59 protein-coding genes and 1 tRNA gene (2 of these 60 cut by a window edge) are annotated in these 57671 nt (G+C 40.5%); 48 read left to right on the forward strand and 12 right to left on the reverse strand.

Annotated elements, in window-relative coordinates:
• Positions 1-819 carry the 3' portion of a fatty acid--CoA ligase family protein gene (locus AC1DSK_RS05520; RefSeq protein WP_477547717.1) on the forward strand. 735 nt of this gene lie to the left of the window's left edge, so only the last 819 of its 1554 coding nucleotides appear in the window; its start codon lies off the left edge, out of view; its stop codon occupies positions 817-819.
• A gap of 55 nt (positions 820-874) precedes the next feature.
• On the opposite strand, the gene nadA is transcribed toward AC1DSK_RS05520, so the two are convergent.
• Genes nadA through nadB form a run of 3 tightly spaced genes read right to left on the reverse strand, consistent with a single transcriptional unit; the run spans position 875 to position 4355 of the window.
• Complete coding sequence (gene nadA / locus AC1DSK_RS05525; protein WP_477547718.1) at positions 875-1969, reverse strand: quinolinate synthase NadA; 1095 nt, start codon at positions 1967-1969, stop codon at positions 875-877.
• Positions 1966-2820 carry a carboxylating nicotinate-nucleotide diphosphorylase gene (gene nadC, locus AC1DSK_RS05530; protein ID WP_477547719.1) on the reverse strand — a complete coding sequence of 285 codons (855 nt, stop codon included), beginning with the start codon at positions 2818-2820 and terminating at the stop codon, positions 1966-1968. Before nadC ends, nadA begins: the two co-directional genes overlap by 4 nt.
• The gene (gene nadB, locus AC1DSK_RS05535) at positions 2817-4355 is read right to left on the reverse strand and encodes an L-aspartate oxidase (protein WP_477547720.1); all 1539 of its coding nucleotides are present in this window, start codon (positions 4353-4355) and stop codon (positions 2817-2819) included. Before nadB ends, nadC begins: the two co-directional genes overlap by 4 nt.
• A gap of 113 nt (positions 4356-4468) precedes the next feature.
• Between nadB and AC1DSK_RS05540 the strand changes: the two genes are divergently transcribed.
• Both AC1DSK_RS05540 and AC1DSK_RS05545 read left to right on the forward strand, forming a co-directional pair.
• The gene (locus tag AC1DSK_RS05540) at positions 4469-5605 is read left to right on the forward strand and encodes an IscS subfamily cysteine desulfurase (protein WP_477547721.1); all 1137 of its coding nucleotides are present in this window, start codon (positions 4469-4471) and stop codon (positions 5603-5605) included.
• 132 nt (positions 5606-5737) lie between these two features.
• A complete protein-coding gene (locus AC1DSK_RS05545; protein WP_477547722.1) occupies positions 5738-5899 on the forward strand; it encodes a hypothetical protein in 162 nt (53 codons plus the stop codon).
• 52 nt (positions 5900-5951) lie between these two features.
• Here the strand turns inward: AC1DSK_RS05545 and AC1DSK_RS05550 are convergent, their stop codons facing one another.
• Together AC1DSK_RS05550 and AC1DSK_RS05555 are read right to left on the reverse strand one after the other, a co-directional pair.
• On the reverse strand, positions 5952-6092 hold the full coding sequence (locus tag AC1DSK_RS05550; RefSeq protein ID WP_477547723.1) for a hypothetical protein: 141 nt from the start codon (positions 6090-6092) through the stop codon (positions 5952-5954).
• Positions 6092-7381, reverse strand: coding sequence for a helix-turn-helix domain-containing protein (locus AC1DSK_RS05555; protein WP_477547724.1), 1290 nt, complete (start codon positions 7379-7381; stop codon positions 6092-6094). The genes AC1DSK_RS05550 and AC1DSK_RS05555 overlap by 1 nt, the downstream gene beginning before the upstream one ends.
• 266 nt (positions 7382-7647) lie before the next feature.
• On the opposite strand from AC1DSK_RS05555, the gene AC1DSK_RS05560 reads away from it, so the two are divergent.
• Entirely contained in the window at positions 7648-7944 is a 297-nt protein-coding gene (locus AC1DSK_RS05560) for a DUF3006 family protein (RefSeq protein ID WP_477547725.1), read from the forward strand.
• Positions 7945-8052: 108 nt separating this feature from the next.
• On the opposite strand, the gene AC1DSK_RS05565 is transcribed toward AC1DSK_RS05560, so the two are convergent.
• On the reverse strand, positions 8053-9342 hold the full coding sequence (locus AC1DSK_RS05565; RefSeq protein ID WP_477547726.1) for a helix-turn-helix domain-containing protein: 1290 nt from the start codon (positions 9340-9342) through the stop codon (positions 8053-8055).
• Between the two features lie 243 nt (positions 9343-9585).
• Here AC1DSK_RS05565 and AC1DSK_RS05570 point away from each other — a divergent pair, with 243 nt between their 5' ends.
• Positions 9586-9795 (forward strand): hypothetical protein, encoded by a 210-nt coding sequence (locus AC1DSK_RS05570; protein ID WP_477547727.1) that lies wholly within the window; start codon positions 9586-9588, stop codon positions 9793-9795.
• 324 nt (positions 9796-10119) lie between these two features.
• Here AC1DSK_RS05570 and AC1DSK_RS05575 read toward each other — a convergent pair whose 3' ends face one another.
• Positions 10120-11664, reverse strand: coding sequence for an FAD-dependent oxidoreductase (locus AC1DSK_RS05575; protein ID WP_477547728.1), 1545 nt, complete (start codon positions 11662-11664; stop codon positions 10120-10122).
• 98 nt (positions 11665-11762) lie between these two features.
• A complete protein-coding gene (locus AC1DSK_RS05580; RefSeq protein ID WP_477547729.1) occupies positions 11763-12038 on the reverse strand; it encodes a hypothetical protein in 276 nt (91 codons plus the stop codon).
• Positions 12039-12176: 138 nt separating this feature from the next.
• On the opposite strand from AC1DSK_RS05580, the gene AC1DSK_RS05585 reads away from it, so the two are divergent.
• The 8 genes from AC1DSK_RS05585 to AC1DSK_RS05620 all read left to right on the forward strand — a co-directional run bounded on the left by AC1DSK_RS05585 (position 12177) and on the right by AC1DSK_RS05620 (position 19980).
• Complete coding sequence (locus tag AC1DSK_RS05585) at positions 12177-14153, forward strand: S9 family peptidase (RefSeq protein WP_477547730.1); 1977 nt, start codon at positions 12177-12179, stop codon at positions 14151-14153.
• A gap of 11 nt (positions 14154-14164) precedes the next feature.
• Positions 14165-14707 carry a GNAT family N-acetyltransferase gene (locus tag AC1DSK_RS05590; protein ID WP_477598099.1) on the forward strand — a complete coding sequence of 181 codons (543 nt, stop codon included), beginning with the start codon at positions 14165-14167 and terminating at the stop codon, positions 14705-14707.
• Positions 14708-14855: 148 nt separating this feature from the next.
• A complete protein-coding gene (locus AC1DSK_RS05595) occupies positions 14856-15491 on the forward strand; it encodes a class I SAM-dependent DNA methyltransferase (protein ID WP_477547732.1) in 636 nt (211 codons plus the stop codon).
• Between the two features lie 237 nt (positions 15492-15728).
• Complete coding sequence (locus tag AC1DSK_RS05600; RefSeq protein WP_016429118.1) at positions 15729-16199, forward strand: S-ribosylhomocysteine lyase; 471 nt, start codon at positions 15729-15731, stop codon at positions 16197-16199.
• Positions 16199-17137 (forward strand): PLP-dependent cysteine synthase family protein, encoded by a 939-nt coding sequence (locus AC1DSK_RS05605; protein ID WP_477547733.1) that lies wholly within the window; start codon positions 16199-16201, stop codon positions 17135-17137. Before AC1DSK_RS05600 ends, AC1DSK_RS05605 begins: the two co-directional genes overlap by 1 nt.
• The gene (locus AC1DSK_RS05610; RefSeq protein ID WP_477547734.1) at positions 17134-18267 is read left to right on the forward strand and encodes a bifunctional cystathionine gamma-lyase/homocysteine desulfhydrase; all 1134 of its coding nucleotides are present in this window, start codon (positions 17134-17136) and stop codon (positions 18265-18267) included. The genes AC1DSK_RS05605 and AC1DSK_RS05610 overlap by 4 nt, the downstream gene beginning before the upstream one ends.
• A gap of 192 nt (positions 18268-18459) precedes the next feature.
• A complete protein-coding gene (locus tag AC1DSK_RS05615) occupies positions 18460-18843 on the forward strand; it encodes a hypothetical protein (RefSeq protein ID WP_477547735.1) in 384 nt (127 codons plus the stop codon).
• 99 nt (positions 18844-18942) lie between these two features.
• Entirely contained in the window at positions 18943-19980 is a 1038-nt protein-coding gene (locus tag AC1DSK_RS05620) for a flavin-containing monooxygenase (RefSeq protein WP_477547736.1), read from the forward strand.
• An 81-nt stretch (positions 19981-20061) separates the two neighbouring features.
• Here AC1DSK_RS05620 and AC1DSK_RS05625 read toward each other — a convergent pair whose 3' ends face one another.
• Entirely contained in the window at positions 20062-20838 is a 777-nt protein-coding gene (locus tag AC1DSK_RS05625; RefSeq protein ID WP_477547737.1) for an enoyl-CoA hydratase-related protein, read from the reverse strand.
• A gap of 116 nt (positions 20839-20954) precedes the next feature.
• Between AC1DSK_RS05625 and AC1DSK_RS05630 the strand changes: the two genes are divergently transcribed.
• Positions 20955-22577 (forward strand): ABC1 kinase family protein, encoded by a 1623-nt coding sequence (locus AC1DSK_RS05630; RefSeq protein ID WP_477547738.1) that lies wholly within the window; start codon positions 20955-20957, stop codon positions 22575-22577.
• 197 nt (positions 22578-22774) lie between these two features.
• Positions 22775-23140 carry a YhjD family protein gene (locus tag AC1DSK_RS05635; protein ID WP_342543105.1) on the forward strand — a complete coding sequence of 122 codons (366 nt, stop codon included), beginning with the start codon at positions 22775-22777 and terminating at the stop codon, positions 23138-23140.
• A gap of 73 nt (positions 23141-23213) precedes the next feature.
• Here AC1DSK_RS05635 and AC1DSK_RS05640 read toward each other — a convergent pair whose 3' ends face one another.
• Positions 23214-23759, reverse strand: a complete 546-nt coding sequence (locus tag AC1DSK_RS05640) for a competence protein ComK (protein WP_477547739.1) — start codon at positions 23757-23759, stop codon at positions 23214-23216.
• A gap of 184 nt (positions 23760-23943) precedes the next feature.
• Between AC1DSK_RS05640 and AC1DSK_RS05645 the strand changes: the two genes are divergently transcribed.
• The 4 genes from AC1DSK_RS05645 to AC1DSK_RS05660 all read left to right on the forward strand — a co-directional run bounded on the left by AC1DSK_RS05645 (position 23944) and on the right by AC1DSK_RS05660 (position 30512).
• Positions 23944-24183 (forward strand): IDEAL domain-containing protein, encoded by a 240-nt coding sequence (locus tag AC1DSK_RS05645; RefSeq protein WP_477547740.1) that lies wholly within the window; start codon positions 23944-23946, stop codon positions 24181-24183.
• Between the two features lie 200 nt (positions 24184-24383).
• Positions 24384-26366: an excinuclease ABC subunit UvrB gene (uvrB, locus tag AC1DSK_RS05650; protein WP_016429108.1), complete on the forward strand. Its 1983-nt coding sequence runs from the start codon at positions 24384-24386 to the stop codon at positions 26364-26366.
• Between the two features lie 6 nt (positions 26367-26372).
• A complete protein-coding gene (gene uvrA / locus AC1DSK_RS05655) occupies positions 26373-29273 on the forward strand; it encodes an excinuclease ABC subunit UvrA (RefSeq protein ID WP_477547741.1) in 2901 nt (966 codons plus the stop codon).
• A gap of 78 nt (positions 29274-29351) precedes the next feature.
• The gene (locus tag AC1DSK_RS05660; RefSeq protein WP_477547742.1) at positions 29352-30512 is read left to right on the forward strand and encodes a DUF4097 family beta strand repeat-containing protein; all 1161 of its coding nucleotides are present in this window, start codon (positions 29352-29354) and stop codon (positions 30510-30512) included.
• A gap of 52 nt (positions 30513-30564) precedes the next feature.
• Here AC1DSK_RS05660 and AC1DSK_RS05665 read toward each other — a convergent pair whose 3' ends face one another.
• The gene (locus AC1DSK_RS05665) at positions 30565-31110 is read right to left on the reverse strand and encodes an N-acetylmuramoyl-L-alanine amidase (protein ID WP_477547743.1); all 546 of its coding nucleotides are present in this window, start codon (positions 31108-31110) and stop codon (positions 30565-30567) included.
• 247 nt (positions 31111-31357) lie between these two features.
• Here AC1DSK_RS05665 and hprK point away from each other — a divergent pair, with 247 nt between their 5' ends.
• The 21 genes from hprK to AC1DSK_RS05770 all read left to right on the forward strand — a co-directional run bounded on the left by hprK (position 31358) and on the right by AC1DSK_RS05770 (position 49634).
• Positions 31358-32293, forward strand: coding sequence for an HPr(Ser) kinase/phosphatase (hprK, locus tag AC1DSK_RS05670; protein ID WP_477547744.1), 936 nt, complete (start codon positions 31358-31360; stop codon positions 32291-32293).
• Between the two features lie 27 nt (positions 32294-32320).
• Entirely contained in the window at positions 32321-33133 is an 813-nt protein-coding gene (gene lgt / locus AC1DSK_RS05675) for a prolipoprotein diacylglyceryl transferase (RefSeq protein WP_477531402.1), read from the forward strand.
• 17 nt (positions 33134-33150) lie between these two features.
• Positions 33151-34089 carry a nucleoside recognition domain-containing protein gene (locus AC1DSK_RS05680; protein WP_477547745.1) on the forward strand — a complete coding sequence of 313 codons (939 nt, stop codon included), beginning with the start codon at positions 33151-33153 and terminating at the stop codon, positions 34087-34089.
• Positions 34086-34742, forward strand: coding sequence for a pyrophosphatase PpaX (gene ppaX / locus AC1DSK_RS05685; RefSeq protein ID WP_477547746.1), 657 nt, complete (start codon positions 34086-34088; stop codon positions 34740-34742). Before AC1DSK_RS05680 ends, ppaX begins: the two co-directional genes overlap by 4 nt.
• Positions 34739-35248 (forward strand): acyltransferase, encoded by a 510-nt coding sequence (locus AC1DSK_RS05690; RefSeq protein ID WP_477547747.1) that lies wholly within the window; start codon positions 34739-34741, stop codon positions 35246-35248. The genes ppaX and AC1DSK_RS05690 overlap by 4 nt, the downstream gene beginning before the upstream one ends.
• Positions 35249-35401: 153 nt before the next feature.
• Positions 35402-36586 carry an ATP phosphoribosyltransferase regulatory subunit gene (locus AC1DSK_RS05695; protein WP_477547748.1) on the forward strand — a complete coding sequence of 395 codons (1185 nt, stop codon included), beginning with the start codon at positions 35402-35404 and terminating at the stop codon, positions 36584-36586.
• A complete protein-coding gene (gene hisG, locus AC1DSK_RS05700; RefSeq protein WP_477531406.1) occupies positions 36579-37202 on the forward strand; it encodes an ATP phosphoribosyltransferase in 624 nt (207 codons plus the stop codon). The genes AC1DSK_RS05695 and hisG overlap by 8 nt, the downstream gene beginning before the upstream one ends.
• Before the next feature lie 12 nt (positions 37203-37214).
• Positions 37215-38501, forward strand: coding sequence for a histidinol dehydrogenase (gene hisD, locus AC1DSK_RS05705; RefSeq protein ID WP_477547749.1), 1287 nt, complete (start codon positions 37215-37217; stop codon positions 38499-38501).
• A complete protein-coding gene (gene hisB, locus AC1DSK_RS05710; RefSeq protein ID WP_477547750.1) occupies positions 38498-39088 on the forward strand; it encodes an imidazoleglycerol-phosphate dehydratase HisB in 591 nt (196 codons plus the stop codon). Before hisD ends, hisB begins: the two co-directional genes overlap by 4 nt.
• A complete protein-coding gene (hisH, locus tag AC1DSK_RS05715; protein WP_477547751.1) occupies positions 39085-39738 on the forward strand; it encodes an imidazole glycerol phosphate synthase subunit HisH in 654 nt (217 codons plus the stop codon). Before hisB ends, hisH begins: the two co-directional genes overlap by 4 nt.
• A complete protein-coding gene (gene hisA, locus AC1DSK_RS05720) occupies positions 39735-40478 on the forward strand; it encodes a 1-(5-phosphoribosyl)-5-[(5-phosphoribosylamino)methylideneamino]imidazole-4-carboxamide isomerase (protein ID WP_477547752.1) in 744 nt (247 codons plus the stop codon). Before hisH ends, hisA begins: the two co-directional genes overlap by 4 nt.
• The gene (gene hisF, locus AC1DSK_RS05725; RefSeq protein ID WP_477547753.1) at positions 40472-41230 is read left to right on the forward strand and encodes an imidazole glycerol phosphate synthase subunit HisF; all 759 of its coding nucleotides are present in this window, start codon (positions 40472-40474) and stop codon (positions 41228-41230) included. The genes hisA and hisF overlap by 7 nt, the downstream gene beginning before the upstream one ends.
• The gene (gene hisIE, locus AC1DSK_RS05730; RefSeq protein WP_477547754.1) at positions 41227-41862 is read left to right on the forward strand and encodes a bifunctional phosphoribosyl-AMP cyclohydrolase/phosphoribosyl-ATP diphosphatase HisIE; all 636 of its coding nucleotides are present in this window, start codon (positions 41227-41229) and stop codon (positions 41860-41862) included. The genes hisF and hisIE overlap by 4 nt, the downstream gene beginning before the upstream one ends.
• A gap of 73 nt (positions 41863-41935) precedes the next feature.
• Complete coding sequence (locus tag AC1DSK_RS05735) at positions 41936-43462, forward strand: tetratricopeptide repeat protein (protein WP_477547755.1); 1527 nt, start codon at positions 41936-41938, stop codon at positions 43460-43462.
• Between the two features lie 69 nt (positions 43463-43531).
• Positions 43532-44482, forward strand: a complete 951-nt coding sequence (trxB, locus tag AC1DSK_RS05740; protein ID WP_016429090.1) for a thioredoxin-disulfide reductase — start codon at positions 43532-43534, stop codon at positions 44480-44482.
• A gap of 423 nt (positions 44483-44905) precedes the next feature.
• Positions 44906-45382 carry an NUDIX hydrolase gene (locus AC1DSK_RS05745; protein WP_477547756.1) on the forward strand — a complete coding sequence of 159 codons (477 nt, stop codon included), beginning with the start codon at positions 44906-44908 and terminating at the stop codon, positions 45380-45382.
• On the forward strand, positions 45379-46266 hold the full coding sequence (rapZ, locus tag AC1DSK_RS05750; protein ID WP_477547757.1) for an RNase adapter RapZ: 888 nt from the start codon (positions 45379-45381) through the stop codon (positions 46264-46266). The genes AC1DSK_RS05745 and rapZ overlap by 4 nt, the downstream gene beginning before the upstream one ends.
• Before the next feature lie 4 nt (positions 46267-46270).
• Positions 46271-47263 (forward strand): gluconeogenesis factor YvcK family protein, encoded by a 993-nt coding sequence (locus AC1DSK_RS05755; RefSeq protein ID WP_477547758.1) that lies wholly within the window; start codon positions 46271-46273, stop codon positions 47261-47263.
• A 26-nt stretch (positions 47264-47289) separates the two neighbouring features.
• Complete coding sequence (gene whiA / locus AC1DSK_RS05760; protein ID WP_477547759.1) at positions 47290-48246, forward strand: DNA-binding protein WhiA; 957 nt, start codon at positions 47290-47292, stop codon at positions 48244-48246.
• Positions 48247-48320: 74 nt separating this feature from the next.
• Complete coding sequence (locus AC1DSK_RS05765; protein WP_477598101.1) at positions 48321-48578, forward strand: HPr family phosphocarrier protein; 258 nt, start codon at positions 48321-48323, stop codon at positions 48576-48578.
• A 270-nt stretch (positions 48579-48848) separates the two neighbouring features.
• Positions 48849-49634, forward strand: coding sequence for an N-acetylmuramoyl-L-alanine amidase family protein (locus tag AC1DSK_RS05770; RefSeq protein ID WP_477547761.1), 786 nt, complete (start codon positions 48849-48851; stop codon positions 49632-49634).
• Positions 49635-49814: 180 nt separating this feature from the next.
• Here AC1DSK_RS05770 and AC1DSK_RS05775 read toward each other — a convergent pair.
• A tRNA-Arg gene (locus AC1DSK_RS05775) sits at positions 49815-49886 on the reverse strand.
• A gap of 169 nt (positions 49887-50055) precedes the next feature.
• Between AC1DSK_RS05775 and clpP the strand changes: the two genes are divergently transcribed.
• The 8 genes from clpP to eno form a co-directional block, all read left to right on the forward strand.
• Positions 50056-50652 (forward strand): ATP-dependent Clp endopeptidase proteolytic subunit ClpP, encoded by a 597-nt coding sequence (gene clpP, locus AC1DSK_RS05780; protein WP_477547762.1) that lies wholly within the window; start codon positions 50056-50058, stop codon positions 50650-50652.
• Positions 50653-51153: 501 nt separating this feature from the next.
• A complete protein-coding gene (locus tag AC1DSK_RS05785) occupies positions 51154-51387 on the forward strand; it encodes a glutaredoxin family protein (protein WP_016429082.1) in 234 nt (77 codons plus the stop codon).
• A gap of 114 nt (positions 51388-51501) precedes the next feature.
• The gene (locus tag AC1DSK_RS05790) at positions 51502-52539 is read left to right on the forward strand and encodes a sugar-binding transcriptional regulator (protein WP_477547763.1); all 1038 of its coding nucleotides are present in this window, start codon (positions 51502-51504) and stop codon (positions 52537-52539) included.
• A 12-nt stretch (positions 52540-52551) separates the two neighbouring features.
• Positions 52552-53559: a type I glyceraldehyde-3-phosphate dehydrogenase gene (gap, locus tag AC1DSK_RS05795; protein ID WP_477547764.1), complete on the forward strand. Its 1008-nt coding sequence runs from the start codon at positions 52552-52554 to the stop codon at positions 53557-53559.
• Between the two features lie 124 nt (positions 53560-53683).
• Positions 53684-54871: a phosphoglycerate kinase gene (locus AC1DSK_RS05800; RefSeq protein ID WP_477547765.1), complete on the forward strand. Its 1188-nt coding sequence runs from the start codon at positions 53684-53686 to the stop codon at positions 54869-54871.
• Between the two features lie 12 nt (positions 54872-54883).
• Positions 54884-55645: a triose-phosphate isomerase gene (gene tpiA / locus AC1DSK_RS05805; RefSeq protein WP_016429078.1), complete on the forward strand. Its 762-nt coding sequence runs from the start codon at positions 54884-54886 to the stop codon at positions 55643-55645.
• The gene (gene gpmI / locus AC1DSK_RS05810) at positions 55638-57182 is read left to right on the forward strand and encodes a 2,3-bisphosphoglycerate-independent phosphoglycerate mutase (protein WP_477547767.1); all 1545 of its coding nucleotides are present in this window, start codon (positions 55638-55640) and stop codon (positions 57180-57182) included. Before tpiA ends, gpmI begins: the two co-directional genes overlap by 8 nt.
• Positions 57183-57184: 2 nt before the next feature.
• Positions 57185-57671 carry the 5' end (the start) of a phosphopyruvate hydratase gene (eno, locus tag AC1DSK_RS05815; RefSeq protein WP_016429076.1) on the forward strand. It continues 809 nt past the right edge of the window, so 487 of the gene's 1296 nt are visible here — the first part of the coding sequence; the start codon lies at positions 57185-57187; its stop codon lies beyond the right edge, outside the window.

Genomic DNA, 57671 nt, shown 5'->3' on the forward strand with positions numbered 1-57671 from the left:
CGCTTTAACCCGCAAGATGTTTTTGAATTAGCGAGGGAAAAGCAAGCAACTGTCTTTGCAGGGGTTCCGACAATGTACAATTTCCTGTATCAATTCCCGCAGGCAAATGTCGAAGACTTCTCAACGATTCGTTTGGCGATTTCAGGAGGTTCTTCTTTACCTGTTGCCTTGCTGCATAACTTTGAAGATAAGTTCAATGTGCAAATTTCGGAAGGATACGGTTTGTCAGAAGCTTCACCCGTTACTTGCTTCAATCCATTAGATCGTAATCGTAAAGTAGGCTCAATTGGGACTTCAATCAGCAACGTTGAAAATCGGGTTGTGAATGAACTTGGCGAAGATGTAGGGGTTGGTGAAGTTGGCGAACTGATTGTCCGTGGACCAAACGTGATGAAAGGCTACTACAAAATGCCAGAAGAGACTGCCGCTACAATCCGTGATGGGTGGTTGTACACAGGTGATTTAGCGAGAATTGATGAAGATGGATATTTCTATATTGTGGACCGCAAGAAAGATTTAGTCATTGTTGGGGGCTACAATGTTTACCCACGTGAAGTGGAAGAAGTATTATTTGCTCACCCGGGTGTCGTGGAAGCAGCCGTGATTGGTCTACCGGATGCCAACTTCGGAGAGACTGTTCATGCTTATGTGGTAGTGAAAGACGAAAGTCTCGACAGTGTAGCTCTGTCCAGCTATTGCGGAGAACATCTAGCAAAATATAAAATTCCACGTAGTTTTGAGTTTCTGACAGAATTACCGAAAAACACGACGGGTAAAATTTTACGTCGTTCTTTAAAAGATCAGGCACTTGCTAAATAATTGAGCAAAATGAAAAGAAACGATTCCATCAATATGGAATCGTTTCTTTTTCTATTTACAGCATTTTCTCTAAAGCCATGGTTGCTTCCACAGCTGTTTTTTCATCAACTGATATTTGGTTGATGATGCGACCCTCCAAGAGTTCCTCCAAAGCCCACGTTAAATGGGGCAAGTCAATGCGATTCATCGTCAGGCAAGGGCACATAAAGGGATTCAAGGACACGATATCACGGTCAGGATAGGTAGCGATTAAGCGGTTCACTAAATTCATTTCCGTACCAATTGCCCATTTCGAACCTACTTCAGACGCTTCAATCATATCAATGATGTATTTTGTGGAACCAGCATAATCAGATGCGGCAACCACTTCATACGTGCACTCCGGATGGACTAAAATTTTGCGATCCGGCTCTTTATCTCTTAAATTTGCCACGTGTTTAGGTAAGAAATTCATGTGCACCGAGCAATGTCCTTTCCATAGAATTACTCGAACGTCTTCTAAAGCACATTGCAATTCTAGATGGTTTTTAATCGGATCCCAAATTGCCATCGTTTCCAAAGGAATGCCAAGTTTCACGGCAGTGTTGCGTCCTAAATGCTGATCAGGTAAAAATAGCATGCGCTCTTTCTGGGAAAGTGCCCATTCCACCATTTCTTCTGCGTTAGAGGAAGTTACCGTCGCGCCACCATTACGACCGACAAATGCTTTGATCGCTGCAGTAGAATTGACGTACGTCAAAGGAACAATTGTATCACCGAAGCATTTTTGTAATTCAATCCAGGCACGTTCTGTTTGATCAATGTTCGCCATATCCGCCATTGAACAACCAGCTCTCATATCAGGCAAAATCACTGCTTGGTTTGGAGTAGTTAATATATCCGCGGTTTCCGCCATGAAATGGACGCCACAAAAGATAATATAATCGGCCGTTTGTTTGGCTGCAATTTGCGATAACTGAAGCGAGTCGCCAGTCACGTCTGCAAAGGTAATGACTTCATCTTTTTGGTAATGGTGCCCCAAAATGTACAAGCTTTCACCCAATAACTTCTTAGCCTTCAATGCTCGTTCATGTAGTTCTTTTGCAGGCGTGTTCAAATAATGGGCAGGTATTGGATCAGCAATTTGTAATTCTTCTAATAACGATGTCATGCGAAAACGGCCTCCTTGCTTGAAACGGTTAAATTCATGCTGATATCTATGTTTGAGACACTATGTGTTAGTGCACCAATGGAAATAACATCGACTCCAGTATGACGGTATGATGAAAGTTTATATAAATCAATTCCGCCAGAAGCTTCTGTACGAATGGAAGCCGGCACAAGTTTTGCCCAACATGTCATCGTCTCAGGCGTTTGATTATCAAACATGATGACATGTGGTTTTGCCTTAATTGCTTCAAGTAATTGTTCTTCTGTTTCTACCTCCACTTCAATCATGACCATATGACCAAGCGATGCACGGACTTTTTCCACGGCTTGCGTAATGGAACCCGCCGCAGCGATATGATTGTCTTTCAACATCACCGCATCATATAAACCGATGCGATGATTAAACCCGCCTCCAGCTCGAACTGCATATTTTTCAAACATCCGGAGACCCGGTGTAGTTTTGCGAGTATCCACAATGCGTGTATGCGATGAGCCAAGTGCTTCCACACATTTTGCTGTTAAAGTTGCAATGGCACTCATTCGCTGAACTAAATTCAATAGCACGCGTTCTCCTGACAGTAAGGAAGCAATCGGACCCTTCAATCGAACAATAGCTTCACCAGATGCCACATGATCTCCATCTTTTTTTAACAGTTCTACTTCCACTGTGTCATCCAATAAACCATAACCCCATGTAAAACACTGCAAACCAGCTACCACTCCATCCTCTTTAAGACGCACAATGGCCGCGCCGATGTCGGATTCCTGGAAGAGAACTGAGGACACGTCACGATCTCCTATATCTTCAATCAAGAAATTTTTTAACGCAGCTTCTACTTTTAAACGATTCATTTTACAGTCTCCTTACTTTCAATTTCACGTAATCTCGTCGACACCCCTTGAAAGGAACGTTCGATAACTTTTCCTGTCCATGAATCAGCCGACGTTGGATAATCATGTCGATAATGACCTCCTCGGCTTTCTGTTCGATGGAAGGCGGATTTTGCAATTAAACTGCTAGCTGTATAACGGTGAATAAGCTGTATTTCTTCTTTTGTGTAGTTTGCAAGGTTAAGGCGAGAGAGAGGGAATTCTTGAATGAAATCTGCAAGACCGTTTCCCGTGCGAATAATTCCGACTTGTTCCGTCATTCGTAGTTGCATAGTCGCTGGACAGACCTGAATGAATGAACAATCTACTTCTTCATCAAGTTGAATTCCTGAGCGAATCACGTTTTCTTGCAATCTCTTTGCCAATCGTTCTGCAAAAACGAGACCTTCCAATAATGAATTACTAGCTAAACGATTCGCTCCATGCACACCTGTAGAAGCTACTTCACCAATTGCATACAGCTGCGGGATGGATGTTTCCCCAACATCATTCGTTTGTACGCCACCCATATGAAAGTGAGCGCCTGGACGAACAGGTAATAACTCATGAAGTGGATTCACACCATAACTCATACAATTAGCATAGATTGATGGAAATTTTTTATCGAACCGGTAAATATGTCGAGCATCCAAATAAACGGGATCGTTTTTTTGCCAGTGCCACTCAATGACACGAGCGACAATATCCCGTGGTGCTAGTTCCATCAACGGGTGAATATCCTTCATCACACGAATTCCGTCTTGATTAACGAGGAAAGCACCTTCACCTCTTACGGCTTCAGAAATAAGACCGCACGATTTTCCATTCAACGTAAAAATGGTGGGGTGAAATTGAACAAATTCCAAGTCTTCCAAAATAGCACCTGCATGATAGGCAAGGGATAACCCATCTCCCGTTGCTACTGGGGAATTGGACGTCTGACTATAAAGTTGGCCAATACCGCCGGTCGCAAGAACAACATGTCTCGCTTTAATAAGATGTTTGTGACCATTTGAATCACTAACGAACGCCCCAGTACATTGCCCGTCAGCAATTTGTAATTGCAGTACGGTATGAAAAGGGAGGCGGGTAACTTTTTCTTGTGTTTGTTCGAGCAAATAATGCATTAACATCTTGCCGGTCTGATCTCCACCAGCATGTAAAATCCTTCGTTGTGTGTGTGCTGCTTCTTGACCAAGTTCGGGTAAGCCATGCGAGTTAGCATCAAAAGGAAGTCCCTGTGCCATCAATCTTTCGATGAGTACTTTTCCCTCATGAACAAGAAGCTCCACGCGTGTATAGTGCGCATGATCAGCAGTAGCAAGTATTGTATCGACGGCATGTGTCTCAGGGGAATCATAAGGAGCAAGTGATGCTGCAATTCCGCCTTGAGCAAGTGCAGTATTACTAGTGAAAGGATTTTCTTTTGTGAGGATAGCAATGGACATGGAAGCGGGGAGAGAATGAGCGAGCATTAACCCTGCGACTCCACCACCGATGATACAAATATCAAACATTCTTCACACCAACTTTTCGAAAAGTTTACAGCTGTCTTGACACTATTAATGACATAAAGATACAGTGATTACAAGAAGAAAATCGTTTTTGGAAGGAAAATGGGTGAGTTTTGATGATTTACTTAGATGCAGCAGCTACATCACCAATGAGAAAAGAAGCGATTGACGCCTATGTAGAGGCGGCAACGAAAGCTTTTGGAAACACACAAAGCTTGCATGATACGGGTTCTACCGCTGCAGAATATTTATCATCTTGTAAGCAATTGTGGGCAAAATTATTAAATGGACGTGCGGAAGGGATTTACTTTACAGCCAATGCTTCAGAAGGAAATCAATTGACGATTCGATCCTTATTAAGAGGGAGACCTCTTGAATATCGGGATATCGTCACAACCAAACTTGAGCATGCTTCCGTTTTAACCGCACTGCACGAATTAGAAAAAGAAGGCTACCGTATTCACTACATACCGGTAGACAAATATGGTGTAATCGATTTGCAATTGTTTAAGCAATCGGTGAAACGTAATACCGCTTTAGTCATCATGCAGCTAGTCAACTCGGAAATGGGAGCCATTCAACCGGTTGTATCATGTGCAACGCATGCCAAGCAATTTGGCGTGCCTATACATTGCGATATGGTGCAGGGGGTCGGGAAGATACCTGTGGATGTTAGTGTATTGAATGTAACGTCCGTCGTTTGCTCAGCGCATAAAATTGGAGGACCTAAGGGGGTAGGAATCGTTTATTTAGACCCGTCCGTACACTGGGAATCTGTTTATGAAGGTACCACGCATCAAAGCGGATTTCGAGCTGGCACAGTCGATATCCCATCAATTATAGCAGCGACAATCGCGGCAAAATATGCCTTTGCGGAGCAAGATGGTGCCTATCAACAGGCGAATCATTTACAAGATTTTATCTTGGCTAATCTACCTGAATCTGTCCATTTAGTAGGAAACCCAGCGACTAAGTCTCCTTTTATACAAGGATTAATTTTGCCACATGTTGAAGGGCAGTGGCTGATGCTAGAATGCAATCGTCATCAGATTGCCATCTCCACTGGAACGGCTTGCAAAATTGGCTATGGAGAAGCAATTTCTGCTTTGAGCGCAATGGGTCTTGAACAAGATATGGCAAGTAGATTTATAAGAGTTTCTTTTAATCACAAGACAACTGTGGAAGAAATTAATGCATTTTTACAAGTTGTGCAAAATTCTTTAACAGATAACAATACGAAAGCCACTCTATGAGAAGAGTGGCTTTTAACATTCAATTATATGGGCAATTGAGTATAAAAAATAAATTGTTAAAAATTGAAACACAAATGTGAGATATTGCGTATTCTATATATAAATAGAAACTTAAAGAGAGGGGGAAACAAATTGAATATAGGTGACTTCTTTCTCACTATTATTGTGTTCATCATTCCAGTACTCATCACTGGCCTCTTAATTTATATGTTCATGTCCTTGAAAAGCCGTAAAAATCACAACCAACTAAAAGACTCTTTATCAGAGGGCGTATCCAAAAAACAAATCAAATAAAAAAGCAGAGACTGCAATGGAATGAAAATCCCGGCAGTTTCTGCTTTTTTAATTAGTTGTTTAGAGCAAGGAATGTAGGTGATTGAATGCTTGTGATTCTAGGAAGCACATTGTCCGCCAGTGTAATACCTTGTTGAGCAAATGTCATGACAAGCAATGCAGCGATGAAAGTTAATAGTAGTTTCTTTTTCATTATAATTCCTCCAGTAAATTAATAGATTTTAATTTAAATTGGTAAAGAACAGCTTGTTGATAAGTTAAAGCAGAATTTTTGTATTTCCTGTTTTCGCTATAAATTTTGCCCAGTAAAATAGAATATTTATTGGCATAGCGATAATCTTTAACTGTCTCAAAATGCTGGATTGCAGAAAGAATGATTTGATCAGAAGCTAGGTCCATCTCGTGCTTAACTTTATATATATTAAAATGATAGAAAAATGACATGTACTTCTCCATTGACTCTTTTTCAATTAAAGAAAGTCCTTTTTCACACCATTCAATAACCTTGCCAATATTTTCTGTTTTTGAATATTCTTTAACTATTGAAAAAATTGTTATTAAATGTCCTTCTGTATCATCCCAATATTCTAGGCTTTCAATAAAATAAGAGATTGCTTTATCACGATTTCCCTTTAAAGAATAAAGCGCTCCTAAGTTTTGAGTAATAATACCATCATATTGTGTCAACCGCACATCTTTAGCTAGTTTTTGCGTAAGAAGGAAACATTCTTCAGCACTTTTAAATTTAGCAGTCATCATCTGAGCCACGCCCGTAACAATGTAGCAATCAATCGCTCTAGCAAAAATTAGATTATCTTTGTAATAATTCAAAGATTTTGTAGAGTATTCAATAGTGTTTAAAAGATGATTGTTGGATAAATAAGACATACTAATAGCGTGGTAGAAGTCTGCAAGTTCCCATTCTTCCAAGTGAAAGTTAGTGAGTATGTCTAAGGCTGTTTCAAAATGCTCTAATGCTACTTTGAAATCTTTAACTAAATAGTAATAGAAGCCGCAATTCTTATTAAAGATAAAGCTTTGTCTCTCATCGAATTTTTCTTGCATTTGTTCCAAAGCATTCATCAAACTTTTTACAATTTCCACGTCAACTTGAGTGATTAAATACAAACGGAATAAATAGAGATTGCAAGTATAGAAATTGGATTCATCCTTAAACAGAAAATTTCTTACCTTATAGGAATCAAGTTTTAATGAAATATCTTCCTTATTTCGATTAATAATTGCATCTTTATAAAGAAGATAAAGTTCAGATAAAAACTCCGTTTCCTGTTCAGTGGAGAGATCCTCATAATCCAAATGTAATCTTTCCAATAAAAGCTGCAGGACATCTTCGCTTGGAACCGTCTGGTTATTCTCAATCTTGCTTAAATAGGAAGTCGAGCAAATTCCTTTGGCTAACGTGACTTGTTTCATATTCTGTTGTATGCGGGACATTTTGATGAGCAAACCGATATTATTCATATATCCACCTTTTATACTAATAGAGTCATTGAGTAATATCTACTATATGTGGTTGGGAAATAAAACTTAAATACCTATAAAAAAACGCGTGTTTTGGAAAAAAGTTTCCCAACCTGTTTTTCTTTCTTATTCTATCTTAACGAATTATGATTATATTGTAACTAGTTAATGAATTAGTATTTCTTCAAATTCTACGTTTATTATGAATATTTAGCAATTTTTATCTTTCAACAAGCAAATTATCATTTAAAAAGGAGCTGTTCAGTATGTTTACAGGTAGAATGTATAAATTGGATCGATTTCAGGATGATTTAGCAGTTCTCTTGGAATTTCCTAGGGAATCAAATGTATTGGTCGTTCCAACAGATGATTTAACTTATGATATGAAAGTTGGCGACGTATTATTAGTAGACATTCAGGAAGAAGGCTTTCTTATCTCAAAAGTGAACAAACGTGCTGCAAATAAACAGAAAGAAACAGATTCTGTTTCCACTGCACAAAAAATTAACAGTTACTATATTGATTACGAACTTGGTTGTTTAGTTTATACAACTGCCAGCTGATTTTAGCGTTCAAAGGCACTGCCGCCAGTGTCTCTGACATATACCGAAAAGCCTGTAACTATTTCCCCCGACCTCGGGAAATAGTTACAGGCTTTTTGATTTGAATTTTTATAATTCTTCCCAATGGTTCATTTTATTTTTATTAAACATACTTGCATTAGATAATACGAAATATTTGGCTGCATTTTTATATTTATTGTTTTCATAATAAAAGTTGCCTAACAATTGCGCATATTTATGAGCATGGCGATAATCTTTAAGTTCCAGAAAGAAATTATAAGCATCAATAGCCACTTTCTCGAAAATCGTTGAGTCAGTTTCTCTTGCCAAGTAAACATTTAAATGGTGAAAAAATGTTTTCTGACTGGGATTCTGATTATTATCTATTAATGATAAACCTTCCTTACACCATTTAATGACTTCAGCCGAGTTTCTTAATTTAGAATATTCTTTTACGAGCGAATATATAGGTAGCAATTTTTCCTCGTTATCGTTGCGCGATTGAAGACTTTTTAAATAGAATTTTATTGCTTCCCCTGGCAAACCCCTTCTTGACGCAGAATACCCTAAGTTCTGTGTAATGATTGGGAAGTGTTCAACAAGATTAAGTTGGGATGCTATTTTTTGTGCGAGCAATAGATTTTCATAAGCTTCTTCATATTGGAACGAGGATTCTTGTGCAATAGCCAAAATTAAGTAACATTCAATCACACGAGTGTTGAAAAATCCGCTCTTGAAAAACTCTAGAGATTTTTGGATATATTCTATTGAAATGACCCATCTCTGCTGAGTTAGATAACAATGTCCTAAAAGATAATTAAAATCGGCTTCTTCCCATTTCTCAATATTGATTTTTTTGTAATAAGAAATTGCCTTTTCATAGGATTGAAGAGTTAAGTTATAATCCATCAAAAAAGAATAGTAACTGCCGACATTAGAATTAAATAAAAACATCTGGTAATTATCAAAGTTACTGGATAGCTCAGATAATGCCATAATCAGTTCACTTGTGTCATTTTGAACATCTTGCACAATCAAAGTTAATCTGAGCACCATGAGCTGATATGTATAAAAATTTGAGGAATCTTTAAATAAGTAACGTTCATTATTAATTTCTTTTAACGCTATAGCTGTGAGTTCGCGGTCTTTGTTCATGACGGCATTGAAATAAATCTCACGAATTTGCTTTAGATAACTATCGTCGTCTAAACTTTTGTTTTGGTTGATCGCAATTTCGAGTCGGCTTAATAGTAAATTGACCACTTCTTGGCTTGGAACGATGGAATTGTTTTCAATTTTACTTAGGTAGGAGGGAGTACAAATCCCTTGAGCTAATGTAATTTGCTTCATATTCCTTCTAATTCTCTCAAGTTTAATCACATGTCCGAAGTTTTTCATGGTCACATCTTCCTCCTTTACTTATATTTTACATCTTTAATATTCAAATTTTATCCTACTATACATGGATTAAACTTAAAACAAAAGTTTAAGAAATTTATTTCATAAAAATGATATATATATGCCCTGAATGTGAAAACTTTCCCAACATTTTCGACATTTTTCGACGTTTTTTTCATGTAAACTACTACTAGAGGAATTAAACGAAAGAACAATATGTTTAAAATGGGAGGTGAGTAGGAAATGAAAAATACATCATTGGTTTTGGTTCAAATTGCTTTGGGCTTTTTTCTCATAAGACACAGAAGAAATATAACGAAACCGATTAACTTAATTGCGTTCGCTTTTTTTACCATGCTCATGATCTATTCCATTTCAAATCTACTCCCTATTCTTGGTGAAGGTGTAATGGTTGTGAAAAAGCACATCAACACTGAAGTAATCCGATTCTAAATCCAATACCCCTTTAGAAGCTTTTACTTGCTAAAGGGGTTTCCTTTATGGCTTCAAGACAAACTTGATGCTTTCATCTTCATGGTCGTTAAATAGTTGGTAAGCTTCACTGGTTATGGCGAGTGGAACTATATACCATCCTCCTCAAATGGTGTTCATCGCCTAAAACTTTACCCATATGATTTTTTTCGAAACATTTACAAAAACATTAAGAAACATGTAAAAAGCAAGCAACTCTTTATAAGAGCTACTTGCTAGAGTGTGTGTTTTTAATACAAAACTGTCCTATTGAATATGTCCTAGACGTTGTTTCTAAAAGTTAATTTATCTGCGTTCTAATGGTTTCACGGCAGGACCTTCTAATACTTCTCCTGTATAAGAGAACCGTGAACCGTGACAAGGGCAGTCCCATGAACGCTCACTGTTATTCCAATGAACATCACAGCCTAAATGGGTACATGTAGGTTTTACTAAATGTATTTTTCCCTGCTCATCTTTATATGCACCTGTCTTGTGATGATCAATCATGACAATCTTGCCTTCGTCCACCTGTAAATTCTCAAGGGTATCAGAAGGTCTCGTGAATTTTCCTTTTACTAATTCTTTCGCCACATTTGAGTTTACTTTTACAAAGTTTTTCGTATCATGTTGTTTTAGTTTTGATCGAGTCGGTGAGTATAAATCTTTATTGGGATTAAATTTATTTTGTGCAAGATCGGCTAACAATAGACCTGCGGCCGTCCCATTTGTCATACCCCATTTCGCAAAGCCAGTTGCCACAAATACATGAGGCAATCCAGATGTCATTTCGCCGATATAGGGAATACGGTCGAGCGTTTCTAAATCTTGGGCAGACCAATGTGTGTCGATGGACTGGACAGGGAAATGCTGTTTGGCAAATTGTACGAGTGTTTCATAGCGTTCAACGGTAGAATCGTCATGAGTAGTGTCTTCATACTGCCCGGCTTTGTGACCTTCACCACCGACAATCACGTAACTTTCACCTTTATCACCTTTGGCTGTTCGAATTGAACGGGTAGGCTTTTCTACATTGATATACATGCCGTTCATATGCTCATCTGGAACACTGACACACACCGCGTAGGAGCGTTGCGGAGACAATTTTGAAAAATACAAACCGTCTTTATCGTTAAACGGATAATGACTTGTAACAAGGACTTGCTTGGTCGTGATTTTCATTCCCTCCATCGTTTCGATAATGATTTCATCATTATGTTTAAGGGAACTTGCTCGGGTTTCTTCGTGAAAAACGACGCCAAGATTCTGTGCTTCTTTAACTAATCTGTTGATATATTTGACAGGGTGAAATTGCGCCTGTTTTGGTAAGGTTAATGTTTCACTTACCGGAAATGGGAGTTCATCCAAGGATATCGATAGTTCACCAGGAATACCAAGCTTGTCATAAGCTGCTTTCTCCGTATGTAATTGGTCAACACCTTGTGTAGTTTGTGCGTACAGAACAGCATCTCGTTCTTCAAAATCACAATCTATGGAAAGCTCGTCTACCCACATTTGTATTTGTTCACGTGCTTGTTGATTTGCATCAAAATATTGGCGTGCCTTGGTCTTTCCGAATGTCTGTATTAACTCGTCGTAAATTATTCCGTGCTGTGCGGTTATTTTCGCTGTAGTAAATCCAGTAGTTCCACTGGCGATTTTGCTTCCTTCAATTACGATTACTTTAACGCCTGCCTTAGCGAGGACGTATGCTGCAGTCACCCCGGTAATGCCAGCGCCTATAATACATACTTCTGTTGAGACATCCGATTCTATTTGTGGAAATGTTTTATTTGATCGTACTTTTCTCCAATAGGATTTTGTGAATTTAGGCAATTCAAGTGCACACATAATATAAACCCTCCTGCTCGTAGTTTCTTTATTATTACCCGTTTCCAGAAAATACAATCATGGATGGAAGAATTTGAACTGTAAGGAGGGTTTGAAAATTATATTTCTTCCAAAATAATCATTACCCCGATCAAAATAGGCAATAGGCAGACAAGGAATAAAATACTCCGAGCAAGCCAAATCGGCAGTTTTTCGAAAAAGACAGCAATCAGGATTATTGCAATCAAGAAAATAACTGAGACTATGATGCTGTCTGTTGTAGGAGAGTCTATATGATTCAATTCGAATTTATCACGATCGTATTTGTACACCAAAAAATAAATACCCACTAAGCCTAGAAGAATCAATGCAATTCCACCTAGTATCCAAGCCATAATAAAACCTCCATTTTTCATATAACAAACATACTGCATTGAATTCAAATAATCGACGGGAAAATTATGGTTCAGAATTAAAGGAAAACTCTTACGGTTGTCGAAATAGGTATTATGCACACCTAGGGAGGAAATAAAATGTCAAAACGCAAATTAACTATAGAAGATTTAAATCAATTGGTTTCTGTTACTCAGCCTACTTTAGCACCAAATCAAAAAGAAGCAGTTTTTGTTCATACAAAAATAGACGACAAGGAAAATACATATCAAGCGAATTTATGGCATGTGGAATTGGATTCAAAGAAATTGACACAATGGACACATGGCAAAGAGAAGATTTCTTCTCCTACATATTCCATAGACGGCACCCAGCTTGCATTTTTATCTACTCGTGATGATAAGAATCAACTTTATGTATTGTCCACAAAAGGCGGAGAAGCACGTAAAGTGACTTCATTTGAAAAAGGTGTCAGCAGTTTTGTGTGGTCTCCATGTGGAAAGAAAATATGGTTTTCTGCTTCCTTAAAAGAAGGAAAGAACTTTACTGATGAACCGGATAAAGAGGAAAAGAAAAAACCAGAACCATACGTAGTGGATAAAATGAAGTACAAAATGGACGGTACGGGATTGCTGCCTCAAGACAGTTATAAACATATCGGTCTAATTAATCTTGAAAACGGGGAAGTAACACAATTTACGGAAGGCAATCATTTTTATTCGCTACAGTCCGTTTCACACGATGGATCGAAACTGGCCTTCAGTGTCAATCGTTCTGAAAACCAGGATTTCGAATTCCGTCAATCATTGTATTTGGTGGACGTGGACTCGAAGGAAGAAACGGTTGTTATTGAAGAAGATGGTTACTTTGGGGGTGCTGCATTTTCTTTTGATGATTCGAAACTGGCATTTGTCGGTAGCGATGCATCTTTCAAGAACGCAACACATACAGAACTATATGTATATGATATCGAGTCAGGTTCACGCCAAAACCTGACTGAAGGAATTGATGCTCCAGTTGGGGATTATGTCGTAGCAGATACACAACAAGGGGCAAATGCGCCTAGCGTTGTATGGACGAAAGATGACCACTTGTATTTCCAAGTAACTACTATGGGGGACGTTCGATTATATGCCGCTTCATTGGAAGGGGAAATGTATCCGGCGACTGGCGACGATGAATATATATATGGCTATGATGTTGCAAAATCTGGGGAATTTGCTCTGGTAACAGTGTCCAATCCAACCAGCATTGGCGAACTATATGTACAAACGATTGCGACTGGTGAAAGACAAGTATTAACGACATTCAATGAAACATTTGAAAACGAAGTAGAATTGGTATCACCTGAGGCAATTGTTTATGAAGGTGCAGAAGGATGGAACGTTCATGGTTGGTTAATGAAACCGGCGGGCTACGTACAAGGTGAAAAGTATCCATTAATTGTAGAGATTCATGGTGGTCCGCATGCTATGTACGCGAACACTTTTTTCCATGAGCTTCAGCTTTTAGCAGCACAGGGTTATGGCGTTCTATATGTAAATCCACGTGGCAGTCATGGCTACAGTCAGCAATTCGTCGATGCGGTTCGCGGCGATTATGGCGGCGGTGATTATGAAGACATAATGAAAGGCCTCGATTCGGTACTTGCTGAAAACGACTGGATTGATGAAAATCGTCTTGGAGTAACTGGCGGAAGCTATGGCGGGTTCATGACGAACTGGATTGTCGGCCATACGAATCGCTTTAAAGCGGCGGTCACTCAACGATCGATTTCAAACTGGATCAGCTTCTTTGGGGTATCTGATATCGGATATTATTTCAACGAATGGCAAGTTGGCGCGGATATGACGGATGTTGAAAAACTGTGGAATCATTCCCCTCTGAAGTACGCCAAGAACATCGAGACACCATTATTGATTTTACACAGTGAAAAAGATTTCCGTTGTCCGATTGAGCAGGCAGAGCAACTTTACATTACATTGAAACAAATGAAAAAAGAAGCGGGCTTTGTGCGTTTCCCGGATGCAGATCATAACTTGTCGAGAACGGGTTATCCAAATTTACGCTATGCCCGACTAGAGCAAATTACTGGTTGGTTTGATAAGTATTTATGAGGTGAAATGATTTGATTGAGGCAAGTTCACAGGTCCACTTGCGACCTTTTTATGAAGAGGATTTATGTAGACTGTGGGAAATGAGTGCGAAAGAAGAAAATCCCGAATGGAAGAAATGGGATGCACCCTATTATCCATATTCACCAAAAACGTTTGAACAATTTTTATCCGATAAAGATCGTTATCTCAATAAGGAGCATATGTATGGGATTGAAGTGAATGATGAACTAATCGGGATGGTGTCCTATTACTGGGAGCATGAACCTTCTTTATGGCTTGAGATGGGAATCGTCATCTTTAAGCCGGAATATTGGAGCGGAGGCTACGGTGCAGAAGCATTAAGAAAATGGACGAATCGTCTCTTTAAAACCATGCCGCTCGTACGTGTAGGCTTTACCACGTGGTCCGGTAATTATCGGATGATTCGGGTAGGAGAAAAGCTTGGCATGACGATGGAAGCCCGTATCCGCAAGGTTCGTTACTACAATGGCATATACTATGACTCGATTCGCATGGGCATTTTACGTGAAGAATGGGAAGCACAATCTAAATAAAATCAAGACCCCTTTCGCATAATGTGAAAGGGGTCTTTTGGGATTTGGGAGTAGAAATAACGGGTAAACTATGTTATAAATAAGTCAGTTACCTAATACCAAGTAAACTTATTGGAATAATATATATAAATAAAAAGGAGGATTTACTATGGGACGTGAATTCGTAGATATTTTTGACGAGTGGGTACATTCTTATGATGCATCCGTTTCCGGAAAAGATCCAGAATACCGTGATGTATTTGATAAATATGAAGAGATTCTTTCTGCGGTTGCTTCTAAATCTTTTGGCACAATTGTTGAATTTGGAACAGGGACTGGAAACTTGACAGCGAAATTAATAGATGCAGGTCATTCTGTAATTGGTATCGAACCAAATGAAGCAATGCGTACAGTAACGGCGAAACGTTTTCCTGAATTGGCAATACTGGATGGTGACTTAATGGAATTTGAAGCTCCCGAGAAAGTTGATACATTTGTCAGCTCGTATGTTTTTCATCATTTAAAAGATTTAGAGAAAGAAAACGCTTTGGTCACATATGCTACTATATTGCCGGTTGGTGGGAAAATTGTATTTGCAGATACTGTATTTGTATCAGAAGAAGCAAAACAAGCACAGATTACAAAAGAACGCGCACGTGGTTTTAACAATGTGGCAGACGATTTGGAACGCGAGTACTACACGACGATTCCTGTTTTGACTCAAGCATTTGAAAAAGCTGGCTTCGACGTTCAGTTTGAACAAATGAATGATTATGTGTGGTTAATGGACGCAACTAAAAAATAGACTCTGTTAAACAATGTTGTTGAACTTTAGGGAATCTACGACAAAAACATCTGCTCCTGCGGTTACTCGTCGCAAAGATTAGGACCAAGTTACTTTGCTCCTGCGGTTACTCGTCGCCAATATTATGGTCAAACTACATTTGACCATAACTTGGCAGTTCGTCCGCGGAAAGGGAGCAGATTCCCACCTTTTCAATAAAAATCAACAGTAAAGAGTAAAAAATAAGGAGTGTTTTTGATGAAACAAATGAATGTTGAAAGCTTTAACTTAGATCATACAAAAGTAGTGGCACCTTATGTACGTCTTGCTGGTCGTAAAATGGGCACGAATGGCGACGAAATCCTGAAATATGATATCCGTTTCAAACAACCGAATAAAGAACATATGGAAATGGCAGGCTTGCATTCCATCGAACATTTAATGGCTGAAAATATTCGCAACCATACAGATCAAGTGGTCGATATGAGTCCAATGGGATGCCAGACTGGATTCTATTTGGCTGTAATCAACCATGACAATTATGAGGAAATCCTAACGATTCTTGAAAAAACGCTGGAAGATGTTCTTCAAGCTACGGAAGTTCCGGCTTGTAACGAAGTACAATGTGGATGGGCTGCAAATCACAGTCTCGAAGGCGCGAAAGAAATTGCACGCGACATGCTATCGAAGAAAGATGAGTGGCGTAACGTATTTGCGGAGGAAGCATAATGAACGTATACGGCAGCGTACATGAATTAATCGGCAATACACCGGTTGTTGAAATTAAAAATTGTGAAATTCCTAATAATTGCCGTATTTTTGCCAAGCTTGAATTCATGAATCCAGGTGGTAGCGTAAAAGATCGATTAGGCGTTTCTTTATTAAAAGATGCTGAAGAATTGGGAAAACTGCAACCAGGTGGCACTATTATTGAGCCGACCGCTGGCAACACAGGAATCGGTGTGGCTCTTGCCGCCATCGGCAAAGGCTACCAAGTGAAATTTGTGGTCCCGCAAAAGTTCAGTATGGAAAAACAAACTTTGATGCGCGCATTGGGTGCTGAAATTATTAATACTCCAACTGAACTTGGAATGAAAGGGGCTATTGAAAAAGCCGCAGAGCTTGTCAAAGAAACACCAGGCGCTTTTTCACCATCTCAGTTTTCAAATCCAGCTAATCCTGAAACGTATGTCCATACTTTAGGACCTGAACTTTGGCGTGATTTGGACGGTCAAATTGACGTCTTTGTCGCAGGCGCAGGTTCTGGTGGAACCTTTATGGGAACTGCGAAGTATTTAAAAGGGCAGAATGCAGATATTAAGACAGTGATTGTAGAACCAGAAGGCTCTATTTTAAATGGTGGTGAACCTGGTTCGCATTACACGGAAGGCATCGGTATGGAATTTTTACCAGCCTATATGAACAAAGCATATTTTAATGCTATCCATACGGTTACGGATAAGAACGCTTTTGAAAAACTGCGTGTGTTGGCTAAAGAAGAAGGTCTTCTCGTAGGCAGTTCGTCAGGAGCGGCATTTTATGCTGCACTGGAAGAAGCAAAGGTTGCAAAACCAGGCAGCCATATCGTAACTATTTTTGCAGATTCAAGCGAACGTTATTTAAGTCAGAAAGTTTACGAATTATTGAAGGAGGATGAAGCAGAGTGAGACCGAAAACGAAATTAATTCATGCTGGAATAGTAGGAGACGAAACAACGGGTGCCGTTTCTACTCCGATTTACCAGGTAAGCACGTATAAACAGGATGCCGTAGGTGATTTCCGTGGATATGAATATTCACGTACAGGGAATCCGACTCGCCATGCACTTGAAGTTTTAATTAGTGATCTAGAAGGTGGCCATGCAGGCTTCGCTTTCGGGTCAGGAATGGCAGCAATCAGTTCAGTCATGATGCTGTTCAATTCTGGTGATCATATCGTCATGACGGATGATGTATACGGTGGTACATACCGTGTCATGACAAAAGTATTAAACCGTTTCGGAATTGAATCCACGTTTGTTGATTCTTCTAACGCTGCTGAATTTGAAGCAGCAATTAAAGAAAATACAAAAGCGGTCTTTATTGAATCTCCAACCAATCCATTGCTGAAAGTAACGGACATTGCGGAAATTGCACAATTGGCAAAAGCAAAAGGCTTACTGACGATTGTTGATAATACGTTTATGACTCCTTACTTGCAACAGCCACTTTCACTTGGAGCGGATATTGTGTTGCACAGTGCAACGAAATATATTGGCGGCCATAGTGATGTAGTTGCTGGGTTGGTAGTTGTTGCGACAGAAGAGTTAGCGAAAGACCTACACTTTGTTCAAAACTCAGTAGGGGCAATTTTAGGACCACAAGATTCATGGTTATTGATTCGTGGCTTGAAGACACTCGGAATCCGCATGGAAGAAACGAATTCAAATGCTAAGCGCATTGCTGATTTCCTAGTTGCTCATGAAGCTGTTGGAAACGTGTTCTATCCAGGATTGGAATCACATGTTGGGCACGACATCATGAAGAAACAGGCAACTGGTTTTGGCGGAATGATTTCATTTGATGTGGGCAGTACTGAAAAAGCCGATCAGCTGATCAAGAAATTAAAATACTTCACACTTGCTGAAAGTCTGGGAGCGGTGGAAAGCTTGATCTCCACCCCGGCACGGATGACGCATGCGTCAATTCCTGCAGAACGCCGCCAAGAACTTGGCATTCTAGACGGCCTTGTTCGTATTTCGGTTGGTATTGAAGACGTTGAAGATTTAATTGAAGATTTAGAGCAAGGGTTAGTTTAATATTCGTAGACTTTAGCCACTCCATCGAGATATGGAGTGGTTTTTGTTTGGCTTATGATAAACGATGTTGCTGATAGTAAAATAGTCAGTTCCCTTTTCATAAATAAAAATTAATAGAGCGGTTTGTTTAATGAATTGGATACTATTTATCCTCCTTATGAACATATTCTATAATATGGACAGGAGGTCGCCATGAAAAAAATCAGTTTGGTTCTTTGTTTATTGTGCGTAATCCTTTGCGCAATTTTTGGGATACGGTATGGTCATATCTTGGCTCAGGATGAAGGGACAATTCGACTTGGTTTGGCAGTTGCAGTTTTGGATGTCACTACACGTGAGTCTGTAAAGTTTCAGGAGACGGAATACGTGAAACGTTATGTTTCTGAATATACGGAAGAGGCGACATTTGACCATGTGAAGAAAATCATGAGTGATCTGGGATGGTCGTATGAAACACAAGAAGGAACGGCCTTATTTTTCAAGAAAAATAAAGATACGATTGTGGTAGAAACCGCCATTTTTATAGACGATTATATTTTATGGGACATGCCTTTAGAAGCTATTGATTCAGAGTGATATTTAATTTCCATTTTTTCCGGACAGTGAGTGATAACAATTTTATATTTTCAATGAAGTCTATTTAAAACTTTAATCTCTATTTAGGAGTGTTCCCAGTTGTATCATACAATTGTCGTCGGTGCTGGTCAGGCTGGATTAGCTATGAGCTATTTTTTAAAGTCAAATGAGAAGGAGTTTCTTGTTCTCGACAAAGGATCATTCATTGGTGAGAGTTGGGTTAATCGATATGACTCATTGGTTCTTTTCACACCACGCCTTTATAATTCCCTTCCAGGCATGATAATGGAAGGAGAGCCGCATGGATTGCCGTCGAAAGATGAAGTTAGCCGCTACTTAGCGCGGTATGCCAAGACATATCAATTCCCCGTTCAATTTAATACGGAAGTTCATGAAGTCGTTCAAAATGACGATCAGTCGTTTAAGGTAACGACAAATAATGGTGTTTTTCAAACAAAAAACCTCATCATGGCAACTAGGCCTTTCCATAAAAAGTTTGTTCCTTCAATGTCTAAATCAATTGATGATTATGTTGTTCAATTGCATTCATCCGAGTATCGCAACGAAAGCCAATTGCAAGAAGGTAATGTGTTGGTGGTGGGCGGAGGGAACAGTGGAGCACAAATTGCTGTGGAATTATCGAAATCAAAGAAAACATATTTGGCGGTCAGTAAAAACCCCGATTATATGCCGTTATTCATCATGGGAAAAAGCATTTTTTGGTGGTTGGATAAAGTGGGAATATTAAATGCGTCTTCAAATTCCATGCTAGGTAAATTCATACAGCGAAAAGGCGATTTCATTTTTGGTCACGAGTTGAAAAATGCACTAAAACAAAATCGGGTTGTACTAAAATCGAGGCTCATTGAGTGCAAGGCGAATGAAGTAAGATTCCAAGATGATTCCACCTTACATATACAAAATATCATCTGGTCCACAGGATTCAGATCTGACTACTCTTGTATTCAAATTAATGGAGCCATTAGTGAGAAAAATGAAGTGCTGCATCAACAAGGAATCAGTCCAGTAAAGGGATTGTATTTCTTGGGCTTGCCATGGCAAAGTAAAAGAGGATCCGCTATTCTTCAAGGTGTAGGAGACGATGCGGAATATGTGATGGCTTTTTTAAACGACTGATTCTATTGGAACATGATAGTGAAGATACTACCCAAAAGAGCTATTCCAGAGATAGTGTGAAATCTCTGGAATAGCTCTTTATTATTTCCCTTTAAAGACAGGCTTTCTTTTCTCACCAAATGCAATCAAGGCTTCAACACGGTCTTCAGTAGGTATCGTTATTTCATAGGCTTTGCGTTCAATGTTCAAGCCTGTATGTAAATCAGCGTTCATGCCGTGTTTGATAGCAAATTTCGCTTGTTGTACGGCGATCGGCCCGTTTGCTAAAATCAGATTGGCAAATTTCCCGGTTTCTTCTAGTAAGCTTCCGCTGGAAACCACTTTTGTTAAAACGCCGTAAGCCAGAGCTTCATCAGCTGTTAAGCGAAGTGCAGTCAGGATTAATTCAAGAGCTTTTGCTTCTCCGATTAAGCGTGGCAGGCGCTGTGTACCACCGGCTCCTGGAATAATGGCTAAGCTCGTTTCAGTGAGACCAAGTAACATATTATCTGCTGCAATTCGGAAATCGCATGCTAGTGCAAGTTCCATCCCTCCACCGAATGCGTGGCCATTCATCATGGCAATCGTAGGTTGTGGCAAGTTTTCAATGGCTGAAAATACTTCACCGATTTTGTAAATATTGCGTTTTACTTGTTGCTCTGTCAATGTTTTGCGTTCTTTTAAATCTGCACCTACACTAAATGCTTTTTCACCAGAACCTGTGAAAACAACGAGACGAACGTCTGGATTGATGCGAATGGCTTCGGCAACCTGACCAAGTTCACGTAACATATCATAGTTAAAGGCGTTCATAGAGTCCGGACGATTGAGTGTGATGATAGCTAAATTCCCGTTTTGTTCGTAGCGAATGGTTTCCATGGTAAATCCCCCTTATAATGTTCACAATTTTGAAAGTTTTTCCCCTTCAAAACATATCACTTTTTGGACGTTGTCGCCATCTCTCTCTATAATGGTAGGCAAAGGAGGCGCTTGAAATGGAACGTTTAGCAATTTATCGAATTTATCGCATTGTCTGGATGTCCGTAAAGTTTTTTACACAAGTAACGCTTTTTCAGCGCCGTTATAAAGGTCGTTTTACACCGGTAATCAACGAAAAATGGGAGCGGCTTGTGACGAGGCAAGCGAAGGAATATAAACGGACCGCACTCAAACTCGGCGGATTAATGATTAAAATGGGACAGTTTTTATCGACACGTGCGGACATTATGCCGCCTTCATTTATTGCAGAGCTAGAAGGGTTGACCGACCGGGTTCCTGCTGTTCCGAGAGAGAAAGCAATTGATCTTCTCGAACAGGAGTGGAATGAAACTCATACGGATATTCTCATGAACCTATCGGATAAACCTGTCGCATCTGCATCGATCGGCGAAGTCTATAAGGGCTCGCTGAAAGACGGGACGCCTGTGGCAGTGAAAATTCAACGCCCGGAAATCGAGCGCATTTTACGTGCTGATTTTCGTGCCATGAAAATTGTGATTTGGCTGGCAAAACGTTTCACGGCTTTTGGCAAACAAATTGATTTCAATCGGTTGTATAGCGAGATGGTCGATACGGTTGGGGCAGAGCTTAATTTTTTACAGGAACTACGTAATGGGCGCAGCTTTGCGGACCGTTTCGAATCAATGCCAGGTGTTCGTTTCCCTGTGTACTATGATGAATTTTCTACGCGTCGCATTCTGGTGATGGAATGGATTGAAGGTGCCCGTATAACCGACCTTGCATTTATTGATTCTAATGGGATAAACCGTCGCGTTTTATCGGAGCGACTGTTTCGGTTGTTTTTAGAACAAGTGCTGGATGGTGGACAATTCCACGCGGATCCACACGGTGGAAATATCTTAATTAAACCCGATGGCACGATTGTGTTGATTGATTTCGGAATGGTCGGTTCTATCAGTAAAGAGGAAGCGCGTTCCGTGTTAAAAGTCGTCGAAGGTATACTGCTCAAACAGTTTGACCAAGTATTGGATGGTCTGGAAGAGTTGAGATTCTTGTTGCCGCAGGCAGACCGCCGTTTACTGGCAGATGCAATTGCCAGAGTGGTTGCAGCGTATGAATCCGAAGAATTGACGCAAATGGACAGTTTTGTCGTCGACCGTTTACTGGATGACTTAAAAGGAATTGTCCGTACGCAACCTGTGCAGCTGCCTGCGGAATTCGCCTTTTTCGGGCGGGCAGTTTCGACGTTTATTGGAGTTCTCCATGTTCTGGATCCGAAAGTGGATTTACTTGCCATTGCGCGACCGCGTGTGCTTGAATGGGCAACAACCCAAAAAGAGGGGGACAAATCATTTTCGAAAGAGGATGCGGTACGCTTTGCATTAAATGCAATCGGACCATTGCGTGCTTTCCCACAAAAAGTAATTACTTTCCTAGATGAACCGACTCGAATGCGGGAATACATGCAAATGCGGGATGCACAATCCAAAGTGGAACGATTCCAACTGCAAACGCGAATGTTTGCCGGAATCATTTCTGTTTTATCCTTGGCTACAGGGTTTTATGCGGTATGGGATGATCATTCTCCATTAATGGTTACATCCGGATTTTTCTTTATCGCTTCTGCTTGGGTTTATCGAGGAAAATCACATAAATAACGCTGAACCATCTCTTTTTCGAGGTGGTTTTTTTATGGTTTTTATGCTGAATATTTCATGTCATCTCACGATCAGGTTAACTTGAAGTGAGACGCAGCAACACTTCCAGCGAAATTCCCCTGATTTCCCACTTGTATTTTTTAAAAATGAGCGTACAATATAAAATACGAACAAACGTTCTTAAAGGAGGCGAAAACATGCCGCTCATTCCAGCCGATAGTTTACCCTATTTTGAAAAAATGATTTATCTCCCCATGGTATTGACCATTTTGGAGCGCGACCGGGAAATCGTTGAAAAAGGCCCATTCAAGTTGAAAAGACCTTATGTGGCCATGATCGATCAAGCAGTGAAGGAAGCGCAGCGCGAATTGAAAGACACCAAAATCTATTTGCGCCAACACAATATGAAAGTCATTCGAGGCAATCACGATGACACCTTTACCGAATATGTTTTTTTTCACAGTGGATACGAAGAGCATCGCCGCTATTTGAACGTGCGCTTGAGAAATCGAGTCGAGGAGCTGCTGAGTGTGTATCTGTCAATTGCAAAACAGGCTAATTGAGTGAGTGGGGAAATAGAGTGAAAATCAAAATAATAAGCCCTTTCACAGAGAAAGGGCTTAAGAGTATGTATTATCAGGTAGGATTTGTTCGGGTTGGTAAATATGTAAGTTTTGACTGAGAAAAAGGATGGTTCATTTGATCGCGTGTTTTTTGAAATTGATTCGTCAGGAAATGGGAAAGCACAAATTGTCTGCACATTGTTGCGTACGAAACATTCACCGGTAGAATCTGCGAATTAGTGAAATGCACTAAACATTGGTTGTGGGAATTAATTGAATAGCTATCGATAGCAGAAAAGGATATCCATATATTTCCGTCTGATTCGGCAGATAGGGTCGGCATCATGATTAATGGAACTCCAAAATCATGTGAAATGATGAGAGGGACTTTATGCAAAGGGCCAATGGATTCACGAGAGAAAAACGTAGCATGTTTATAAGAGTTTCCATAAAAAATAAGTGATTTTTTTATAATAGCCCCAGGCTTCATTCTAACGATAAATTCAATATGGTTTTCAATGACACGAGTGTAAAGATTATTCTCATTCCAGAACGGTACGAGAGCAATGGTGTTGAATGACACGATGTAATTCGAGGCAGCGGAGATTTTTTTATCCATCTATTCACATCCCTATTTTAGACTACAAACCCTATTATAGAGAAAATTGGGAATTTTGCAATACTTTTGACTAATTAGTACAAATATTAAGAAAAAATAAATCATACGTAATATTCAGAAAAAACATTTGCAACTTCCTAGGTTTTTTATTTATAATAGAAAAAAGGCATCCGAGGTGATTGCAATGGATAAGTATTATTCATATGCTGATTTTCTGAAAGCGATGGGGCGAAATCAGACCGTTAGTGAAGCGGAGAAACTGTTGAACGATATCTACATGGATTTGTTCTTGAACCATGTGCATCGCGAGCAACGGAAAGAACGCTTGCTGACCTTGATTGATGGAGCGCTCGATCTGAAAGATAAAGAATCGTTTGTGGCATATACAAGCGAATTACGTCAGTTGCAACAAGATAGTGTGTAATGATTAGTTCCTATAGACTTGTGAAAAATCCGCTCTTCGCGAAGAGCGGATTTTGTTTTTTTAGCAGAAAAACATACGTTCGCTTTTTATTCGTGTTCCATTGGGGAATATGATAAAATATGAACATTCAATAAAAATGGCCGAACCCCGCTAACCTTAACAAAAGTAGCGCTTTCCGCTTTATAAACAAGGAGGAAATTATGGTACAGAATTTTGATTTGCAGGCTCCTTACAAACCCGACGGAGACCAACCGCAGGCGATTCGCGAATTGGTAAAAGGAATTGAAGAAGGTCGGAAATACCAGACGTTACTCGGTGCAACAGGAACAGGTAAAACATTTACAGTGTCGAATGTAGTGACGGAAATCAAAAAGCCGACATTAGTCATGGCTCACAATAAAACACTTGCAGGACAACTGTACAGTGAGTTCAAAGAATTCTTCCCGAATAATGCGGTGGAGTATTTTGTTAGTTTCTACGATTACTATCAACCGGAGGCTTATGTGCCACAAACGGATACGTATATCGAAAAAGATTCAAGTATTAATGAAGAGATTGATAAATTGCGCCACTCCGCAACGTCGGCTTTATTTGAACGAGAGGATGTATTAATTGTTGCATCCGTTTCATGTATATATGGACTCGGAAATCCCGAAGAATATCGGGAAATGGTGTTGTCTCTTCGTACGGGAATGGAAATCGAACGCAATCAATTACTCCGTCGATTGGTCGATATTCAATATGAACGAAACGATATGAATTTCGTCCGCGGGAAGTTCCGCGTGCGAGGAGATGTCGTTGAAATTTTCCCGGCTTCCCGTGATGAACGGTGCATTCGCGTTGAGTTTTTCGGGGATGAAATCGACCGGATACGTGAAGTGGATGCCTTAACAGGTGAAATTATCGGAGACCGTGAACATGTTGCGATATTCCCGAACTCCCACTTCGTTACCCGTGAAGAAAAATTGCTGAAAGCGATAGAAAATATTGAAATTGAATTAGAACAGCAACTGAAAGTTCTACGTGGCGCAGACAAATTACTAGAAGCGCAGCGTCTGGAACAACGTACCCGCTACGACTTGGAAATGATGCGCGAGATGGGCTTTTGTTCAGGTATCGAAAACTATTCACGTCATTTAACACTGCGCGAATCTGGGGCCACTCCATATACATTACTTGATTATTTTCCAGACGATTTCCTGATGGTCGTGGATGAAAGCCACGTAACATTGCCTCAAGTAAGGGGGATGTTCAACGGGGATCAGGCTCGTAAGAAAGTGTTGGTGGATCATGGGTTCCGGTTACCATCAGCCATGGATAACAGACCATTGACATTCCAGGAATTTGAAGGTCATATGGGGCAAGCCATATTCGTTTCAGCGACTCCAGGACCTTATGAATTGGAACACACACCTGACATGGTTGAGCAAATCATTAGACCGACAGGCTTGTTAGACCCTACAATCGATGTCCGTCCGATTGAAGGTCAGATTGATGATTTAATTGATGAAATCCGTCAACGGGCCGAGCGTAATGAACGGGTTCTTGTGACCACATTAACGAAAAAAATGTCAGAGGATTTAACCGATTATTTAAAAGAAATCGGCATTAAAGTTAATTATTTGCACTCAGAAATTAAAACACTTGAGCGAATTGAAATTATTAGAGAACTTCGCATGGGTACGTATGATGTATTGATTGGCATCAACTTGCTCAGAGAAGGACTCGATATTCCGGAAGTTTCGCTAGTGACGATTTTGGATGCGGACAAAGAAGGGTTTTTACGTTCCGAGCGTTCACTTATTCAAACAATTGGACGGGCAGCACGTAATGCCAATGGACATGTCATCATGTATGCGGATCGCATGACGGATTCGATGACCAAAGCAATTGGTGAAACGCAGCGACGCCGCGATATCCAAATAGAGTATAACGAAAAACATGGCATTACCCCGCAAACAATTCAGAAGAAAATTCGCGATGTCATTCGTGCTTCTCATAATGCAGAAGAAACATCGACATATATGGAAAAAGTAACAAAAGGCAAAAAATTGACCAAGGACGAGAAAGCGACATTGTTGCTGACTTTGGAAAAAGAAATGAAAGACGCAGCGAAAGCACTCGATTTCGAACGTGCAGCTGAACTGCGTGACACGATTTTGGAACTGAAAGCGGAAGGATGAACCGATTTGAAAAACCAGGAAATTCGTATACAAGGTGCACGTGCACATAATTTAAAAAACGTAGATTTAATAATTCCACGAGACAAGCTTGTTGTCATGACAGGCTTATCTGGATCGGGTAAATCTTCACTTGCTTTCGATACGATTTATGCAGAAGGACAACGACGTTATGTTGAGTCATTGTCTGCCTATGCACGACAGTTTTTAGGTCAAATGGATAAACCGGATGTAGATGCCATTGAAGGCTTGTCACCTGCCATTTCCATTGACCAAAAAACAACAAGCCGCAATCCTCGTTCCACTGTGGGGACAGTAACGGAAATTTATGATTATTTGCGACTGTTATTTGCACGTGTCGGGAAACCGATCTGTCCAAATCACGGGACTGAAATTACATCACAGACCATTGAGCAAATGGTTGACCGTTTGATGGAATTCCCGGAGCGTACGCGGATGCAAATTTTAGCGCCGATTGTTTCCGGTCGTAAAGGTACTCATGCAAAAATGCTGGAAGATGTGAAGAAGCAAGGCTATGTACGAGTGCGTGTAAACGGTGATTTAATGGATCTGGATGACGACATTAATTTAGACAAAAATAAAAAGCATGATATTGAAATTGTTATTGACCGTGTCGTGATGAAGGATGATGTTGCAGCACGACTGGCAGATTCATTGGAGTCCGCGTTAAGACTAGCGGATGGTCGTGTCTTGATTGATGTAATGGAACATGAAGTATTACTGTTCAGTGAACATCATGCATGTCCAATTTGTGGATTTTCAATTGGTGAACTAGAACCACGCATGTTTTCATTCAACAGTCCATTTGGTGCCTGTCCGGAATGTGATGGTCTAGGTACGAAGCTTGAAGTGGATCCTGAACTTGTGATTCCCGATTGGTCAAAATCGTTGAATGAAGGAGCGATTGTACCGTGGGAACCGACCAGTTCTCAATACTATCCACAACTTTTGGCGGCAGTATGTAAACATTACAAAATCGATATGAAAAAACCCGTGAAAAAACTGCCGAAAGAACAAATGGATAAAATTCTTCATGGCTCTGGCAAAGATAAAATTACATTCCGTTATGAAAATGATTTTGGACAAGTTCGGAGCAATGAGATTTATTTTGAAGGCGTATTAAAAAATATCGAACGCCGTTATAAAGAAACGTCGTCGGATTATATTCGCGAGCAAATGGAAAAATATATGGCCCAACAAGACTGCCCAACATGTGAAGGCTATCGTCTGAAACCTGAAACATTGGCAGTAAAAGTAGCTTCACTACATGTCGGACAAGTGACGTCTTTCTCCATTCAGGAAGCTGATGCATTTTTCAAATCACTCGAGTTATCCGAAAAAGATATGCAAATTGCACGACTCATTTTACGTGAAATCGATGAACGACTTGGGTTCCTTATTAATGTGGGACTGGATTATCTAACGTTGAGTCGGGCTGCTGGAACATTGTCGGGTGGGGAAGCACAACGTATCCGTTTAGCGACTCAAATTGGTTCGCGTTTATCGGGCGTACTTTACATTTTGGATGAACCTTCAATCGGCTTGCATCAACGAGATAATGATCGCTTGATTTCAACGCTTAAAAATATGCGAGATATCGGGAACACGTTAATTGTGGTTGAACATGATGAAGACACGATGATGGCTGCAGATTATTTAATTGACGTGGGTCCTGGAGCAGGAGTACATGGTGGAGAAATTGTCGCTTCGGGAACACCGGCGCAAGTCATGAAAAACACGAAGTCCATTACCGGTCAATATTTAAGCGGGAAGAAATTCATTCCGCTGCCTATAGAACGTCGCAAACCGGACGGTCGTTTGATAACGATCAAGGGAGCGACAGAAAACAATTTGAAAAATGTTACCGTGGATATTCCACTGGGGGTTTTCACTTCGGTTACAGGTGTGTCAGGTTCAGGGAAAAGTACGTTGATAAATGAAATTTTGCATAAAGCTCTCGCTCAAAAGCTAAATCGAGCAAAATCAAAACCTGGACAGCACATAGAAGTCACAGGTATCGAACAATTGGAAAAAGTCATTGATATTGACCAGTCTCCAATTGGCCGAACACCAAGATCAAATCCAGCTACCTACACGGGCGTATTTGATGATATTCGTGATGTGTATGCATCGACGAACGAAGCGAAAGTGCGTGGCTACAAAAAAGGTCGATTCAGTTTTAACGTTAAAGGTGGACGTTGTGAAGCTTGTCGTGGCGACGGTATTATCAAGATTGAAATGCATTTCTTGCCGGATGTCTATGTACCATGTGAGATTTGCCATGGGAAACGATACAACCGTGAAACACTGGAAGTGAAATACAAAGACAAAAATATTGCAGATGTATTAAAAATGACAGTGGAAGACGGTCTGAAATTCTTTGAAAATATCCCAAAAATCAGCCGTAAACTTCAAACGATTGTTGATGTAGGCCTAGGCTATATGGAGTTGGGCCAGCCAGCTACGACGTTATCAGGTGGTGAAGCACAACGGGTTAAGTTGGCTTCGGAATTGCATAAACGCTCGAATGGTAAATCATTCTACATTCTAGATGAACCGACGACTGGACTTCATGCACATGATATTGCCCGTTTACTTGTTGTCTTGCAGCGATTGGTTGAAAGTGGCGATACCGTTTTAGTAATCGAACATAACTTAGACGTTATTAAAACTTCCGATTACTTGATTGATTTAGGTCCAGAAGGTGGCGATAAAGGCGGCACCATTTTAGCGGTGGGTACCCCTGAAGAAATTGCCAATGTCAAAAAGTCATATACAGGTCGCTATTTAAAACCTGTGCTAGAACGTGACCGTCAGCGCATGGAAGATCAAATCGCAAAAGCTTCCACAAAAAAGAAGGCGAAAAAAGAGACAGTTTCAGCTAAATGAAACCTTTTTGTGGATGAACCGTATGTATAAGGGAAGAACAAAGTTCCGCGCAAAGCGGCTTTGAAGGAGGCCAACTATATGCAAGAAGAACGTAAACGCATTTTAGATCTAGTTGAAAAAGGAACGATTTCTGCTCAAGAAGCGTTGGTATTACTAGAGGCTCTTGGAACTGATAAGGCTAAACCTAATGTGTCAGCATACGCTGGACCGGGAACGTCTGATGTGCATAACCATTCCACTCATACAAATTCTGAAACACACAACAAGAAAACCACATCCTCTCAAGCAGAAGATTTTATGGAAGATATTAAAAGAGATTTTTCGCAATTCAGCGACCGTTTCATGCAATTTATGCAAACGGCTGTCGGTAAAATGAAATCATTCGATTTCGATATGCCTTTCGGTGAACCGAACGAATTTCATCACACCTTTACAAAAGAGTTAGCAGATTTCAAAGAAGTCACTGTCGACATTGCCAATGGGAAGTTCGAAATTTATCCTTCACAAGACGGTCAAGTACGAGCGGAATGCCATGTGAAAGTGTATCGTGCACCCAATGAAGAGGATGGGAAGAAAGATTTCTTTGAAAAATTTGTATTTGTCGTGGATCAACAAAGGTTGCGCATTATCAGCGACATGAAAACAACTTCTGTCAATGTCGTCTTGTATGTTCCAAAACAAATGTATGATTCCATATCGGTTCGATTGTTCAATGGTGCCTTCATCAGCAAACATCTAGAAGTGGGACGTTTTAAAGTCAAAACCGCCAATGGCAAAATTGAATTGAAAAATATTCAATTGGAGGATGGCGAAATCCAAACTGCCAATGGCGCCATTAATATTAAAGATGCCATAGGAAACAAGGTCGATGCAGAAACCATCAATGGTCGTATTTACATTGATGGCCATTTAAAAGATATTGAAGCACAATCTGTGAATGGTCATGTCGTTGTCACCACGAAAAATCCCGAAGCGCGTAAAGTTGAGGGACGTGCAGTGGCTGGTACAGTAGAAATTTATGTCCCTTCCACGGTTGCCCTACAAGGGGACGTGTCTTCGAATTTTGGGAAAATGGACGTATCATTGCCGGACGTGACACGTTTAAATGAGCAAGAGCATTTCTTGCAAAAAAATATCCGTTTTACAAAAGAACTCACAGATTCAACAGCAGTCCCTCTGTATATTAAAGGGGAAGCAAAAACAGGCTCGATCATCGTACGCTATACAACAGCTGAATAAATAGAAAATCCCCAAATCGAACGTACAATCGATTTGGGGATTTTTTTATTCCTTATTTTAATGAACACAGTATACCGAAAACGATGGCTTGTGCACATTGCTGTTGATATTCTAGACTTTTTAACAAGTCTGCTTCTTTTTTATTTGTCATAAATCCACATTCCACTAATATGGCAGGCATCGTCGTTTCCCTCAGCACGGCAAAGTCTCCTTTTTTAACACCCCGATTTTTTCTATCTGTGCGCATAATCAAAGCTTTCTGCACAAAAGTAGCCATCCTAGTTGAAGTTTCGCTTGGGTTCAAACAAGTATACGTTTCAATGCCTTGAGCTTGGTTCCAATCATTGCCGAAAGCATTCGCATGTATCGATACAAATGCTGAAACTTTCAGTTTGTTCGCTAGAGATATGCGTTCTGAAAGTGCAACATCGCAAGAATTATTATGCGAAAATAGTACGGTAAATCCTTCAGCAGTTAAGAGTTTCTTGACATGTATAGCCGTGGCTTCATTAAAAGTGAATTCCCGTAAGGCCCCATCAGGCGATCGTTTACCTGAAGTTTCTGGACCATGTCCAGCATCGATGATTATCTTCTTCATTCTTCATCCCTCCTACTACTTACATAGGAAAAATGAAAGAAGAGAGATAATTTCGATAGGGATTACCTTCAATTTAGTACAATGAAATTAATGTTGTACTATCAAAATGCTTGTCTAGCTCCAATTGCCATCCCTAACCTTCCAGCGCAGGTGTACAGCAAAACGGCACTTTGCGCTTTTCTCAAAGTGCATGCTAAAATAAAGGACATGACGGATAATTCGCATTTCGAAGAAAGCAGGTGATATTTTGGTACAAGTGACAACAAAAGATGTAATGGAAATGTTCGATTTAACACTAGTCAGTGGCCAGGAAGGCATCGGCAGGCATATTGCCATCAGCGATATCTCAAGACCAGGGTTAGAAATGGCCGGTTATTTTACACACTACCCAGCAAACCGTGTCCAACTACTCGGTACGACAGAACTGTCATTTTATGATATGTTGCTGCCTCACGAACGAATAGATCGCATGAAAAAGTTATGCTCACCTGATACACCAGCTATTATTGTTTCACATGGTATGACCGTACCGGAAGAACTGAAGATTGCTTCGAATGAAGAGCACGTACCGGTATTGACTGCAAAAATGGCAACTACGAGGTTCTCCAGTTTGCTGACAAACTTTTTGGAAAGCAAACTCGCACCTACCACTGCAGTACACGGCGTACTCGTTGATATTTATGGGGTAGGCGTTTTGATTACAGGGAAGAGTGGGGTCGGTAAAAGTGAGACCGCTCTAGAACTTGTCAAAAGAGGTCATCGCCTCGTTGCTGACGATTGTGTGGAAATCAGACAAGAAGCCGAAAATACGCTTGTAGGGAATCCACCAAAACTGATTGAGCATTTACTAGAAATCCGTGGACTGGGCATTATTGATATCATGACTTTGTTCGGTGCAAGTGCAATACGCAGCTTCAAACGGATATCTCTAGTAATTGATTTAGAGATTTGGGATGCACAGAAGACGTATGACCGTCTCGGGCTCGAGGAAGAGAAAATGAAAATTATTGATACGGATCTGACGAGACTGACGATTCCCGTTCGACCTGGTCGGAACTTAGCAGTTATTATTGAAGTGGCAGCGATGAACTATCGTTTGAAACGTATGGGAGTCAATGCAGCAGAGGAATTTTCCAATCGTCTGAACGATGTCATTAGTCAAAATGAAGACGCTACATATTAAAAGCAGGAAGTATGGAAGGGGTATAACATGAATTTTTTACTTGGAGCATTTGATCCAATCGCGATTTCTCTTGGACCGATTGATGTACGATGGTACGGCGTCATTATCGCTTTTGGAATTGTTTTGGCATTTCTAGTAGCACAGCGTGAAATGCTGAAACGAGGTTTTCACGAAGAATTCTTAACGGATTTATTGATATGGGCTGTCCCATTGGCAATTCTTGGGGCGCGTCTTTATTACGTAATATTTAAATGGGAGTATTACTCCCAAAATCCCGGTGATATCCTTCAAGTTTGGGAGGGAGGACTTGCCATACATGGAGCATTGATTGCTTCATTCGTTACCGCTTATGTGTTTACGAAAAAACGCAAAGTCTCATTTTTGAAACTGGCGGACGTAGTGGCACCAAGTATCCTAATCGGTCAGACAATAGGACGTTGGGGCAACTTTATGAATCAGGAAGCACACGGAGGACCTGTATCACGTGCTTTCTTAGAGAATATGTTTTTACCAGACTGGATTATCGAACAAATGCGAATTGATGGGACGTATTACCATCCCACTTTCTTATATGAATCTATATGGAATTTCATGGGTGTTGTTATCTTAATATTATTGCGTAGAGTTAATTTACTACGCGGAGAAATGTTCTTGTTTTATCTTATCTGGTATTCTGTGGGACGTTTCTTTATTGAAGGATTGCGGACTGACAGTCTGTATTTACTCGGGGAACTTCGCACGGCACAGGTAGTGTCTCTTATTACAGTTGTTGTTGCACTATTGATTGTTGTTTACCGTCGTATGACCATTAAAGATCCTGTGCGTTATAAAGACGCATAAATAAGGAAGTATCATACATGACTACAATAAAAAATGGACTGCTGGCGGGTCTTAAAACAACCTGGACGCTTAGCAAAATCATATTTCCAATTACATTGTTGCTGGTTATTTTGCAGTACACACCAGTTCTTCCGTGGATTATTGACTTCGTTTCTCCCATCATGGGTATATTCGGATTGCGCGGCGATGCAGCGATTCCGCTAGTATTAGGAAACGCGCTCAATTTGTATGCAGGGATTGCCGGAATACTTTCACTCGAATTGACTGTGAAAGAAGTCTTTATTCTGGCAGTCATGTTGTCATTCTCCCATAATATTTTTATTGAAACGGGAGTGGCATTAAAGGTTGGCGTAAAATTGTGGGTAGTTTTACTCGTAAGATTTGGTCTTGCAGCTATATCGGCAATCGTCATAAACCTGGTGTGGTCTGGTGGTTCGCAAGTCGCTCAATATGGGATGGCACCAAAAATGGCTACCATGCCTGAAGGGTGGCTTGAAATCGTCTTACTCGGACTGCAAAAAGCAAGTTATGGGGTACTGCAACTCGCCCTGGTCGTCATTCCATTAATGGTTGTCATTCAATATTTGAAAGACAAACAATATTTGCAGAAGTTTTCACAAAAAATCGCACCTTTTACAAAGTTGCTCGGAATTAAACCAAATGCTTCGATGACACTGGTATCTGGATTGGTTATTGGGTTGGCATTTGGTGCAGGCGTAATGATTCAGGCAGTACAAGAGGACGGGGTCAGCAAGAAAGATGCAACGCTGGTATTTATCTTTTTAGTCGCCTGTCACGCAGTTGTAGAAGATACGCTTATCTTTATTCCTCTTGGAATACCGATTTGGCCATTATTTTTACTAAGGCTCGGCATCGCTTTTGTATTGACGATTGTGGTCGCATCAATTTGGAAAAGAGCTGAGCAAACGAAAAGAAAGGAAGTACTTACATCATGAAATCTCAACCAATAACAACGCTTCTTTTTGATTTTGATGGTACATTGCTGGATACGAATGAGCTCATCATTCAAACGTTTTTAAGTGTTTTGGGTAAAAGATATCCCGGAAGATTTACTAAAGAAGACGTGCTGCATTTTATAGGACCTTCCCTAAAACAGACATTTGATTCGATTGATGAAACGTTGACAGAAGAGCTAATTAAAGAATACCGCGCATGGAATATTGAAATGCACGATCAAATGGCTGTCGAATTTGATGGTGTTACTGATACTCTCCGTATATTAAAAGCTCGAGGCTTTAAGATGGCGATTGTATCAACGAAAAGGCAAGGTATGATTCAGAAGGGATTAACATTAATGGGGATTGAGGACATCTTCGATGTTGTGATTGCACTCGACGACGTGGTTACCCCAAAACCAGACCCTGAACCCATTCTTTTGGCACTTGAGCGTTTGAATGCAACGAAAGAAGAGGCAATAATGATCGGGGACAACTCCCATGATATCGAGGGTGGTCAAAACGCAGGTGTAAGAACAGCTGGTGTTGCATGGACTGCTAAAGGCGAAGCATATTTAGCTACTTTTAACCCAACATATATGTTGCAGCATATAACGGATTTGCTTGAAATCGTGGACGGAACATCTTCATGAGAAGGACGGAACGTTATCCCGTAGAAGGGGCAAACTCGTTGTGGCATATTTACCGAACGGTGCCTTTTTGGAAGGTGATGAAAAATTTTATCGTTATTCAACTGGGCAGATACAGCCCTTCATTGCCACTGAAAAATTTCCTCTACCGACACTTTTTACATATGAAAGTTGGAGAGCAAACTTCATTTGCCTTGATGGTTATGCCTGATGTCATGTTTCCAGAGAGAATTACAATTGGAGAGAATACAATCGTCGGGTACAATACGACGCTTTTAGCCCATGAGTACTTAATTGACGAATATCGTATTGGAGACGTCATTATTGGGAATCGTGTTCTTATAGGAGCGAATTCTACCATTTTACCTGGAGTTACTATTGGTGATGGTGCGATTGTTTCTGCTGCTACTCTTGTTCATAAAGATGTACCAGAAGGCAGTTTTGTCGGGGGGAATCCAATGAAACTCATTTACACTGCTGAAGAAATGGCGACACGTCGCCTTATATAACCAGAAAAGACCTCATGAAGAGAATTCCAATGCTTCATGAGGTCTTTTGTATTGACGCACTCTATTAGTTACGTTAAAATATATTTTATTTCATTGTAGTAGCATGCTAGTGTACTAAAGTAAAATATCCTTATTTTAGGAAGTGATGAAAGAATGACGCCAATTCGAAAATTTGAGAAACCGCTAGGGATGAGAGACTCATTTCCGTTAATAAATGAAAAAAAGGAAAAAGTACGGGATGTCGGCAGAAAATTTTTCAAAGCTCACGGCTTTGATTTTATCAAAACACCTACTGTTGAATATTACGAAACCGTGGGGAAAGCCTCGGCAATTTCAGATTCATCATTGTTTAAATTAGTCGATCGCCAAGGTGAGACACTTGTCTTAAGACCAGATATGACGACACCAATTGTTCGTGTGGCAACATCTAAGCTATTGAAGGAACAAATCCCATTGCGTCTCGCATACTTTGCGAACGTCTTCCGTGCTCAGGAAAATGAAGGCGGAAGACCTGCTGAATTCGAGCAAATGGGCGTGGAGTTAATAGGAGATTCTTCAGTTTTCGCAGATGCAGAAATGATTATAACCGCATCGGATTTTGTACAGGAACTTGGAATTGGTGAATATCATTTAACTGTCGGACATGCAGGGTTATTGCAATCAATTTTAACGCAATTTACCGAATCCAAAGAACAAGTTAAAGAACTGCGTAAATTACTTGTGGAAAAGAACATGGTTGGATTTGAAGAGGCTGTACAATCGTATGGATTATCGAAAGTAGAAGAAGAACGCTTTATTGAATTTATTGGACATGCTTCGAATGTGCAATCCATTCAATCATTACATCCTTTTATCGACCAATCAAATATTCAGCAAGTGAACATGTTTATGTATCTTAGTGACTTGTCCGTATTACTGGAAAATGCAGGTCTTTCAAATCTGGTCACATACGATCTAACACTTACTAGTGAAATGAGTTATTACACTGGGATGTTATTTGAAGTTTTTGCGAGTGGATCAGGTTTTCCGATAGGCAATGGAGGTCGCTATGACGGTTTGTTGCAGGAATTCAATTGTGATGTCGGTGCAACAGGTTTTGGATTGAGAGTAGACAGATTGCTTGAAGTGATGACTACATCGACAACACGTAATCCACATACGTTAATCTTTTTTGATGAAGCTAATTATATGGAAGCAGTCAATGAGGCGAATAAATTTAGAAAGCAAGGGATTCGGACAACCATTCAATATGTTAATGGTGTAGAGGACAGACAGGCTTATCAGGATAACTTTACAGAAGTAGTGTGGTTAACAGAAGGAGATGGAAATAATGAGTGAACTGACAATTGCAATGCCGAAAGGACGAATTTTTGAAGAAGCTTATGTGTTACTTCAAAAAGCGGGTTTTCAGTTGCCGGATGACTTTGAAGAATCACGGAAACTCATTGTTGAAGCTCCTGGTGAAAAGATTCGATTTATTCTTGCGAAACCGATGGATGTACCTGTTTATGTGGAACATGGGGTTGCAGATATAGGAATAGCGGGTAAAGATGTATTACTTGAACAAAAACGAATTGTTCATGAGTTGTTGGATTTAAAAATCAGCGAATGCTATATAGCAACTGCAGGCTTGCCGAATACAGTCATGAATGAGATTGCGCCTCGTGTCGCAACTAAATATCCTGAAATTGCTTCGGCTTTTTACAAAGAAAAAGGGGAGCAAGTTGAAATTATTGGATTAAATGGTTCAATCGAACTGGCACCCATGATTGGGCTGGCCGATCGAATTGTGGATATCGTATCTTCTGGCCGGACATTGAAAGAAAATGGACTTGTTGAATACGAACGCATTGTGGATGTGACATCGAGGTTAATTGCTAATCCCGTCAGTTACCGACTAAAAAGCGAACGCATCCGCGATATGGTGAAGCGACTGAAAGAGTCAATGGAGTAAGGAGGATATTATATGCAAATCGTTTCTTTAACGAAAGATATATCATTAAAACGACCGTTGGAAATGGGCAATGCGGAGCAATTGAACACCGTGAAAATGGTATTGGCCGATGTCAAAAAACGCGGTGACCAAGCAGTCGCGGACTATAGCGAGAAATGGGACGGAATTAAACTAAGTGAATTTAGTGTTTCGATGGATGAAATTCAACACGCACTCGCCAATTTTGATGAAGAACTTAAAAGTGATTTGGAAGAAGCGGCAAAAAATATCCGCCTTTTTCATGAAATGCAAAAACGGTCATCTTATGAAGTTGACGTCAATAATGGTTCATTTATTGGACAACGAGTAAGTCCATTGGATGCAGTTGGTTTGTACGTGCCAGGTGGCTCCGCTGCTTATCCGTCATCGGTATTAATGAATGTCATTCCGGCACAAGTGGCTGGTGTTGAACGAATTGTCATTGTGTCACCTCCAAACGATAAAGGAGCACTACCAGACGCAGTATTGGTTGCGGCTTCGATTTTAGGAATTGAAGAAATTTATAAAATGGGTGGAGCTCAGGCAATCGCCGCTCTTGCATATGGTACTGAATCCATTGCACCTGTAGATAAAATAACAGGTCCAGGTAATGTGTTTGTTGCATTGGCCAAACGGGAAGTATTTGGTGAAGTGGCTATTGATATGATTGCAGGACCGAGTGAAATTGCCATCATCGCAGATGATACTGCATATGCGGACGAAATCGCCGCCGATTTATTATCCCAAGCTGAACATGATCCGATGGCTTGTCCGATTTTACTGACGACGAGCGATGTATTTGCTCAGGAAGTTGCAATAGAAGTGGAGAAACAATTGCGAACGCTCCCACGTGAGAAGATTGCACGTGCCGCTGTTGAAAAGTTCGGGAAAATTTATGTTGCAGAAACAATGCCGGATATTATTAAAGCTGTAAACAAATTGGCACCGGAGCATTTGGAAATCATGACAATCAATCCTCATGAAGTTGCACAACAAGTGCGACATGCAGGTGCGATTTTTATCGGTCGATACAGTTCGGAACCAATTGGTGACTACTTTGCAGGGACCAATCATGTTTTGCCGACAAACAGCACTGCTCGGTTCTCCAGTCCATTATCAGTGGATGATTTTATCAAAAAGACAAGCATCATTTTTTACACGGAAGAAACATGGCAACAACATGCAGATAAAATAGCAAGACTGGCGAGAATGGAAGGGTTAGAAGCCCATGCAAGAGCTGTAGAATCAAGAGGCTGGAAAAAGGGGATGAATCAATCATGACACGCGTAGCAACGATTAATAGAAAAACGAACGAAACACAAGTGAAAGTTACGATGCAACTGGATGGAGAAGGACAGGCCACGATTGATACTGGCGTCCCTTTTATGGATCATATGCTTGATTTATTTGTGAAACATGGATTCTTTAATGCGACCATTCAAGCGTCTGGTGACACACATATTGATGATCATCATACAACTGAAGATATCGGGATTGTACTCGGGCAAGTTGTCAAAGAAGCGTTAGGTGATAAAAAAGGGATACGACGATACGGTAATGCATTTGTGCCAATGGATGATGCACTGGCGCAAGTGATTGTGGATTGTTCAAACCGTCCTCACCTTGAATTCAGAGCGACATTCCCTAAAGAAAAAGTAGGAAATTTCGATACGGAACTTGTCCATGAATTTTTATGGAAATTCACTCTCGAAGCACGGATGAATGTTCATGTAATCCTTCACTATGGCCACAATACACACCACATGATTGAAGCTATATTCAAAGCTTTGGCAAGAGCGCTAGATGAAGCGGTATCCATTGATCCGCGTGTCAAAGGAGTGCCATCCACGAAAGGATTATTAACATGAAAATTGGTGTAATCGATTACGGAATGGGCAATTTGTATAGTGTTGAACAAGCGCTGCTTCGACTAGGTTGTGAAGTTTCCATAACGGCAGATACAAACGTCTTAAATCAAATGGATGGTTATGTTTTACCAGGTGTGGGGGCATTTCCAGATGCCATGAGTCGTCTGCGTGAGTCTGGCTTGGATCAATATATTAAACAAATCGAGAACACCAACAAACCGTTACTTGGCATATGTCTGGGCATGCAGCTTCTATATGAAGATAGTACAGAAAATGGACGGACGGAAGGTTTAGGTATATTAACGGGTCATATTCAGAAATTTGAACAACTGGATGCAGAACAAAAACGTATCCGAATTCCTCATATGGGATGGAATCCATTATCTTTTACACATCAACCAGATTGGCTGAATGGTCTCGATAAAGAAGATTCAACTCATGTCTACTTTGTTCATTCCTATTTGGCACAAAATACAATGCAAAAAGAAGTACTGGCAAGCAGTACATATGCAGGTCAGTTTGTTCCTGGACTTGTCCAGAAAGACTCAATAACTGGTATGCAGTTTCACCCTGAAAAGTCTGGACCGTTCGGAAAATACTTGTTGAAAAAATGGGTCGGTCAAGTAAAAGAAAGGAGTGAACAAAGATGAAAGTGATTGAATTATACCCTGCAATTGATATGCGTGGAGGCAAATGTGTGCGCTTATTTAAAGGGGATTATAATCAAGAGACGGTTTATGCGGAATCTCCTTTTGAAATGGCAAAAACGTTTGCATGCTCAGGAGCAAAGTGGATTCACATGGTAGATTTGGACGGCGCGAAAGATGGGAAACGAATTCACGATAAAGATGTAATCCGTGCGGCTACTGAGCTTGGTGTGAATGTGCAAATTGGCGGAGGAATACGCACTGAAGAAGATGTGAAATATTATCTGGATAATGGTGTGGCACGAGTCATCATCGGAAGCTTGGCTATTCAGCAACCAGAGCTAGCGGTCTCGATGATCCAAAAGTTCGGTGCAGAGAAAATAGTTATAGGGCTTGACGCAAAAGATGGCATGGTTGCTACACATGGATGGTTGGAAACTTCCTCAAAATCCGCGATTGAAGTAGGGCAATATTTTGCAACTCATGGTACGAAAACCTTTATTTTTACGGATATCGCAACGGACGGAACATTAAGTGGACCTAATATTCTTGCGAATGAACTTCTTGCCGAAGCTACGGGAGCAGAAGTGATTGTTTCTGGGGGCATTAGTTCACTTTCAGACGTGAAGCGAGTTGCACAAGCAGCCGCAGGTTCAAAAATCGGTGGCGTGATTATTGGTAAAGCACTTTATGAAAATCGCTTCACGTTACCGGAAGCATTGCGTGAGGTGGCTTCATGTTAACAAAACGAATTATTCCATGTTTGGATGTCAAAGAAGGACGAGTGGTAAAAGGGGTTCAATTTGTTTCATTACGAGATGCAGGAGATCCGGTCGAACTTGCAAAATTTTATGATGAGCAAGGGGCAGATGAGTTAGTATTTTTGGATATATCGGCTTCGCATGAAGGAAAAGAGACGATGATTGATGTCGTACGTCAAACTGCTGTTGAACTGGCTATTCCTTTTACCGTTGGAGGCGGAATCCGAACACTGGATGATATGAAAAACATGCTGCGGGCGGGTGCAGATAAAATATCCGTCAATACATCTGCACTTGAACGTCCGGCATTGATTGCTGAAGGTGCGGCATATTTCGGTTCACAATGCATTGTCGTTGCTATTGATGCAAAATGGTCAGAGAATGACGGGACGTGGATGGTCTATACGCATGGTGGTCGACGGCTTACACAATGGACAGCAGTTAAATGGGCACAAGAAGCCACGCGATTAGGTGCAGGAGAAATACTCCTAACGTCCATGAACAAAGATGGTGAAAAAAGTGGTTTTGATTTGGCGTTAACGAAAGCGGTTCGGGAGGCTGTCAATGTTCCGGTTATCGCAAGTGGTGGGGCAGGAAATGCCCAACACTTTTATGATGTATTCAATGAAGTGGATGTAGATGCGGCATTGGCTGCTTCCATTTTTCATTATAAAGAGACCAGTGTAGCAGAAGTGAAAAGTGTACTACGAGAGAAGGGAGTGTCAGTCAGATGACAAAAAACGTAATGGAAACCATTCAATTTGATGAGCAAGGACTGATACCGGTTGTTGTTCAACATGCACAAACAAAAGAAGTGTTGACGGTCGCTTATATGAATCGTCAATCAATGGAAAAAACAATTGAAACGAAAGAAACATGGTTCTTCAGTCGTTCGAGACAAGAACTATGGCATAAAGGTGCAACGAGTGGTAACACGCAACAAGTAGTAGCCATCCGAACAGACTGTGATGAAGATGCATTAGTGGTGGAAGTGTTGCCAAAAGGCCCTGCTTGTCATACGGGTGAAGCCACTTGTTTTCATAAAGACATCCTCTCTCCAGGACAAACTGTCGGCAGTTTCGGGATTTTGGCAGATTTGGTACAAGTCATCCAACAACGTGAAAAATCTATGCCAGAAGGTGCCTATACGACCTACTTATTTGAAAAAGGCGTGGACAAAATCGGCAAGAAAATCGGGGAAGAAGCGACAGAAGTCGTAATTGCCGCAAAAAACCGTGATGCCGAAGAATTGCAATGGGAAGCTGCTGACTTGCTCTATCACTTATTAGTCTTGCTTCAAGAACAAAAAGTGAATTTGTATGATGTGTTGGAAGTTTTACAGAAACGACATGAGAGTAAATCATAAGCCAATGTGCTATAATAGAGAGATACTGAAAAGGGACCTGTTGTGTTCCTTTTTATTTTTTCGGAGGCATTAATTGGAGAAAAAACACAAACAACTCGCGAATGAAAACATCGTCTCGTTTATTCCTACAGGCGAATATTATTATCAAAAAGCGTTAGTAGCTCTGAATCGTGAGCATTTTGAAAAAGCGCATAAATATTTGAGACGTGCAGCGGAACTGAGTCCTGATGATCCGCTTATTTTAATGCAATACGCAATTGTGGAAATGGAAGTGGAAAAATACGACCATGCCCTTGAATTATTGCAAAGTGCGTACAGTCTTGATCCAAATGAAAGTGAAATTGTTTTCTTCTTGGCCGAAGTCAACGCTCATCTCGGTTTTCTTTCGGATGCCCATAAGTATGCCAAACAGTATATTGAATTGGATATGACGGGAGCTTACGCTGAGGAAGCAATGGAGATCATTGATTTCTCGGAACAAGAAGATTGGCCGTTATTTGAAGATGATAATTTCGGAAGCGAAATTTTAGTCATTCAAGAAAAAGCAAGACGGATGATGGAACAAGGAAACTTTGAAAAGGCAATTGAAGTTTTGGAGAATTTGATTGAAGAAAATCCGGATTTTTGGGCTGCATTCAACAATTTGGCGCTCGCTTATTTTTATATCGGCGAAGTCGATCAAGCAAAAGCTTTATTACATAAAGTGTTGGAAGAAAACACAGGAAATTTACATGCATTGTGTAATTTAGCAGTCGTTCATTATTACGAAAAAAATGAGCAGGAACTCTCTTATCTTTTGAATTTACTCGGGAAAATCCAACCGTATATGCTGGAACACCGCTACAAGCTGGGTGCAACTTTTGCTTTGGTTGGTAAATATGAAGATGCGTATAAATGGTTACGTTCACTTCAAAAACGCGGATACGAGGGCGACCCTGGCTTTTATTTCTGGTTGTCACATTCCGCATACTTTTCGGGACATGAAAAAGAAGCTCGTCAATACTGGAAACAACTGATTCAAATTGATCCCGAAAAACACGGACTGGAACCTTGGGCTGGCCAAAAAGAAGGCGAATCTTTAGATGGCATGGAGCACAATCGTGATTTTATTGTAGAAAAGCTTGAAAATGCGTATCGCAGTGAGCGAATGTTCGGTTTGTTTTTGTTGGGTAAGACCGCACATAAACAAGAAATTATCGCTCATCCTGAATGGGTAAATGTAGAAACGTACTCTACGATGGAAAAATGGTTGTTGGCCCATGCCCTTGGGCACGAATTTGAAACTAGTCGACTTGCTGAACGTTCTTTTTTACGAGCGGTCGAAGCAACAGAAGTGCTGTATCGGAAAAATCACCCTTTAACAATTGACGGATCATTCCTCTTTCAAATGTGGTTTGTGTTAATTGAGCGTGGTATTGATAAAGGTTATGCCTTTAAAAACCCTAAGGCTTTAGCGGCCGCTGCGGATTATATGTTCCAATCATCACGTTCACAAGGCATTACAAAAAAAGCACTTGCGGAACGCTATGAGATTACCACACCAACCATCACAAAATATGTAAATGAACTTATTCAATTTTTACCGCTTTTTGATACTTAAGCAAAAAAGTTGAATGACTTGCATGAATCTTATACGATTTGTGATAGAAGGGTTTAGGAGGTATTTTTAATGACTGAAGAAAAAATTTATGATGTTGTGATTATCGGGGCTGGTCCTGCAGGTATGACAGCAGCTGTATATACATCACGAGGAAATTTATCGACTTTAATGATTGAACGTGGCATTCCAGGTGGCCAAATGGCAAATACTGAGGAAGTTGAAAACTATCCCGGTTTCGAACATATTTTAGGACCGGAACTTTCAACGAAAATGTTTGAACATGCCAAAAAATTCGGTGCGGAGTACGCATACGGAGATGTACAGGAAATCACTGATGGTGAAGCATTCAAGACAATTAAAGCGGGTGGGAAAGAATATAAAGCCCGTTCAATCATCATCACAACTGGTGCTGAATATAAGAAAATGGGAATTCCAGGCGAAACTGAACTGGGTGGACGTGGAGTAAGTTACTGTGCGGTCTGCGATGGCGCATTCTTTAGAAATAAAGAATTAGTCGTTGTAGGAGGCGGAGATTCTGCTGTGGAAGAAGGCGTGTATTTAACACGTTTTGCTAGCAAAGTAACGATTGTTCACCGTCGTGATGAACTTCGTGCACAAAAAATCCTGCAAGAACGTGCGTTTGCGAATGAAAAAATCGACTTCATCTGGAACCATACTGTGAAATCGATTAACGATGAAAATGGCAAAGTCGGAAGCGTGACATTGGCATCAACAGTAGATGATTCGGAACAGGAATTTAAAGCGAACGGTGTATTTATTTACATCGGAATGCTTCCATTGACAAAACCATTTGCTCAATTAGGTATCCTGAACGAAATGGGTTATATCTTAACAAACGAACAAATGGAAACGAGCATCCCTGGTATCTTTGCTGCTGGAGATGTCCGTGAAAAAACGTTGCGTCAAATTGTAACGGCAACAGGTGATGGCAGTATCGCTGCACAGGCGGCACAGCATTATATCGAAGAATTACACGAAAAATTAAGCATTAAGGCTTAATTTTAATCATTCTTTAATCCATCTGTAATACCCTTGCAACAATAAAGGTGTATATTAAGGATAGTAAATTGACCCCCTTTTTATAGCAACATTTTGAAAGGCTGTTTCTCGGTGCAAATCGATGAAACAGCCTCTTTTTTTGCCGTTTGGAAAGGTGTTTGAAAGTGTATGGACAGAAAGTGCTTCGAACTGGACAGAAAATCAAGTTAACCGGTCAGAAAACGTCTTTGAGTGGTCAATAACGGTTCTGAATGGTCATATATTCAATAACAATGGTCAAAACTCTTGAAAACAACTTGCCATGATGTCATTCCGGTCACTAGACGAGCTTTCCGCTTTTCTTTTTTGCATACTTTTTGATATGCCATCCTTCAAAGTTGTATAATAGAATAAGTGAGTTTATTTGGATTTGGAGTGTCGAATGTGCAACGTATAGCAAATTTAATTGTTTTGAAAGATCAACAGGTTCTTTTATTGAAAAAACCACGTAGAAATTGGTATGTGGCACCTGGCGGGAAAATGGAAGCAGGCGAGTCCATTTACAGTGCGGCCATTCGTGAATTTCAAGAAGAAACCAACACCGTACCTGTCAAACCTCATTTAAAAGGCGTTTATACGATGATCGTACAAGATGAACAGCAGATCGAAAATGAGTGGATGCTCTTTACATTTGTGTCGCATGATTTAGAAGGTATTCCATTTGAAGTAACAAAAGAAGGAATTTTGGAGTGGCATCCTGTGGAAGCCTTGGCACATTTGCCAATGGCAGAAGGAGATCGTACGAACTTACAATTTGTTGTATCAGGACAAGGGGTTCAATACGGGACATTTGTTTACACCCATGATTTTGATTTGATTAAACAAGATATACAAGCGTCATATGAGGGAGAGAAGCAATGATGGAATCAAAACAAACTCAGGATTCGGAATTGGTCATCATTACCGGCATGTCTGGCGCAGGGAAAACAGTTGCCATTCAAAGTTTCGAAGATCTAGGGTTTTTCTGTATCGATAACTTGCCACCAGCTTTATTAATGACGTTTTTAAAATTAATGAAGGAATCAGGAAAAGACATGAATCGGATTGCTGCGGTAATGGATATGCGTGGCGGAGATTTATTCGATTCGTTGATTGGTGCTCTCGATGAAATGGCGAAAGGGAATTTATGTACACCAAAAATTTTATTCCTGGAAGCAGACGATGAAACTCTGGTCAGACGCTATAAAGAAACACGGCGTTCACATCCGCTCGCTCCTGAAGGCTTGCCTTTAGAGGGGATTGCAAAAGAACGTTTGTTGCTTTCTGAGCTGAAAGGAAGAGCTCAATTCATATACAACACCTCAACCCTGAAACCGAAAGATCTTCGTGAAAAAATACAAGAAGAGTTTTCTTCAATAGGAAGCTCTACATTTACTGTAAACGTCATGTCATTCGGTTTTAAACACGGCTTACCGATTGATGCGGATTTAGTATTTGATGTACGATTCTTGCCAAATCCTTATTATATAGAAGATTTGCGTCCGAAAACCGGCTTGGATTCTGATGTATCTGGTTATGTGTTGAAATGGCCGGAAACCCAAATATTAATTGAAAAACTGACTGATTTACTGACTTACATGATTCCTCAATATAAACGAGAAGGAAAACGCCAGCTCGTCATTGCATTTGGTTGTACCGGTGGGCAACACCGTTCCGTAACCCTTACGGAATACTATGCGAAATTGTTCCAACAAGATTATCAAACTGTAATTACGCATCGCGATATTAAACATAGAAAGGGCTGATGGAATGGCACGTTCCAAACGCCGGAAACGAATCGTCATAATCGGCGGGGGGACGGGTCTATCCACGTTGTTGCGAGGATTAAAGAAATTCCCGGTCGATATCACTGCAATTGTTACAGTTGCAGATGATGGAGGCAGCTCAGGCAGACTCCGCGACGATTACGATATTCCACCTCCGGGAGATATTCGAAAAGTAATGGCGGCATTATCAGATGTAGAGCCTTTAGTTGAAGAAATGTTCCAATATCGTTTCAGTCAATCTGATGATTTAGGTGGACATTCACTAGGTAATTTAATGTTAACGGCGTTGACAGATATAACTGGTGACTTTTCGCATGCAATTCGGGAAATGAGTCGCGTATTAAATGTACATGGTACTGTATTGCCAGCCGCGAATCAGACAATCACCCTTCATGCAGAACTGGACGATGGGACCATTGTTACGGGAGAATCAAAGATTCCTACATATAATCAACGCATTCATCGTGTCTTTCTGACACCCAATGATGTGGAACCGCTTCCAGATACGATTAAAGCAATTTGCAAAGCTGATTTACTCGTATTTGGACCAGGAAGTTTATATACTAGTATTTTGCCCAATTTATTGGTTCAAGGAATTCAAAAAGCAATACTCCAATCGAAGGCACCAAACGTATACATTTGCAACTTGATGACACAAGCTGGAGAGACATTGAACTATTCAGCGGCTGATCATGTCCGTGCATTGATGTTGCATATGGGTGCGCCATTTATTCAGACGATTTTGCTTAACACGGATGAAGTTCCATTATCCGTTCAAGAAATTTATGCACAAGAACAGTCCATGCCGGTGAGTTATGACGAATCAAGATTAAATCAATTAGGAATAACAGTGGTCAAAAAAGATATTGCGACCATCCAGGATGGAGCCATTCGTCATGACGCAACCAAAGTTGCTGAATGGCTGGTCCATTATGCGGAAGATAAGGAAAATGCAATCAAGCAATCATTTATCTAACTTTCGCTCGAAAGGGGGAAATATATATGTCATTTGCATCTGAAACAAAAAAAGAAATGACGCAGGCTGACATAACACCTTGTTGCGCGAAAGCAGAACTATCTGCACTCATCCGCATGAATGGTGCGCTTTCATTTGCGAACCGAAGTTTGAGTTTGGATGTACAAACCGAGAATGCAGCGATTGCCAGACGTTTATATACATTGATGAAAGAATTGTACCCGTACCAAGTAGAACTATTGGTACGAAAAAAGATGCGCTTGAAAAAAAACAATGTATATATTTGTCGGGTGCGAGATGGGGCAAAAGCATTGCTGGAAGATTTGAAAATCATTACAGAAGACTTTCAGTTCAATCATACAATTTCAGCTGAACTAGTTAAAAAGAATTGTTGCAAGCGGGCGTATTTGCGTGGTGCATTCCTGGCTGGTGGCTCAGTCAATAATCCGGAAACCTCTGCATACCATTTGGAAGTTTATTCGCTATATAAAGACCATAGTGATGCACTTGTTAGTTTAATGAATGGCTTTGGATTGAATGCTAAAACAATTGAACGTAAAAAAGGGTTTGTGACCTATTTAAAAGAAGCTGAAAAAATATCGGATTTTTTGAGTATTACCGGAGCTCATCACGCATTATTGAAATTTGAAGATGTCCGCATTGTCCGCGATATGCGAAATAGCGTAAATCGTCTCGTCAATTGTGAAACGGCCAATCTAAATAAAACAATTGGCGCATCCATACGACAAGTGGAAAATATTCGTTATATTGATAATGTCATGGGAATTGATCAATTACCTGAGAAACTGCGGGAAGTAGCAAGATTGCGTGTAGAGTACACAGATGTCACGCTTAAAGAGCTTGGCGAGATGGTTTCAACAGGTACAATCAGTAAATCTGGCATTAATCACCGATTACGTAAGCTTGATGAAATTGCTGATGGACTTCGCGGTGGAGTTGCGTTCGATAAAGTGAAAAGATAGTTGTGAGAATGACTCATTTCAGCTAACATAAAAAATAATACATGAACGGACAGAGATTAGGGGGGCATGAACTAATGACGGAAAATCAAGTACAAGTTGAATTGAAATCAGGATTACAGGCAAGACAGGCTGCTCTTTTTGTGCAAGAAGCAAATCSTTACCAAGCAGATGTATATCTGCAAAAAGAAGATAAAAAAGTAAATGCAAAAAGTATTATGGGCATAATGAGCCTAGCCATCAGTAAAGGATCATCAGTTACAATCAGTGCTGAAGGATCAGATGAAGAACAGGCGGTTGAAGGACTAATCGCCATGATTCAAAAAGTAGATTAAAATCATAAACCTTCGACGATCTGTCGAAGGTTTTTTTATGGACAAAATTCATCAAGTACACAATGTTTCACTTAATAAATATTGTTACTTTTCCATAAATCTAGTAAATTACTCAGTCCCAATAGATTTACGAGAATACTATGGGTTATAGCTACAATACTATTTAATATTAAATAACAGGGGCATAAAAGAAACGATGACTATTCATGGTTTTTTGGAATGTTGTTAAAAAATGGGATAAAAATCTTAATAGGAAAGGGGGAAATAGAGGTGATTAAAATAGCATGGTCTGCAGGACATGGATTGACTACTGCAGGGAAACGGTCGCCAAATGATGAAAAAGAATGGACATTCAATAGCAAAGTGGTTCTTTCAGGCATGGCACATCTGGATAAATATGAAGGTGTTCTACAAATGCGGGTCGACGATCCCAGCGGAAAAACGGATATACCCTTAGCGACTCGCACTGATATGGCAAATGCTTGGAAAGCTGATATGTACATCAGCTGCCACCATAATGCTCTTGGAGGGCAATGGGGAAATCATGGAGGAACCGAAACCTACGTAATGGAGCCGGCAAACAATAATCCTTCCTCACTCAAACTCGCCAATTCCATACATCCGAAAGTAGTGAAAGCGATGGGGTTAAGGGATCGCGGTGTGAAATCTGCCAACTTTCATGAATTGCGGGAGACAGTTATGCCAGCAGTACTAGTAGAAGGTGGTTTTATGGATAGTCTCACGGATATCGTAAAAATGCGTGACGACAACTATTTGAAAGCACACGGTGTAGCAATCGCTCAAGGTATCGCGGAGAGTTTCGGGCTGAAAATGAAAAAAGTTATAGATTCTTCAGGAAAGGAGGAAACGAAGTTTTTCAATACAGGTTCATTATCATTAAATAATGAATTTAAAAATATGTTGACCAAGGCACGTGAACAAGGCGTAATTGAATCCAATCATTGGGAGAAAAAGGCTGAGGAGGGAAGCTTGACAGAATCTGAAGCGATTGGATTAACTGCAATTGTGTTAAAACGGTTGCTGGATAAAATATAAAAAATTCACGTTTTTGAATGGGGAAAGATTTTTGTAATGGAAAGCCACTGATGCAAAAACGGTTGTTACTCGCAGATTTCCATTCTTTGTGGAAGTTAGTGATCCATTGTCTGAATGAATGAATATAAATAAAAAAACCGTCCCATACGTCTTCTAACGTTTGGGACGGTTTCCTTTTGACGCCCTCGGAGGGAATCGAACCCCCATCTCAAGAACCGGAATCTTACGTGTTATCCATTGCACCACGAGGGCAAGCGACTTACCTATTATACAAATAGTAGGCAAACAATTCAACTGTACTTTTTTATGCATAATATTTGACCTTCCTTGACCAACTTGTATATTATAAAGGAACAACCGAGTACAATAGATGATACTCGGGATGTACGAAAATTATTAAAAGCTTGAAGGGGGCATTTCCATGAATTTAATTCCTACAGTTATTGAACAAACAAGCCGCGGAGAGCGCGCTTATGACATCTACTCACGTTTATTAAAAGACCGAGTGATTATGCTTGGAAGCGGCATTGATGATAATGTTGCAAACTCCATCGTGGCACAATTACTTTTCCTAGAAGCTGAAGATCCAGAAAAAGATATTTCTATTTACATCAACAGCCCAGGTGGAAGTATCACGGCGGGTATGGCGATTTTTGACACAATGCACTTCATCAAACCGGACGTGCAAACAATTTGTATCGGGATGGCAGCTTCAATGGGTGCATTCTTGCTTGCGGCTGGAACAAAAGGTAAACGATATGCTTTACCGAATGCTGAAGTCATGATTCACCAACCACTTGGTGGAGCACAAGGGCAAGCGACTGAAATTGAAATCGCTGCAAAACGTATTTTATTCTTGCGTGAAAAATTAAACGGTATCTTGTCAGAACGTACAGGTCAACCGATTGATGTCATCGCAAAAGATACGGACCGCGATAACTTCATGACAGCTGAGCGTGCGAAAGAATATGGTCTTGTTGATCACATTATTTCTCGCAGTGAATTGAAAAAAGCATAATAACCAAAGCTACAGTGACTATTATAGTCATTGTAGCTTTTTTGTTTTTGGCATGTTTAAGGATGCTATAACGAAAGAGTGAATTTCCAGGGCCACGCAGGAAACGAATAGTGCAAATGAAGTTTGCACTATTCGTTTGCGACGAAGCTAGAGAAGCGATGCAACGCACTTTCATGTTTCGAAGCTAGCAGAGCGATGCAACGAACCTCCATGTTTCGAAGCTAGAGAAGCGATGCAGAAACAGAAACAGGAGCACCGGTTTTTCTAGAGTCGAGGAGACTAAAGCCGTGCCCGCGAAACGCGTCCGCCGAAATCAACATTTTTTCTTGCATACGCTCAATAGTATACAGTTATATTCTCTTTTTTATTGTTTGTCTACAGTCTGCAACAAGTGGCTCATGGTAGCCACTTGTTTTTTTATGAATTTATGACGTGCAATTGTGAAAAATAGAGTACAATTTTGGATATCAAGATGTTAAAGACGTGAAAGGAAGATGGATAATGAACGTACAATTTTATTCTCGTCCGAACTGTACTTTGTGTGAAGACGCACGAATGATGCTGCAACTTGTAAAAGAAGATGTTGAATTACATATAGAAGAAATCAATATTGAAGACAATGATGACATCCATGAAAAGTACTTACTCCGCATTCCAGTAATCGAAAGCAACGGAGTGGTCATTCAGGAAGGACGGATTGATTATCCTACGTTATTAGAGGCGTTTACATCGTAAACGTCTTTTTTATTTGCTCTTTTTTTAGAAAAGGGGTATATTATTATTAAGGTGGGACATAAAATAATGTAGTGGGACAAAAAACGTCCAACCACTTTTCAGAAGGAGAATGCAATGAATCTATTACTTGGAGCACAACAAAAATTGTTACCGGAAATGACTACGCTTCTCCAAAAAAGATATCGTTTATTGATGACCATCCAATTAACTGCTGGAATTGGTCGCAGAGCCCTCAGTGAAATCGTTCATTCAACCGAACGGGAGACAAGAAGAGAGCTTGACATTTTACGGGCACAAGGATTAATACATGTGCTTGCAAATGGAATGGAAATTACGCATGAAGGTAAAGATGTTTTAGATAGCTTGAAAAATTTAGTTCACGAATGGTCTGGATTAAGTGAACTGGAAAAACAACTTGAGAAGAGTTTCAAGTTAAGTCGCGTAATCATCGTGCCTGGAGATAGCGAAAAAGAAAGTCAAGCGAAGTCATTGATTGGTCAGGAAGCTGCAAAGCAACTGGAGCAATTATCAAAAGAGCTTGATATTGTAGCTGTAACGGGTGGAAGTACGATTGCTGCCATTACAAATCACTTGTCGGTGCACATCAAACCAAAGAATCTAGTGTTTGTGGCAGCGCGGGGAGGAATCGGGGAAAATGTGGAACTGCAAGCGAATCATATTGCATCTGCATTTGCCGCACAAGCTAGTGGTACTTCCAGAACACTATACTTACCTGATCATTTAAGTGAAGCTGCATATAAGACCATGATAAAAGAGCCTGTCATTAAGGAAATGATGGACTTATATGATCACACGAACATTGTCATTCATGGTATCGGTGATGCAAAAGAAATGGCAAAACGACGCAACTCAAGCCTTGAGGAACTGGATATCATTTCAGGGAAACAGGCTGTGGGAGAAGCGTTTGGATACTATTTCAATGAGCAAGGCAAAGCAGTCCATCGGATTCGGACAGTTGGAATACAATTAAAACAACTGAATCAAGTGAAGCATTTACTAGCAGTAGCTGGTGGAGCATCAAAAGCTTCTGCCATGCTTTCATATTTAAAGCATGCACCCAATCAGACCGTATTGATTACGGATGAAGGTGCAGCGAAGAAATTAACTCAACTTATGAGTAATGAAAATTAGGAGGAACTATAAATGACTTTAAAATTAGCGATTAACGGATTTGGACGTATTGGGCGAGTAGTATTCCGCGAGGCATTACAACGTGACGGAGTGGAAGTAGTAGCAATTAACGACTTAACTGATGCTGCGATGTTAGCTCATTTACTGAAATACGATTCAATTCACGGCGTTTTTGATGCTGATATTTCTTCTGAAGGTGAATACTTAATCGTCAATGGTAAACAAGTACGTGTGTATGCAGAAAAAGACCCATCGGTATTGCCTTGGAAAGACCTTGAAATCGATATCGTAGTCGAATCAACAGGAATCTTCCGTGATGAAAAAACTGCAGGCAAACATATCGAAGCGGGTGCGAAAAAAGTTATCGTTTCTTCTCCTGGTAAAGGAAGTATGCCGACATTCGTTATGGGAGTTAACCATGAGTCTTATAACGCAGATTCGGATAATGTTGTATCAAATGCTTCATGTACTACAAACAGTTTGGCACCAGTGGCAAAAGTACTTCATGAAAGCTTTGGTATCAAACGTGGGATGATGACAACAATTCATTCTTATACTAATGATCAACGTATTTTAGATTTACCACATGAAGACTACCGTCGCGCACGTGCAGCTGCTGAATCAATGATTCCAACATCTACAGGCGCTGCAGCTGCAGTTTCACTAGTTCTTCCTGAATTAAAAGGCAAATTAGATGGTATGGCTGTTCGCGTACCAACACCCAATGTATCACTTGTTGATTTAGTAGTTGAGCTTGAAAAAGATGTAACGACTGAAGAAGTAAACTCTGCACTTAAAACTGCTTCTGATAATGAACTAAAAGGTTACTTAGAATATAACGAGTTACCATTAGTATCTCGTGACTATAACGGTAACGCTGCTTCATCAACTGTTGATGGATTGTCTACAATGGTTCTTGAGAAAAACATGGTAAAAGTATTGTCTTGGTATGATAACGAAACAGGCTACTCTACTCGTTGTATCGACCTTGCATTACACATGGCTAGCAAAGGTTTATAAGACGTTTAAGTTCTTGAGCTATAGTAGCGAATATTGTCATTAACCTCTATAATAAAGTAGGGTAAAAGGAACGGAGGTACCCTCCGTTCCTTATTTTTTTAATTTTTGGAGGAGGAGATTCTTCATGAAACAAAAACAGACAATGCAACAGCTCGATTTAGCAGGAAAACGCGTATTTTGCCGGGTGGATTTCAACGTCCCGATGGAAGATGGCAAAATTACTGATGATACACGCATACGTGCAGCACTTCCAACGATTCAACAATTGATGGAAAAGGGTGCGAAAGTAATTTTGGCGAGCCATATGGGCCGTCCAAAAGGAGAAGTCACTGAAGAGTTACGCTTGACTGAAGTCGGTAAACATTTAAGTGAGCTATTACATAAACCTGTTCAAAAACTGGACGAGTCAGTCGGCGCGTCGGTTGAAGAAGCAATTGCCGGAATGGAAGACGGAGACATTGTATTGCTTGAAAATGTCCGTTTCCATAAGGGTGAAGAAAAAAATGACCAACAATTGGCTGAGCAATTCGCGAAGCTCGCAGATGTGTTTGTAAACGATGCTTTTGGAGCTGCGCACCGCGCTCATGCTTCAACAGAAGGTATTGCTAAGCACCTTCCAGCAGTTTCTGGTTTGTTGATGGAAAAAGAATTGGATGTACTAGGCAAAGCATTATCAGAACCCGACCGACCATTTACAGCGATTATTGGTGGAGCAAAAGTAAAAGACAAAATCGGTGTAATTGATCATTTATTGGATAAAGTGGACAACCTTATTATCGGTGGAGGCTTATCTTATACATTTTCTAAAGCACAAGGCAATGATATTGGGAAATCTTTGCTTGAAGAAGACAAAATTGATTTAGCCAAATCATTTATCGATAAAGCGAAAGAAAAAGGCGTGAATTTATTCTTGCCGATAGACGTTGTCGTAGCAAATGAATTTTCAAAAGATGCCGAAACAAAAGTTGTCGCAATCGATTCGATTCCTTCTGATTGGATGGGTCTTGATATCGGGCCAAAAACAACAGCTCAATATGCGGATGTAATTGCCAATTCGAAACTGATTATTTGGAATGGACCAATGGGCGTATTTGAAATGGCACCATTTGCGGAAGGCACGAAAGGTGTTGCAAATGCTATGGCCGAAACACAGGGTTATACAGTAATCGGCGGAGGCGATTCAGCCGCAGCTGTTGAAAAATTCGATGTTGCAGAAAAAATGGATCACATTTCGACTGGTGGCGGAGCTTCATTAGAGTTCATGGAAGGTAAAGACTTACCTGGAGTCATAGCTCTGAACGATCAAAACTAAGGAGGAATTCGTATGAGAAAACCCATTATTGCTGGCAACTGGAAAATGTATAAAACGTTATCTGAAGCAAAACAATTTGCAGAAGAAGTAAAAGGGTTGGCTCCGGATTCTGTGAAAGTGGATACGGTTATTTGTGCACCTGCCCTTTTTCTGGAGTCATTGAAACAAATCGTATCGGATTCTAACGTACATGTAGGCGCACAGACGATGCACTTTGAAACAGAAGGCGCTTTTACAGGAGAAGTCAGTCCTGTCCAATTAGCGGATTTAGGTGTTGACTATGTTATTTTAGGACATTCAGAACGCCGTGAATACTTCAACGAAACAGACGAAGCGGTGAATAAGAAAGCACATGCAGCTTTTGCCCATTCTTTAACGCCAATTATTTGTGTAGGTGAAACACTCGAAGAGCGTGAAGCTGGAAACACCACATCTAAGGTTGAAGGCCAAGTAGAGAAAGCGCTTGCAGATTTAACTGAAGAACAAGTGAAACAGTCCGTCATCGCGTATGAGCCAATCTGGGCAATTGGTACTGGCAAAACTGCGACATCTGAAAACGCAAATGAAGTATGTGGCGCCATCCGTGCGAAAGTGGAGTCATTATACGGACAATCGGTAGCTGAAGCTCTTCGCATCCAGTACGGTGGCTCTGTAAAACCTGAAAATATTGATGAATTGTTAAGAATGGAGCATATTGATGGAGCTCTAGTAGGTGGGGCAAGCTTACAGCCTTCTTCTTTCCTGAAATTGTTGGAGGCTGGTGCCAATGTCTAAATCACCAGTTGCCTTGATTATTCTTGACGGTTTTGCACTGCGTAATGAAGTTTTTGGCAATGCAGTGGCACAAGCGAAAAAGCCAAATTTCGATCGCTATTGGAATCAATATCCCCATGCATCATTGATTGCGGCGGGAAATTCAGTGGGACTTCCTGAAGGGCAAATGGGCAATTCAGAAGTTGGGCATCTAAATATTGGAGCAGGACGGATTGTTTATCAAAACTTGACCCGTATCCATAAATCGATTTCCGATGGAGATTTCTATGACAACGCTGCATTTTTAGAAGCCATTGAACACGTTAAAGCACATGGCTCAAAATTACATTTGATGGGCTTATTATCGGATGGAGGCGTCCATTCACATTATGAACATTTGTTTGCTCTGTTAGTGGTGGCGAAGAATAATGGACTGGATGAAGTTTTTGTACATGGATTCCTCGATGGTCGAGATGTCGGACCTACAACAGCCATCAGCTATATTGAAAAAACCGAGCGTCAAATGGCGGAAATCGGAATCGGTAAGTTCGCAACCATAAGTGGACGTTATTTTGCAATGGACCGCGATCGTCGCTGGGAGAGAGTAGAGAAAACATATCGTGCGCTAGTCGATGGTGTAGGTGAAACAGCTGCGTCAGCTGTGGCGGGAGTAAAGGCTTCCTACGACAGTAACGTAGTGGATGAGTTTGTATTGCCGACTGTTATTGAAGATCATGGACAACCAGTTGCAACGATCGATTCACAGGACGCGGTCATTTTCTTCAATTTCAGACCTGACCGTGCAATTCAATTATCGTCTGTTTTTACCAATCCAAGATGTGAAACAACATTTCCTTTAAGCGTGAAGCATCCAACAGATTTGAAGTTTGTGACTTTTACTGCTTACAGTGATGAAGTTGTGGCTACAGTTGCTTACGAAAGTGATAACTTACTGAACACGGTTGGAGAAGTTCTATCAGCAAATGGAAAAACACAATTACGCATTGCTGAAACAGAAAAATATCCACATGTAACTTTCTTTATGAGTGGCGGACGGGAAGAACAGTTCCCTGGAGAAGAACGAATTCTCATCAATTCACCGAAAGTGGCGACATACGATTTACAACCAGAAATGAGCGCTTATGAAGTGACGGATGCATTATTGCAGGCCATTGACTCCGATCGTTTTGATGGAATCATACTAAACTTTGCCAATCCGGATATGGTGGGGCATAGTGGCATGCTCGAACCGACGATTCGTGCAATCGAAGTGGTTGACGAATGTTTAGGTCGAATTGTGGATGCCTTGCTAGCTAAAGGTGGAGCGGCCATTATCACAGCAGATCATGGAAATTCTGACGAAGTCTTAACGGTCGAAGGAACACCGATGACTGCACACACGACAAATCCGGTGCCGGTCATCGTCACGAAATCAGGCGTTGCATTACGAGAAGATGGCATTTTAGCCGATTTGGCGCCAACCATGTTACACTTATTAGGAATTAATCAACCACCTGAAATGACAGGTGAAACATTAGTGAAAGCTGAGGAGATTTAAACATGCCAATTATTACACAAGTACAAGCTCGCGAAGTATTGGATTCACGTGGTAATCCCACAATCGAAGTAGAAGTATTCACGGAAAGCGGCGCATTCGGCCGTGCAATCGTTCCTTCTGGTGCTTCCACTGGTGAACATGAAGCCGTTGAACTTCGTGATGGCGACAAAGGTCGCTACCTTGGTAAAGGTGTGTTAAAAGCTGTTGAAAACGTTAACGATATCATTGCAGCTGAAATCGAAGAGAACTTCTCTGTTTTGGATCAAGTATCGATCGATCAGGCGATGATTGAATTAGATGGTACTGACAATAAAGGGAAACTTGGCGCTAACGCAATTCTTGGTGTATCTATTGCTGCTGCTCATGCTGCTGCAGACTACTTGGATATTCCACTTTATCAATACTTGGGTGGATTCAACGCGAAGCAACTTCCAGTTCCGATGATGAACATCCTTAACGGTGGAGCACACGCAGATAACAATGTTGATA

The organism is Paenisporosarcina sp. P4_B8, from assembly GCF_056402175.1.

Bases quoted from the DNA above. Each gene is read 5' to 3' on its own strand.
- nadA (WP_477547718.1), bottom strand. From the start codon at position 1,969: ATGACATCGTTATTAGAAGAATTACAAATTGCTGATCCAATACCTGCC.
- nadC (WP_477547719.1), bottom strand. From the start codon at position 2,820: ATGAATCGTTTAAAAGTAGAAGCTGCGTTAAAAAATTTCTTGATTGAA.
- nadB (WP_477547720.1), bottom strand. From the start codon at position 4,355: ATGTTTGATATTTGTATCATCGGTGGTGGAGTCGCAGGGTTAATGCTC.
- AC1DSK_RS05540 (WP_477547721.1), top strand. From the start codon at position 4,469: ATGATTTACTTAGATGCAGCAGCTACATCACCAATGAGAAAAGAAGCG.
- AC1DSK_RS05550 (WP_477547723.1), bottom strand. From the start codon at position 6,092: ATGAAAAAGAAACTACTATTAACTTTCATCGCTGCATTGCTTGTCATG.
- AC1DSK_RS05555 (WP_477547724.1), bottom strand. From the start codon at position 7,381: ATGAATAATATCGGTTTGCTCATCAAAATGTCCCGCATACAACAGAAT.
- AC1DSK_RS05560 (WP_477547725.1), top strand. From the start codon at position 7,648: ATGTTTACAGGTAGAATGTATAAATTGGATCGATTTCAGGATGATTTA.
- AC1DSK_RS05565 (WP_477547726.1), bottom strand. From the start codon at position 9,342: ATGAAAAACTTCGGACATGTGATTAAACTTGAGAGAATTAGAAGGAAT.
- AC1DSK_RS05570 (WP_477547727.1), top strand. From the start codon at position 9,586: ATGAAAAATACATCATTGGTTTTGGTTCAAATTGCTTTGGGCTTTTTT.
- AC1DSK_RS05575 (WP_477547728.1), bottom strand. From the start codon at position 11,664: ATGTGTGCACTTGAATTGCCTAAATTCACAAAATCCTATTGGAGAAAA.
- AC1DSK_RS05580 (WP_477547729.1), bottom strand. From the start codon at position 12,038: ATGGCTTGGATACTAGGTGGAATTGCATTGATTCTTCTAGGCTTAGTG.
- AC1DSK_RS05585 (WP_477547730.1), top strand. From the start codon at position 12,177: ATGTCAAAACGCAAATTAACTATAGAAGATTTAAATCAATTGGTTTCT.
- AC1DSK_RS05595 (WP_477547732.1), top strand. From the start codon at position 14,856: ATGGGACGTGAATTCGTAGATATTTTTGACGAGTGGGTACATTCTTAT.
- AC1DSK_RS05600 (WP_016429118.1), top strand. From the start codon at position 15,729: ATGAAACAAATGAATGTTGAAAGCTTTAACTTAGATCATACAAAAGTA.
- AC1DSK_RS05605 (WP_477547733.1), top strand. From the start codon at position 16,199: ATGAACGTATACGGCAGCGTACATGAATTAATCGGCAATACACCGGTT.
- AC1DSK_RS05615 (WP_477547735.1), top strand. From the start codon at position 18,460: ATGAAAAAAATCAGTTTGGTTCTTTGTTTATTGTGCGTAATCCTTTGC.
- AC1DSK_RS05625 (WP_477547737.1), bottom strand. From the start codon at position 20,838: ATGGAAACCATTCGCTACGAACAAAACGGGAATTTAGCTATCATCACA.
- AC1DSK_RS05630 (WP_477547738.1), top strand. From the start codon at position 20,955: ATGGAACGTTTAGCAATTTATCGAATTTATCGCATTGTCTGGATGTCC.
- AC1DSK_RS05635 (WP_342543105.1), top strand. From the start codon at position 22,775: ATGCCGCTCATTCCAGCCGATAGTTTACCCTATTTTGAAAAAATGATT.
- AC1DSK_RS05640 (WP_477547739.1), bottom strand. From the start codon at position 23,759: ATGGATAAAAAAATCTCCGCTGCCTCGAATTACATCGTGTCATTCAAC.
- AC1DSK_RS05645 (WP_477547740.1), top strand. From the start codon at position 23,944: ATGGATAAGTATTATTCATATGCTGATTTTCTGAAAGCGATGGGGCGA.
- uvrB (WP_016429108.1), top strand. From the start codon at position 24,384: ATGGTACAGAATTTTGATTTGCAGGCTCCTTACAAACCCGACGGAGAC.
- AC1DSK_RS05660 (WP_477547742.1), top strand. From the start codon at position 29,352: ATGCAAGAAGAACGTAAACGCATTTTAGATCTAGTTGAAAAAGGAACG.
- AC1DSK_RS05665 (WP_477547743.1), bottom strand. From the start codon at position 31,110: ATGAAGAAGATAATCATCGATGCTGGACATGGTCCAGAAACTTCAGGT.
- lgt (WP_477531402.1), top strand. From the start codon at position 32,321: ATGAATTTTTTACTTGGAGCATTTGATCCAATCGCGATTTCTCTTGGA.
- AC1DSK_RS05680 (WP_477547745.1), top strand. From the start codon at position 33,151: ATGACTACAATAAAAAATGGACTGCTGGCGGGTCTTAAAACAACCTGG.
- ppaX (WP_477547746.1), top strand. From the start codon at position 34,086: ATGAAATCTCAACCAATAACAACGCTTCTTTTTGATTTTGATGGTACA.
- AC1DSK_RS05690 (WP_477547747.1), top strand. From the start codon at position 34,739: ATGAGAAGGACGGAACGTTATCCCGTAGAAGGGGCAAACTCGTTGTGG.
- AC1DSK_RS05695 (WP_477547748.1), top strand. From the start codon at position 35,402: ATGACGCCAATTCGAAAATTTGAGAAACCGCTAGGGATGAGAGACTCA.
- hisG (WP_477531406.1), top strand. From the start codon at position 36,579: ATGAGTGAACTGACAATTGCAATGCCGAAAGGACGAATTTTTGAAGAA.
- hisD (WP_477547749.1), top strand. From the start codon at position 37,215: ATGCAAATCGTTTCTTTAACGAAAGATATATCATTAAAACGACCGTTG.
- hisB (WP_477547750.1), top strand. From the start codon at position 38,498: ATGACACGCGTAGCAACGATTAATAGAAAAACGAACGAAACACAAGTG.
- hisH (WP_477547751.1), top strand. From the start codon at position 39,085: ATGAAAATTGGTGTAATCGATTACGGAATGGGCAATTTGTATAGTGTT.
- hisA (WP_477547752.1), top strand. From the start codon at position 39,735: ATGAAAGTGATTGAATTATACCCTGCAATTGATATGCGTGGAGGCAAA.
- hisF (WP_477547753.1), top strand. From the start codon at position 40,472: ATGTTAACAAAACGAATTATTCCATGTTTGGATGTCAAAGAAGGACGA.
- hisIE (WP_477547754.1), top strand. From the start codon at position 41,227: ATGACAAAAAACGTAATGGAAACCATTCAATTTGATGAGCAAGGACTG.
- trxB (WP_016429090.1), top strand. From the start codon at position 43,532: ATGACTGAAGAAAAAATTTATGATGTTGTGATTATCGGGGCTGGTCCT.
- rapZ (WP_477547757.1), top strand. From the start codon at position 45,379: ATGATGGAATCAAAACAAACTCAGGATTCGGAATTGGTCATCATTACC.
- AC1DSK_RS05755 (WP_477547758.1), top strand. From the start codon at position 46,271: ATGGCACGTTCCAAACGCCGGAAACGAATCGTCATAATCGGCGGGGGG.
- whiA (WP_477547759.1), top strand. From the start codon at position 47,290: ATGTCATTTGCATCTGAAACAAAAAAAGAAATGACGCAGGCTGACATA.
- clpP (WP_477547762.1), top strand. From the start codon at position 50,056: ATGAATTTAATTCCTACAGTTATTGAACAAACAAGCCGCGGAGAGCGC.
- AC1DSK_RS05785 (WP_016429082.1), top strand. From the start codon at position 51,154: ATGAACGTACAATTTTATTCTCGTCCGAACTGTACTTTGTGTGAAGAC.
- AC1DSK_RS05790 (WP_477547763.1), top strand. From the start codon at position 51,502: ATGAATCTATTACTTGGAGCACAACAAAAATTGTTACCGGAAATGACT.
- gap (WP_477547764.1), top strand. From the start codon at position 52,552: ATGACTTTAAAATTAGCGATTAACGGATTTGGACGTATTGGGCGAGTA.
- AC1DSK_RS05800 (WP_477547765.1), top strand. From the start codon at position 53,684: ATGAAACAAAAACAGACAATGCAACAGCTCGATTTAGCAGGAAAACGC.
- tpiA (WP_016429078.1), top strand. From the start codon at position 54,884: ATGAGAAAACCCATTATTGCTGGCAACTGGAAAATGTATAAAACGTTA.
- gpmI (WP_477547767.1), top strand. From the start codon at position 55,638: ATGTCTAAATCACCAGTTGCCTTGATTATTCTTGACGGTTTTGCACTG.